The sequence below is a fragment of the Streptomyces sp. NPDC031265 genome (assembly GCF_055570295.1).
Map to the genome: position 1 here is coordinate 1 of NZ_JBVIHM010000035.1, position 57,671 is coordinate 57,671.

44 protein-coding genes and 1 pseudogene (1 of these 45 running past the window's edge) are annotated in these 57,671 nt (G+C 70.1%); 24 read left to right on the top strand and 21 right to left on the bottom strand.

Annotated elements, in window-relative coordinates; all coding sequences use genetic code 11:
* Positions 1-90: 90 nt before the first annotated feature.
* Both ACZ499_RS34845 and ACZ499_RS34850 read right to left on the bottom strand, forming a co-directional pair.
* Complete coding sequence (locus tag ACZ499_RS34845; protein ID WP_468680538.1) at positions 91-585, bottom strand: SRPBCC family protein; 495 nt, start codon at positions 583-585, stop codon at positions 91-93.
* A gap of 87 nt (positions 586-672) precedes the next feature.
* Positions 673-1,524, bottom strand: a complete 852-nt coding sequence (locus ACZ499_RS34850) for a DeoR/GlpR family DNA-binding transcription regulator (protein WP_468680540.1) — start codon at positions 1,522-1,524, stop codon at positions 673-675.
* A 250-nt stretch (positions 1,525-1,774) separates the two neighbouring features.
* On the opposite strand from ACZ499_RS34850, the gene ACZ499_RS34855 reads away from it, so the two are divergent.
* The gene (locus tag ACZ499_RS34855) at positions 1,775-4,051 is read left to right on the top strand and encodes a hypothetical protein (RefSeq protein ID WP_468680542.1); all 2,277 of its coding nucleotides are present in this window, start codon (positions 1,775-1,777) and stop codon (positions 4,049-4,051) included.
* A gap of 23 nt (positions 4,052-4,074) precedes the next feature.
* Here the strand turns inward: ACZ499_RS34855 and ACZ499_RS34860 are convergent, their stop codons facing one another.
* From ACZ499_RS34860 to ACZ499_RS34875, 4 genes are all read right to left on the bottom strand, one after another.
* On the bottom strand, positions 4,075-6,474 hold the full coding sequence (locus tag ACZ499_RS34860; protein WP_468409288.1) for a right-handed parallel beta-helix repeat-containing protein: 2,400 nt from the start codon (positions 6,472-6,474) through the stop codon (positions 4,075-4,077).
* Between the two features lie 91 nt (positions 6,475-6,565).
* The gene (locus tag ACZ499_RS34865; protein ID WP_468680544.1) at positions 6,566-7,171 is read right to left on the bottom strand and encodes an Rv1733c family protein; all 606 of its coding nucleotides are present in this window, start codon (positions 7,169-7,171) and stop codon (positions 6,566-6,568) included.
* A gap of 143 nt (positions 7,172-7,314) precedes the next feature.
* A complete protein-coding gene (locus ACZ499_RS34870) occupies positions 7,315-8,148 on the bottom strand; it encodes an MOSC domain-containing protein (protein ID WP_468680546.1) in 834 nt (277 codons plus the stop codon).
* Between the two features lie 64 nt (positions 8,149-8,212).
* Positions 8,213-8,662, bottom strand: a complete 450-nt coding sequence (locus tag ACZ499_RS34875) for a DUF6643 family protein (protein ID WP_468680548.1) — start codon at positions 8,660-8,662, stop codon at positions 8,213-8,215.
* 232 nt (positions 8,663-8,894) lie between these two features.
* Here ACZ499_RS34875 and ACZ499_RS34880 point away from each other — a divergent pair, with 232 nt between their 5' ends.
* Positions 8,895-10,268 (top strand): TerD family protein, encoded by a 1,374-nt coding sequence (locus ACZ499_RS34880; protein WP_468680550.1) that lies wholly within the window; start codon positions 8,895-8,897, stop codon positions 10,266-10,268.
* A 52-nt stretch (positions 10,269-10,320) separates the two neighbouring features.
* Here the strand turns inward: ACZ499_RS34880 and ACZ499_RS34885 are convergent, their stop codons facing one another.
* On the bottom strand, positions 10,321-11,496 hold the full coding sequence (locus ACZ499_RS34885) for a glycosyltransferase (protein ID WP_468680551.1): 1,176 nt from the start codon (positions 11,494-11,496) through the stop codon (positions 10,321-10,323).
* A 58-nt stretch (positions 11,497-11,554) separates the two neighbouring features.
* On the opposite strand from ACZ499_RS34885, the gene ACZ499_RS34890 reads away from it, so the two are divergent.
* Both ACZ499_RS34890 and ACZ499_RS34895 read left to right on the top strand, forming a co-directional pair.
* On the top strand, positions 11,555-12,340 hold the full coding sequence (locus ACZ499_RS34890) for a glutamate racemase (RefSeq protein ID WP_468680553.1): 786 nt from the start codon (positions 11,555-11,557) through the stop codon (positions 12,338-12,340).
* 72 nt (positions 12,341-12,412) lie between these two features.
* Positions 12,413-12,991, top strand: coding sequence for a hypothetical protein (locus ACZ499_RS34895; RefSeq protein ID WP_468680554.1), 579 nt, complete (start codon positions 12,413-12,415; stop codon positions 12,989-12,991).
* Between the two features lie 15 nt (positions 12,992-13,006).
* Here ACZ499_RS34895 and ACZ499_RS34900 read toward each other — a convergent pair whose 3' ends face one another.
* A complete protein-coding gene (locus ACZ499_RS34900; RefSeq protein WP_468680556.1) occupies positions 13,007-14,077 on the bottom strand; it encodes an O-antigen ligase family protein in 1,071 nt (356 codons plus the stop codon).
* A 222-nt stretch (positions 14,078-14,299) separates the two neighbouring features.
* On the opposite strand from ACZ499_RS34900, the gene lnt reads away from it, so the two are divergent.
* The 4 genes from lnt to ACZ499_RS34920 all read left to right on the top strand — a co-directional run bounded on the left by lnt (position 14,300) and on the right by ACZ499_RS34920 (position 19,331).
* Positions 14,300-15,934 carry an apolipoprotein N-acyltransferase gene (gene lnt, locus ACZ499_RS34905; protein ID WP_468680558.1) on the top strand — a complete coding sequence of 545 codons (1,635 nt, stop codon included), beginning with the start codon at positions 14,300-14,302 and terminating at the stop codon, positions 15,932-15,934.
* Positions 15,935-15,944: 10 nt separating this feature from the next.
* Positions 15,945-16,424, top strand: coding sequence for an NUDIX hydrolase (locus ACZ499_RS34910; protein ID WP_468680560.1), 480 nt, complete (start codon positions 15,945-15,947; stop codon positions 16,422-16,424).
* Between the two features lie 56 nt (positions 16,425-16,480).
* Positions 16,481-17,284 (top strand): 3-hydroxybutyrate dehydrogenase, encoded by an 804-nt coding sequence (locus ACZ499_RS34915; protein WP_468680562.1) that lies wholly within the window; start codon positions 16,481-16,483, stop codon positions 17,282-17,284.
* A gap of 130 nt (positions 17,285-17,414) precedes the next feature.
* The gene (locus ACZ499_RS34920; protein ID WP_468680564.1) at positions 17,415-19,331 is read left to right on the top strand and encodes a helix-turn-helix domain-containing protein; all 1,917 of its coding nucleotides are present in this window, start codon (positions 17,415-17,417) and stop codon (positions 19,329-19,331) included.
* Here the strand turns inward: ACZ499_RS34920 and ACZ499_RS34925 are convergent.
* Positions 19,321-20,688 carry an MFS transporter gene (locus ACZ499_RS34925; RefSeq protein ID WP_468680565.1) on the bottom strand — a complete coding sequence of 456 codons (1,368 nt, stop codon included), beginning with the start codon at positions 20,686-20,688 and terminating at the stop codon, positions 19,321-19,323. The two genes, ACZ499_RS34920 and ACZ499_RS34925, sit on opposite strands and share 11 nt — an antisense overlap.
* 1,289 nt (positions 20,689-21,977) lie before the next feature.
* Between ACZ499_RS34925 and ACZ499_RS34930 the strand changes: the two genes are divergently transcribed.
* Together ACZ499_RS34930 and ACZ499_RS34935 are read left to right on the top strand one after the other, a co-directional pair.
* Positions 21,978-23,093, top strand: a complete 1,116-nt coding sequence (locus tag ACZ499_RS34930) for an IS110 family RNA-guided transposase (RefSeq protein WP_468680567.1) — start codon at positions 21,978-21,980, stop codon at positions 23,091-23,093.
* 639 nt (positions 23,094-23,732) lie between these two features.
* Positions 23,733-24,194 (top strand): DUF6461 domain-containing protein, encoded by a 462-nt coding sequence (locus tag ACZ499_RS34935; protein WP_468680569.1) that lies wholly within the window; start codon positions 23,733-23,735, stop codon positions 24,192-24,194.
* A gap of 166 nt (positions 24,195-24,360) precedes the next feature.
* On the opposite strand, the gene ACZ499_RS34940 is transcribed toward ACZ499_RS34935, so the two are convergent.
* From ACZ499_RS34940 to ACZ499_RS34965, 6 genes are all read right to left on the bottom strand, one after another.
* Positions 24,361-28,713 carry a golvesin C-terminal-like domain-containing protein gene (locus ACZ499_RS34940; RefSeq protein ID WP_468680571.1) on the bottom strand — a complete coding sequence of 1,451 codons (4,353 nt, stop codon included), beginning with the start codon at positions 28,711-28,713 and terminating at the stop codon, positions 24,361-24,363.
* A 141-nt stretch (positions 28,714-28,854) separates the two neighbouring features.
* Positions 28,855-29,265, bottom strand: coding sequence for a hypothetical protein (locus ACZ499_RS34945; protein WP_468680573.1), 411 nt, complete (start codon positions 29,263-29,265; stop codon positions 28,855-28,857).
* A gap of 410 nt (positions 29,266-29,675) precedes the next feature.
* Positions 29,676-30,341, bottom strand: coding sequence for a peptidase inhibitor family I36 protein (locus ACZ499_RS34950; RefSeq protein ID WP_361389890.1), 666 nt, complete (start codon positions 30,339-30,341; stop codon positions 29,676-29,678).
* A 117-nt stretch (positions 30,342-30,458) separates the two neighbouring features.
* Positions 30,459-31,466, bottom strand: a complete 1,008-nt coding sequence (locus tag ACZ499_RS34955) for a CU044_5270 family protein (protein ID WP_468680575.1) — start codon at positions 31,464-31,466, stop codon at positions 30,459-30,461.
* A complete protein-coding gene (locus ACZ499_RS34960; RefSeq protein ID WP_468680577.1) occupies positions 31,463-32,092 on the bottom strand; it encodes an RNA polymerase sigma factor in 630 nt (209 codons plus the stop codon). Before ACZ499_RS34960 ends, ACZ499_RS34955 begins: the two co-directional genes overlap by 4 nt.
* Before the next feature lie 381 nt (positions 32,093-32,473).
* Positions 32,474-32,572, bottom strand: coding sequence for a transposase family protein (locus ACZ499_RS34965; RefSeq protein ID WP_468680579.1), 99 nt, complete (start codon positions 32,570-32,572; stop codon positions 32,474-32,476).
* A gap of 446 nt (positions 32,573-33,018) precedes the next feature.
* Between ACZ499_RS34965 and ACZ499_RS34970 the strand changes: the two genes are divergently transcribed.
* Positions 33,019-33,774 (top strand): hypothetical protein, encoded by a 756-nt coding sequence (locus tag ACZ499_RS34970; RefSeq protein ID WP_468680581.1) that lies wholly within the window; start codon positions 33,019-33,021, stop codon positions 33,772-33,774.
* Positions 33,775-33,813: 39 nt separating this feature from the next.
* Positions 33,814-34,260, top strand: a pseudogene (locus ACZ499_RS34975) (transposase); the annotation flags it as partial.
* A 690-nt stretch (positions 34,261-34,950) separates the two neighbouring features.
* Here the strand turns inward: ACZ499_RS34975 and ACZ499_RS34980 are convergent.
* The 3 genes from ACZ499_RS34980 to ACZ499_RS34990 all read right to left on the bottom strand — a co-directional run bounded on the left by ACZ499_RS34980 (position 34,951) and on the right by ACZ499_RS34990 (position 39,186).
* A complete protein-coding gene (locus ACZ499_RS34980) occupies positions 34,951-36,663 on the bottom strand; it encodes a glycerol-3-phosphate dehydrogenase/oxidase (RefSeq protein WP_468680630.1) in 1,713 nt (570 codons plus the stop codon).
* 82 nt (positions 36,664-36,745) lie between these two features.
* The gene (glpK, locus tag ACZ499_RS34985; protein WP_468680583.1) at positions 36,746-38,263 is read right to left on the bottom strand and encodes a glycerol kinase GlpK; all 1,518 of its coding nucleotides are present in this window, start codon (positions 38,261-38,263) and stop codon (positions 36,746-36,748) included.
* 74 nt (positions 38,264-38,337) lie between these two features.
* Entirely contained in the window at positions 38,338-39,186 is an 849-nt protein-coding gene (locus ACZ499_RS34990) for an MIP/aquaporin family protein (protein WP_468680584.1), read from the bottom strand.
* A 299-nt stretch (positions 39,187-39,485) separates the two neighbouring features.
* On the opposite strand from ACZ499_RS34990, the gene ACZ499_RS34995 reads away from it, so the two are divergent.
* From ACZ499_RS34995 to ACZ499_RS35020, 6 genes are all read left to right on the top strand, one after another.
* Positions 39,486-39,929: a restriction endonuclease gene (locus ACZ499_RS34995; RefSeq protein ID WP_468680586.1), complete on the top strand. Its 444-nt coding sequence runs from the start codon at positions 39,486-39,488 to the stop codon at positions 39,927-39,929.
* A 117-nt stretch (positions 39,930-40,046) separates the two neighbouring features.
* Positions 40,047-41,051 carry a dihydroxyacetone kinase subunit DhaK gene (dhaK, locus tag ACZ499_RS35000; protein WP_468680588.1) on the top strand — a complete coding sequence of 335 codons (1,005 nt, stop codon included), beginning with the start codon at positions 40,047-40,049 and terminating at the stop codon, positions 41,049-41,051.
* Between the two features lie 142 nt (positions 41,052-41,193).
* Entirely contained in the window at positions 41,194-41,541 is a 348-nt protein-coding gene (locus tag ACZ499_RS35005; RefSeq protein ID WP_468680590.1) for a DDE-type integrase/transposase/recombinase, read from the top strand.
* A gap of 39 nt (positions 41,542-41,580) precedes the next feature.
* Positions 41,581-41,844 (top strand): integrase core domain-containing protein, encoded by a 264-nt coding sequence (locus tag ACZ499_RS35010; RefSeq protein ID WP_468680632.1) that lies wholly within the window; start codon positions 41,581-41,583, stop codon positions 41,842-41,844.
* A 510-nt stretch (positions 41,845-42,354) separates the two neighbouring features.
* Positions 42,355-44,667 (top strand): molybdopterin-dependent oxidoreductase, encoded by a 2,313-nt coding sequence (locus ACZ499_RS35015; RefSeq protein WP_468680592.1) that lies wholly within the window; start codon positions 42,355-42,357, stop codon positions 44,665-44,667.
* 134 nt (positions 44,668-44,801) lie between these two features.
* Positions 44,802-45,353 carry an EF-hand domain-containing protein gene (locus ACZ499_RS35020; protein ID WP_468680594.1) on the top strand — a complete coding sequence of 184 codons (552 nt, stop codon included), beginning with the start codon at positions 44,802-44,804 and terminating at the stop codon, positions 45,351-45,353.
* A 208-nt stretch (positions 45,354-45,561) separates the two neighbouring features.
* Here the strand turns inward: ACZ499_RS35020 and ACZ499_RS35025 are convergent, their stop codons facing one another.
* Positions 45,562-46,587 carry a serine hydrolase domain-containing protein gene (locus ACZ499_RS35025; RefSeq protein ID WP_468680596.1) on the bottom strand — a complete coding sequence of 342 codons (1,026 nt, stop codon included), beginning with the start codon at positions 46,585-46,587 and terminating at the stop codon, positions 45,562-45,564.
* Positions 46,588-47,835: 1,248 nt separating this feature from the next.
* Here ACZ499_RS35025 and ACZ499_RS35030 point away from each other — a divergent pair.
* The 3 genes from ACZ499_RS35030 to ACZ499_RS35040 are packed head-to-tail and all read left to right on the top strand — an operon-like array spanning position 47,836 to position 50,603.
* Positions 47,836-48,270: a hypothetical protein gene (locus ACZ499_RS35030; RefSeq protein WP_468409253.1), complete on the top strand. Its 435-nt coding sequence runs from the start codon at positions 47,836-47,838 to the stop codon at positions 48,268-48,270.
* A gap of 3 nt (positions 48,271-48,273) precedes the next feature.
* Positions 48,274-49,992: an alpha/beta hydrolase gene (locus ACZ499_RS35035; protein ID WP_468680598.1), complete on the top strand. Its 1,719-nt coding sequence runs from the start codon at positions 48,274-48,276 to the stop codon at positions 49,990-49,992.
* Positions 49,989-50,603, top strand: a complete 615-nt coding sequence (locus ACZ499_RS35040) for a hypothetical protein (protein ID WP_468680600.1) — start codon at positions 49,989-49,991, stop codon at positions 50,601-50,603. The genes ACZ499_RS35035 and ACZ499_RS35040 overlap by 4 nt, the downstream gene beginning before the upstream one ends.
* Before the next feature lie 105 nt (positions 50,604-50,708).
* Here the strand turns inward: ACZ499_RS35040 and ACZ499_RS35045 are convergent, their stop codons facing one another.
* The gene (locus tag ACZ499_RS35045) at positions 50,709-52,004 is read right to left on the bottom strand and encodes a PAS domain S-box protein (protein WP_468680602.1); all 1,296 of its coding nucleotides are present in this window, start codon (positions 52,002-52,004) and stop codon (positions 50,709-50,711) included.
* Positions 52,005-52,371: 367 nt separating this feature from the next.
* Between ACZ499_RS35045 and ACZ499_RS35050 the strand changes: the two genes are divergently transcribed.
* Genes ACZ499_RS35050 through ACZ499_RS35060 form a run of 3 tightly spaced genes read left to right on the top strand, consistent with a single transcriptional unit; the run spans position 52,372 to position 57,187 of the window.
* Positions 52,372-53,751, top strand: a complete 1,380-nt coding sequence (locus ACZ499_RS35050; protein ID WP_468680604.1) for an ATP-grasp domain-containing protein — start codon at positions 52,372-52,374, stop codon at positions 53,749-53,751.
* Positions 53,748-55,781, top strand: coding sequence for a PEP/pyruvate-binding domain-containing protein (locus ACZ499_RS35055; RefSeq protein WP_468680606.1), 2,034 nt, complete (start codon positions 53,748-53,750; stop codon positions 55,779-55,781). Before ACZ499_RS35050 ends, ACZ499_RS35055 begins: the two co-directional genes overlap by 4 nt.
* Positions 55,778-57,187: an MFS transporter gene (locus tag ACZ499_RS35060; protein WP_468680608.1), complete on the top strand. Its 1,410-nt coding sequence runs from the start codon at positions 55,778-55,780 to the stop codon at positions 57,185-57,187. The genes ACZ499_RS35055 and ACZ499_RS35060 overlap by 4 nt, the downstream gene beginning before the upstream one ends.
* Before the next feature lie 95 nt (positions 57,188-57,282).
* Here the strand turns inward: ACZ499_RS35060 and ACZ499_RS35065 are convergent, their stop codons facing one another.
* Positions 57,283-57,671 carry the 3' portion of a hypothetical protein gene (locus ACZ499_RS35065; protein WP_468680610.1) on the bottom strand. The gene runs 250 nt beyond the window's last position, so 389 of the gene's 639 nt are visible here — the last part of the coding sequence; its start codon lies beyond the right edge, outside the window; it ends in the stop codon at positions 57,283-57,285.

Consider the following 57,671-nt stretch of genomic DNA (forward strand, 5'->3'; position numbering starts at 1 on the left):
CCCGATACTGGTTGTATCGGGGTGATCCCGACAACGCGGCGAGCGTGCGTGCCAGACGCCGCCGGGCAGACGGGACTTTCGAAACACGCCCTAGGACGCCGGCGGCGTCGGCCCGCCGCCGGGCGCGGCCAGTCGGCGGTCGAGCGCCGCCACCGCGTCGCGGAACGCCCGGCCCAGACCCGGCCGGCCCATCCGCAGCGCGAACCGGAAGGGCGCGCCGCCCGCGGCCGCGAAGGTCCACTGCACCCGGGTGCCCCCGGCGGTCGGCGTGAGCCGCCACTCCTCCAAGAGGGCGTGCGGACCGGGGGCGTTGGTGACGTCGACCCGGTAGGCGTAGCGCACTGAGGGCTCGGCGGCCATCACCGTCTCCTCGAACCGGGTGCCGCCCCTCAGCCGGACCTCCCGGCCGCCGTCGGTGGCCCGCGAGTGGGTCACGGCCGCGAACCACTCGGGCCAGGTGTCGGTCTCGACGGCCAGCGCGCGGTAGAGGGCGTCCGCCGGGGCGGCCGCGTCGGCGGCGAAGACCAGGCGCAGCGGAGCGGTCTCGACGAAGTCGAGCTCCACGGGACGGAGTCGGCGAGCCATCGGGCCGCACCTCCAGCGATCGGTGTGGACGGGCACGAGCGGTCAACAGCGAGCTCGCACACCTTAACTGGCGGCCCGTCAGATGTCTTAGGCGGGGCCCCCGTCCACCTCGGCCGAGTCGCCCTCGCCCGCGACCAGCAGCCCCGGCAGATGCTCGGCCATCTCCTCGCGCGCGGCGTCGGACAGCCCCGAGTCCGTCACCAGCGTGTGCACCTCGTCCAGCGAGGCGAACGAACTCAGCCCCACCGTCCCCCACTTGGTGTGGTCCGCGACCACCACGACCCGCCGCGCGGACTGCACGAACCCCCGGTTGGTCTCCGCCTCCGCCAGGTTCGGCGTGGAGAGACCCGCCTCCACCGAGATGCCGTGCACCCCGAGGAAGAGCACGTCGAAGTGGAGCGAGCGGATCGCCTGGTCCGCGACCGGCCCCACCAGGGAGTCGGACGGGGTGCGCACCCCGCCGGTGAGCACCACGGTCGCCGCGCCCGGCCGGATCCCGCCGTTGCCCGCGGCCCGCTGCGCCGCGTGGAAGACGTCCGCGACCCGCACCGAGTTGGTCACCACCGTCAGATCCGGCACGTCGAGGAGCCGGTGCGCCAGGGCGTACGTCGTCGTACCGCCCGAGAGCGCGATGGCGCTGCCCGGCACGGCCATCGCGGCCGCCGCGCGCGCGATGTCCTCCTTGGCGCTCAGCTCCAGGCCAGACTTGGCCTCGAAGCCCGGCTCGTGCGTGGAGGCCTCGACCACCGGCACCGCGCCGCCGTGCACCTTCTCGATCACGCCCTGCCGGGCCAGCGCGTCCAGGTCCCGGCGCACCGTCATGTCCGAGACGTTGAGCTTCCGGGTGAGCTCATTGACCCGGACACCGCCACGCCGTCTGACCTCGTCGAGGATCAGGGCGCGACGCTGCTCCGCGAGCAGATTCTGGTTGTCGGTCACTGCCGGGTCGGTCCTTCCGCGTCGCCGTACATGTCGTCGCCGTACATCCGAATCCTGTCACGGGGAGATTCCGTGAGGACACCGCACTCCGGCAGCAGATCCGAGATCCTGAAGAACCCGCACGCCGAGGCCCCCGCGCCGAGGTCCTCCGGCGCCCGCACGACGCCCGACCCGCACGATCCGCGATCCGCACGACAACCCCCGCCGTGTCCCGCCGCCGATCCTCCCATCATGAGAGCGAGTCACAGAAGTGTCCCGTGCCACACCGGCCGCCGACGACGGCGGGCCCGCGCTCGAACTGCTCGTCCACGGCGTCGGTGGTGCCACCCCGCAGTCCATGCTCGACGACCCGCGTACGGTCCGGGTCACCGGGGACGAGACCGCCGCCGTCCACCGCCGCACCGAGGACGCCGACGCCGAGGACCACCCCGAGCGCTACCGTGGCCGGCCCGTGCCCGAGGCGTACTGCTGGGCCAACCTCACCTCCGGCAACGGAGCCCGCGCCCTGTGGCTGCTGCTCCTGCCGTTCATGGTGGTCAACCTCGCGCACTGGATGCGCCCGCCCGCCCGGGGGTCCGCACGCGCGGTGCGGCTCTACGGGGTCCTTGTCCGGCTCGTCGCGCTCAGCCTGACCGTGCTGCTCATCGCAGCCGCCTGCGAGGTCGCGCTCGATCTGGCCGCCTGGCAGTGCGCGGGCGCGGCGAGCTGCGCCGCCGGGAAGTCCTGGCTCGGCTTCCTGTCGCCCGAGCGGCACGGCTGGTGGAGCCCGCCCGGCCGCCGACTGGCGCTGGCCGCGCTGGTGCCCGCCGCCCTGACCGGGCTGCTCTGGTACCTGTCCAACCGCACCTGGAGCGCGTACGAGTCCCAGCAGCCGCTCGGCACCGCCGGGGACGACGACGAGCCGCACGCGCCCGCTCTGAGCCGCCCCGGCTTCTGGTACGGGCGGCGCCTGGTCGCCCGGCTGCGCGCCGCCCACACCGCCGCCGGGTTCCTCACCGTCGCCGCGGCCGTCACCGCAGCCGCCGCCCGCCACGACCGGGCCGGCGCGAGCACCCCGCTCGACGTCCTCGGCTGGCTCCTGACGGCGACTCTGCTCGTGGGGGCGGCCGTCGTGGTGGGCGTGGTGTGCGGCCGGGGCCGCAGCGAATCGCGCCTCGACGAGCACCTGGACCGGGCCGTCATCACGTTCCTGCCCGCCGCCGCCCTCGGCGTGCTCGTTCTGTCGATGGTGTACGCGTCGTGGGAGCGGCCCGGCTGGGCCTCGCACTCCACGCTCCCCGGCGACCGCACCTTCGGGGTCATCGCCCTGGCCCAAGGCGTCCTGGTCGTCCTGCTCGCCGGGGTCGCGCTCCTGCTGCGGCGCCGCGCGCACGACTCCCGTACCGCGCTGTCCGGCCTCGGCGGCCCCGCCGTCGCGCTCCTGGCGTGCGCGCTCGGCGGAGTGATGACCGGCGGGGTCGCCCAGCGCGTGGCCGACTGGCTGGACGGCTCCGGTACGCCCGGCGAGGCCCGCGACGTCTTCAAGGGCCCGCCGCCGCTGCTCACCTGGCAGGCCTCGGTGATCCCAGCCCTGCTCGCGTTCCTCGTCCCGGCCGTCGCCTACTTCGCGTTGCGCACCTGGCGCACCGCACGTGCCGAGGAGCCGGGGCTGCTCGCGGACTACCCGGGCGAGCTCCCGGACGCCGCCCGCTCCCGGCGGATCGCCACCGCCCGTGCGATGGCCGGACTCACCGACCGCGCGCCCGCCTTCCTCGGCATCGTCGGCGCCGCCACGCTGCTGCTCGGCGCGGGCGCGCTCGCGGGCTCGTGGGCCACCGGTCAGGTGCCCGGGCGGGCGGCGGCCGACGCGCCGGGCGCGGTCGCCTCGGCCGCCGACACCGCCCAGGCGCTCGGCTCCTGGCTCACCGGCCTCGGCTTCCTGCTCTTCGTCACCTGGGGCCGGCGCGCCTACAAGGACGCCTCGGCCCGGCGCACCATCGGCATCCTGTGGGACGTGGGCACCTTCTGGCCGCGCGCGGCCCATCCGTTCGCCCCGCCCTGCTACGCCGAACGGGCCGTGCCGGACCTGGCCTGGCGGATGAACACCTGGACCGGGCGCACCGGCGGCCGCCTCGTCATCTCCGGCCACTCCCAGGGCAGCGTCCTGGCGGCCGCCGCCGTGTGGCAGCTGCCCGCCCGCACCCGCCGCAGCGTCGCGCTGCTCACCTACGGCTCGCCCCTGGAGCGGCTTTACGGGCGCTGGTTCCCCGCGTACTTCGGGCGCCCGGAACTGACCGCCCTCCACCGGGAGCTGCACTGCTGGCGCAACCTGTGGCGGGCCACCGACCCGATAGGCGGCCCGGTGCTGCCCGGCACGAACGTGGACCGGGGCCCGCTCCTCGACCCGCTCGCCTTCGGGCGTACGAAACGGCAGCCGCTGCCCGCGCCGATCCTGGCCCACTCGGACTACCAGGCCGACCCGGCCTTCGCCGAGGAGCGCACCGCACTCCTTGAAGAATTGGCACCGGCGCTCCCGCAGCAGCGCTGACTAACCGTCAACAACCTTGCTTCTCAGGGAAGTTCGGGCAGATCGTCCGCGTAGAGGAGGCTCAGGTCGTCCGGGCTCGCGTCGGCGAACTGGGCGACCCGGCCCGCGTGCCGCTCCACCATCGACTCGAACGTCTGGCGCGCGGTGCGGCCGTTGCCGAACGCCGGGCCCTTGGGCAGCGCTGTGAAGTACTTCAGGAGCGCCTCGGCCGTCCCGCTGCCCAGCCGGTACTCGTGCTCCTCGGCCTGCTGCTCCACGATCCGCAGCAGTTCGTCCGGGTCGTAGTCGCTGAAGGTGATGGTCCGTGAGAAACGGGACGCCACCCCGGGGTTGACCCTGAGGAAGCGTTCCATCTCCGCCGTGTACCCGGCGACGATCACCACCACCGCCTCGCGGTGGTCCTCCATCAGCTTCACCAGGGTGTCGATCGCCTCCCGGCCGAAGTCCCGTCCGGAGTCCTCGGGCGACAGCGCGTACGCCTCGTCGATGAACAGCACGCCGCCGCGCGCCCGGTCGAACGCCTCCTGGGTGCGGATCGCGGTCGACCCGATGTGCTCGCCCACCAGATCGACCCGGGACACCTCGACGAGGTGCCCGCGCTCCAGCACCCCGAGCGACGCCAGGATCTCCCCGTAGAGCCGGGCGACCGTGGTCTTGCCGGTGCCGGGGGAGCCGGTGAAGACCAGATGGCGGCGGGCCGAGGCGGCCTTGAGCCCGGCCCGCTGCCGCTTGCGGCCCACCTCGATCATGTCGGTGAGCGCCCGCACCTCGCGTTTGACGCTCTCCAGGCCCACCAGCGTGTCGAGTTCACCCAGGACGTCCTGCGAGGAGCGGGCGGGTTCCTCCACGGGCACCGCCGCGGTTCCGGTGGGGCGCTGCCCCGGGACCGTGGAGAGCAGGCCCATCGTCTGGGTCGCGGTCTGGACGGCGGGCGGCTCCTGCGCCCCGGGGCGCACGCCGCTCTCGTCGCTGGTGCAGTCCTCGGAGACCGGCCCGTCCTCGCCGAACTCGTACCCGCCGCGCGCGCAGCGCTCCGTACGGCAGCGGGTCAGCGTCGTACGGCAGCCGTCCACCACATGGAAGCCGTAGCCCCCGCTGCCGGTCACCCGGCAGCCGTGGAAGGTGCCCCGGCCCTCCGCCGACACGTAGAACCCGGCCTCGGCGGGCGCGGTGACCGTACAGCGCTCGATGCGGGGGTCGGCGCCCTTGGTGACGATCACGCCGGTCTGTGCCGCGTCGATGGTGCAGTTGGCGAGTGTGCCGCCGCTGCCGTGGTCGCGGAACCAGGCGCCCGTGGAGACCTCCCTGATGCGGCAGTCGTCGAGCTGCGCGGTGGCCCCGTCGCTCACCGACACCGCGGTGTTGCGCACCTGCGAGATGTCGCTGTCGACGACGTCGGCGCGCGAGCCCCGGTCCAGGACGAACAGCGCGTCCGGCACGTCGTGGACGCGGCACGCCTCCAGGACCGCCGTCGCGCCGTCGCTGACCCACACCGCCGGATAGTCGCCCGTACTGTCATGGATCTCGCACTGGTTGGCGTCCACCCGGGTGCCCGGGTCCCACACCGAGAGGCCGTTGCGGCCGAAGCTGCGCACCGCCGAGCGGGTGAGCGTCAGGACCGAGCGGGAGCGCAGGTCCACCGCGTTCTCGGGGATGTCGTGGATGTCGCAGTCGGCGAGCGTGAGCACCGCGTCCGTGTCGAGCGTGACCCCGTCCGCCGAGGTGCGGTGCACCGTGCAGTCGGTGAGGTGCGCCACGGCGCGCGCGGCGATCTGCACCCCGGCGCCCTTGATCTCGTACACCTCGCAGCCCAGCGCCTCGAGGCCGGTGCCCTCGCCGGTCACCGAAAGGCCCGCGCCCGAGGCGTGATGCACCCGGCAGCGCTCCAGACGGGGGTGGGCGCCCGCGCGCACCGAGACGCCGGACTGGCCGGCCGCGACCACCTCGCACTCCTCGAACAGGCCGCCCGCGCCGTCCAGTACACCGATGCCGACGCCGCCCGGATTGTCCACGGTGCAGCGCCGGACCGTGGGGCGGGCCGCGCCGCGCACCTCGATGCCGACCGCCGAGCGGGTCACCACCCGCAGATCGCACAGCTCGGGCGCGCCGTCCTCGATCAGCAGCGCGGGCGCCGCCGCGTCCTGCCCTTCGAGCTGGAGGTCCTGGACGGTGGCGGAGGCGCGCACGGTCAGCGGCACGCCGTCGGCCGGGGCGATCCGCACCGATCCCGCCGACCCCTCCGGGCCGCGCAGGGTCACGGCCCGCCGCAGGACCAGGTTCTCGCGGTAGGTGCCGGGTGCGACCGTGAGGATGTCGCCGTCCGCCGCGGCCTCCAGGGCAGCGGCGAGCGAGGCGTATTCGCCGGTGCGGCGCCGCCACCTCGAAGTGCCGGTGTGGGTTACCTGGACCGTGCCCTGAGCCATGGCGCTGCTGTGCCCCCACCTCGTGCGTGCGAACGCTGTACGTGCGACTGATGGTCCACCGTAGCGCGCGCGAGGCCGGCGAGTTGACCGGTCAGCTGCCTGCTCCCGCACGGCCCCAGTCCGGACCGTATCCGGCCCAGGCGCGGTCGAGACGGGCATACCGCCGTCGCACCAGCCGCCATACGACGAGCCGTCGTATGCCCTCGACGAGGCCGGCCGCCGCCACGGCCGCGCCGAGACCGGCGAACACCGCGTGCGCGTGCGCGGTGGCGGAGTCCAGGGGACGGCTCGTGCGCATGCCCCGGTCGTCCGTCCACATGCGGAAAGTGGAGCCCGCGGGGGCCGACCGCCTGGGGGCGGCGACCGTGCCGGTGTGGAGAGTGCCGTCGTACGCCGTCCAGTTGGCCACCACCCGGATCCGGCCCTCGCGGCCGCCCACCCCCTCGGCGTCGGCGAGCGCACTGCGCTCGTGCGCCTGGTGGACCACCACGGCCGTCGTCGCGTGCCGCTCGCGATGCTGCCTGGTCACCGTGCGCTGGAGCGCCCGGTCCGTGACCGCCCCGCACAGGCTCCCCAGCACCGGCGAGGCCAGCGCCATCAGCACCAGGGCGGCGAGCGCCACCCATGCCTCGACGAGATCCGTACGGCGGCGTAAGGGGTTCTGCCGCCAACGCCACACCCCCACTGCGGATCGCACTGAATCGCACCCCCTTCCGCATGCGTCCTGGCCCCGGATGGTGCGCCCTACGCGCGAGCGGGCCCAAGAGAGAGCAACGTCACCCGAGCCCCCCTCCCGCACAACGCGTCCGCCGTCCTCACGAGTTCCCGCCGACGGGCGCCTTACGCGAGAACGCGCACGGGATCACCGGTGCGGATGACACCGGTGCGCTCCGGGACGACGTTCTGCCCGAACACCAGCTTCGTGCCGAAGCGGCGGTGGCGGCCCAGGGTGCGCAGCGGCTCGCGGCCGCGCGCGGAGGTCGCCTGGTTCGTGGTGGTGATGACACAGCGCCCGCAGGGCTTGGCGACCCGGAAGACGACCTCGCCGATCGCGATCCGCGACCAGTGGTCCTCGGCCCACGGCTCGGTGCCGTCGACGACCACATTGGGGCGGAACCGGTTCATCGGGAGCGGGCCCTCGTGCGGATGGCCACCCTGCGCGATCAGTGAGTTCAGCGCCTCCAGCGAGGCCGTGGTGGCGACCAGGAGCGGGAAGCCGTCGGCGAAGCTCACCGTCTCGCCCGGCCGCGCGAAGTCCGGGTCGATCGGCCGCCGGGTCGCGGGATCGTCGAGGTGGACCAGCCGGACCTCCACCCCGAGGTGCTCGCTGAACCACGCGTGCGCGGCCTCGTCGGCCGCTATCGCCTCGACCTTCTTGCCGAAGAGCGTCACCGCGCTCGCGCTGATCGGCTCGGGCACGGCGACGGTCAGATCCTCCCGCCCGGGCGCGGACAGCCGGACGGAGCCGTCCGGCAGTGCACGGGCGGCGGCCAACGCGAGCCGCGCCTGCTCGCGTTGGGTCACGGCCTTCCCGGCGGCGTCGACGACCATCCAGCGGCGGTCGCCGGCCGGACCCCATGGTTCGACCTGCACCTCGTCGAGTCGGTACCCCCCGACCGACTTGACGGGGTAGATGTTGATGTGGCGCACGACGGGCTGAATCGGTCTCTCCATGAGCCAATCCTGCCAGCCGCCTCGGACATCCGGTCGAACGCGGAGGAGCGGTGGGCTACCCCGCTCAGTACCCCGTGTTCGGGTACGGCTGGTTGTAGCCGTCGTACGGCGCCGGGGCGGGCCGCGGGGCCGCGGGGCGCATCGCCTCGTAGCCGGTCGGGCCCATCGGGCGCTGCTGCTGGGCCTGCGGGCTCGGGTAGCCGCGCGGGGCGCCGGTCTGCTGCGGGATGTAGGGAGCGGGCGTCTGCTGCAGCGGCATCGGCTGCGGCGCCTGCTGGTAGCCGTACGACGAGGCGTAGGCGGGCTGCTGCTGGGAGGGGGCGGCGGGCAGGGCGGGGAGCGCGGCCGGGAGGGCAGGCAGATAACTGCTGCCGGTGTCGTACAGGGCGGGTACTCGGATCGGGGCGATCTGAGGCGTTCCCCGTTCTGCGACGAGGGAGTCGTAGATGGGGGTGTCCGGGAAGGACGGCGCGGAGTAGTAACCGCCGCCATAGGTGGAGCGGGGGGAGGTCATGGCACATAAGTTAAGCCCACGATGTGGTCGTTGGGGAGCCCGATAAGAGGGTTGTTTTACGGGTTCGGAGTGATCGCACATCCCCAATGCGAGCGAACATGGGAAAATCGGTCGCCCCGGAGCGTACGGATCCTGTAAAGGCCGAGCTCGGGAGGGGTTACCGGCGGGTGCCGGAACGCCTGCCGGGGTTTAGGTTGACGGTGCGGAAAATCTTTCGGCACCCCGACTCGCGATGGGGGCGAGCATGTCCATGCTTAAAGGGTCCAATGTTCCGGTGCCGGCGCCGACCGTACGCGTCGAATTGGCCTGGCGTTCCGGTCCCGGGGTGCCGGATGCCGACGCCTCGGCCCTGCTGATCGCGTCGGGCACCGGGAAGGTCCGCTCCGACGCGGACTTCGTCTTCTACAACCAGCCGGCGCACGCCTCCGGAGCGGTGCGGTACGAGGGCAAGCAGAGCTCGGCCGAGGACGTCACGGACACGCTCTTCGTCGACCTCGCGCGCGTGGAGCCCGACGTGGAGCGCGTGGTGCTCGCCGCTTCCGCCGATGGCGGAACGTTTGGCCGCGTCCCGGGGCTGGCCATCCGGGTCCTCGACGGGGTGAGCGGCGCGGAGCTCGCCCGCTTCGACAGCGCGGACGCGACCGTGGAGACGGCGTTCATCCTGGGCGAGCTCTACCGGCGCCAGGGCGCGTGGAAGTTCCGTGCGGTGGGCCAGGGATACGACTCCGGACTTGAAGGGCTGGCAACGGACTTCGGGATCACGGTCGACCGGCCGGGTGCGCAGGCCCCGGCCGGGCCGTCGGATCCCAACCAGGCACCGGTTCCGGCGGCCGCCCGGCCGAGAGCCGCGCCGTCCGCTCCGGCCCCGCCCGCTGCGGCCCCGCCCGCTCCCGCCCCGGCGGCGAGCGTCCCCCCCTTCCCGGCAGCCGCCCCGCCGCCTTCGGCCGCACCGCCCGCGCCGGCCCCCGTACGCCTGTCCAAGGTGACCCTGACCAAGGCGGCTCCCACGGTCTCGCTGGCCAAGCAGGGTGGCAGCTCGGGGGCGCTGAGGGTCAACCTCAACTGGCAGATGCGCAAGCAGTTCAGCGGCTGGGGCGCCAAGCTCGGGCGTGCCGTCGCCAACCACGCCGACCTCGATCTCGACCTGTGCGCCCTCTACGAGCTCGCGGACGGCCGCAAGGGGGTCGTCCAGGCACTGGGCAACGCCTTCGGCTCGCTCAGCCGCCCCCCGTACATCCACCTCGACGGCGACGACCGCACCGGCGCCGTCACGTCCGGCGAGAACCTCACGGTCAACCTCGACCACAAGGACCAGCTCCGCCGCGTGCTGATCTTCGTGACGATCTACGAGGGAGCGCGCAGCTTCGCCGACCTGCACGCCACGGTCACCCTCCAGCCCGAGCACGGGGCGGCGATCGACTTCTCGCTCGACGAGTGCACCGTGCCCTCCACGGTCTGCGCCCTCGCGCTGCTCACCAACAACGGGGGCGACTTCGTCGTCCAGCGCGAGGCCCGCTATCTGGTGCCCGGGCGCGGCGTCAGCCCGCAGCGCACCATCGACCAGGAGTACGGGTGGGGCATGAACTGGACGCCCGGGCGCAAGTGACGCGCGCGTGGGCGCGGTTTTTGACGGCGGAGGCGAGAAGGCACCGCCCGGCTCACTGGTCCGGTGTAGCCTCCGGGCGCGCGTAAGTGCGCCCCTTCCATGCCGCCCCGCGCCCCCGGTAGTGCTGGACGGCGGAGTCCACCGTCATCAGTAGGTACAGCAGCGCGGTGACCGGCAGCAGCGGCGCGAGCAGCAGCGGCTGCCGGTAGTAGCGCAGCATCGGGACGTACGTCCCGGCCATCACCAGCCACGCGAACCCGCCCGCCCAGCCCGCCACTGCGTCGTCCCGCGCCATCCCGGCGAAGAGCGTGACCGGGGGAGCGAGATAGATCAGCGCGAGCCCCGCGACCGTCCCGAGCAGCAGGACCGGACTGTGCCGGAGCTGGGCGTACGCACTGCGCGCGATCATGCGCCACAGGTCGGCGAGGCGCGGATAGGGGCGCACGCTGTCGACGCGCTCCGCCAGCCCGAGCCAGATCCGCCCGCCCGAGCGGCTCACCGCGCGCGCCACCGACACGTCGTCGATGACCGCCTGGCGCACCGACTCCGGAATCCGCGCCCGCTCGGCGGCCTCCGTCCGCAGCAGGACGCAGCCGCCCGCGGCCGCCGCCGTGCGCGCCTCCGGCCGGTTGATCCAGTGGAACGGGTACAGCTGTGCGAAGAAGTAGACGAAGGCCGGCACCACCAGCCGCTCCCAGCCGCTCGCCACGCGCAGCCGCGCCATCTGCGACACCAGGTCGAGCCCGTTGGAGCGGGCCGCGGCCACCAACTCCCGCAGGCTGTCCGGCTCATGGGCGATGTCGGCGTCGGTCAGCAGCAGATACTCCGGCTCGCGCGCGCGGGCCAGCGCGATGCCCTGGCGCAGCGCCCACAGCTTCCCGGTCCAGCCGGGCTCGGGCTCGCCCGGCCGGACCACGGTCAGCGGGAGCGCGCACTCCTCCCGCGCGGCCAGCGCCCGCGCCAGCTCACCCGTGCCGTCCGAACTCCCGTCGTCGACCAGGAAGATCTCCGCCTCGCCCGGATAGTCCTGGGACAGCAGGGTGGGCAGGCTGCGCGGCAGCACCTCGGCCTCGTCCCTGGCCGGTACGACGATGGCGACATACGGCCAGTCCGGCGGGGCGGAACGGGCGGGGAGGCGCTGGTCGGTGCGCCAGAAGAAGCCCTGTCCGAGCAGCAGCCAGAGCCAGCAGAGCAGTGACACCACGGCGATCCATGCGAGGGCGCTCATCCGCCGCAGTCTGCACCACCTGAGCGGGTGCGCAAGGGCGGTCGACTATGGTGACCGGGTGAAGATCGCGCTCATGGACTCCGGAATCGGCCTGCTGGCGGCGGCCGCCGCCGTGCGCCGGCTGCGGCCGGACGCCGACCTCGTCCTCTCCTCCGCCCCGGACAGCATGCCGTGGGGCCCGCACACGCCCGAGGGCGTCACCGAGCGCGCGCTCGCCGTGGCGCGCGCCGCCGCCGAGCTCCGCCCGGACGCCCTGATCGTGGCCTGCAACACCGCCTCCGTGCACGCGCTTCCGGCCCTGCGCGCCGAACTGGAGCCGCGGATCCCGGTGATCGGGACCGTACCGGCGATCAAGCCGGCCGCCGCCAGTGGCGGACCCGTCGCCATCTGGGCCACTCCGGCCACCACCGGCAGCCCCTACCAGCGCGGGCTGATCCGCGAGTTCGCCGACGGCGTCGAGGTCACCGAGGTCGCCTGCCCCGGGCTCGCGGACGCGATCGAGCACGGCGACGAGCCCGCCATCGAGCTGGCCATCGCCGCGGCGGCCGAGCGGACCCCCAAGGACGTAAGGGGTGTCGTCCTGGGTTGCACCCATTACGAACTGGTCGCCGAGCGGGTGCGTGCCGCTGTGCGGCAGCCCGGTCTGTCGGCGCCCGGCCTGTATGGCAGCGCGTCGGCCGTCGCCGCCCAGGCGCTGCGCCGGGCCGGCCTGGAAGCCGCCCCGGACGCGGCGCCCACCGGCATGGTGACGGTGCTGCTCAGCGGCCGTGCCGGCGCCCTTCCGGAGACCGCGCTCGGCTATCCGGAAGGCCTGCTGCTACAGAGGGTCACCATCGCTCACTGAAATGCGGGGCGCCCCTGCTCACTGAGAGTGGGGTCACTGCCGGTGCTGTGGAATCTGAGTAGTCTGCTAGACATGAGGGAATTCCCCCCCGAGCCGCCGGCGCACGACAGTGGTGCCCCGGCGCTCGCCCCGCAGCCGGCGATCTGGACCGGTCGCGCGACCAACCGTGTCCAGTGGCTGCTCGCCGCAGGCGGCGCGGCGTGCGTGGCGCTCGGCGTCGAGCTCGCCGTCGACTCCAACTGGACGTCCGGCGTCGCCCCGCTGCTCATGTCGGTGATCGGCTGCGTCGCGGCCGGGCTCCTGGTGATCTACGGAACGCTCGCCTTCGTCCATGTGGCCGTGAAGGTCGACGACGACTCCCTCGAAGTGCGCTGCGGCCACATCGGCCTGCCGCGCCGCCGGATCTCGCTCTTGGACGTGGTGGGCGCGGACTTCGAGCCGCGCGTCACCCCGCGCCAGTGGGGCGGCTGGGGCTACCGCTGGCGCCCCGAGAAGGGCACCGCGGTCGTCGTACGCCGAGGTGAGGGCCTGGTGCTGCGGCTCGGCGACGGCCGTGTCTTCACCGTGACGGTGGACGACGCCGAGGCGGCGGTCCGCGTCATCCGCGACCGTCTGCGCCTGCTCGGAGCGGCCGAGCGCGCCGAGGCCTGACCCTCCCGCCTCTCCTCACCCGGATCGGCCACGCGCGCGTACGACCTGAACCTCCTGTTCCGCCTCCTGCCGCCCGTCTCCGTGCGGCCGCGCCGTCGCCAGGCCCGCCAGCAGGCCCGCGCCCATCGTCACCGGGGTGAAGCTCAGTGCGTTGCCGACGCAGGCGAACGCGGCCAGCGCGGTGAGCGCGGCGCCCGCCGTGAGGACGACGGACGTGGGCCTGGGCGAGCGCCACAGTGCGTACAGCATCCAGCCGTAGGTGGCCCCGAGCAGCGTGGCTCCCACCGCGCCCTGCTCGGACGCCTGCTGGAGCAGGGCGGAGTGCGGCTTGCCGGCGGCGACCGGGGACTGCCGCGCCACCGGACTGAGGCTGCCGAACCGGTCGGACCCGGTTCCGCGCACGGGGTGGTCCTCGGCCAGATCCACCGCGTCCCGCCACAGCAGCACGCGCTCCGGCGTCAGCTGGCCCTCCAGGGAGACGGTGAGCCCGTCGGGCAGCACGTCCTCGGCCACGGCGACCGACCCCACCGCGACGAGCACGGCGACCGCCGCGAGCCCCGCGAGGCCCACCGTCCGGTGCCGCATCCGGGCCGCCGCCAGGGAGCACAGCAGTACGCCGAGCGCCGCCGCGCAGCCCGCCGCCGAGCCGAGTGCGAGGGCCGTGCCCGCGCACCCCACGGCGAGCAGCCGCAGCGCGAGGCGGATCGCGGTCGTACGGGCCGCCCAGGCGCCGCAGCAGGCCGCGCCCGCGGCGAGCGCGGGAAGCGCGGCCGAGACGCCGATGTGGCCCGGCAGGGGGTCCACGGTGGCGCCGGGGACGCCGTCCCTGGAGGCGTACGCCAGGAGAAGGCCCGCGCTCGCGGCGCAGGTCGCGGCCGCGACGGGCACCAGACTGCCGCTGATCCGGCCCAGCGCGTACCCCGCGGCCACCGCGACCACCGCGAGCAGCACGCCCTCCGGGCGGGCCTCCCGCCCCGCCGCTGCGACCAGCGACCACCCCGCGCAGGCGCCCAGCACCAGGACGCCGACGAGATCGGGCCCGGCCCGGCGCTCGGGTGCGGCGGACCGGCCTGTCAGTGCGCTCATCCCCGCCCCCCGGCCGTCTGACGGACTGCGCACACCGTAGTGGCGCAGGGCACGATCTGGGTGCAGATCGTGCGGAAACGTTCCGGCGGGGGTGGGTTCCGATGCCCGTACGCGTACGGACGTAGTGATCGGAGCCGATCCGACGGTGATCGTGCGCATATGGACGGTTACTGTACGAACCGGTCTGACACGGCTACAGCTCGCGGCCGTAGACTCCGCCGGGTGAGCACGACCACCACCCCCACAGCCGAGCCAGAGCAGCTCGAACCGCAGCCCGCCACCGCCTCGCGCGGCCGTCGGCTGCTGCACCGGTTCGTACGGCCTGCCACGGCCGCGCTGTCCGGGGTGTTCCTGTACCTGAGCTTCCCGCCCCGGCCTCTGTGGTGGCTGGCGGTGCCCGCGTTCGCGCTGTTCGGCTGGTGTCTGCGCGGGCGGACCTGGAAGGCCGGATTCGGCCTCGGCTACCTCTTCGGGCTCGGCTTCCTGCTGCCGCTGCTCAACTGGACGGGCGTGGAGGTCGGCCCCGGCCCTTGGCTGGCCCTGGCGGCCATCGAGGCGGTCGGGGTGGCCGCCGCGGGCGCCGGGATCGCGGCGGTCTCGCGGCTGCCCTGGTGGCCGGTGGGGGGCGCGGCGATGTGGATCGCCTCCGAGGCGGCACGCGCGCGCGTGCCGTTCGGCGGCTTCCCCTGGGGCAAGCTGGCCTTCGGCCAGGCGGACGGGGTGTTCCTGCCGCTCGCCGCCCTGGGCGGCACACCCGTCCTCGGCTTCGCCGTCGTGCTCTGCGGCTTCGGGCTCTACGAGTGCGTGCGCCAGGCGCTGCGCCTGCGCGCCACCGGTGTCGTACGCAAGGGGGCCCTGGCCGCCGCCCTGGCCGCCCTGCTCGCCCCGGTCGCCGCCGCCTTCGCCGCGACGCCGCTGGTCAGCGTCGCGGCCGAGAACGGCACCGCCACGGTCGCCGTGATCCAGGGCAATGTGCCGCGCCTGGGCCTGGACTTCAACGAGCAGCGCCGCGCGGTGCTCGACTACCACGTGCGCGAAACCCTGCGGCTCGCCGACCGGGTCAAGGCGGGCAAGGCCGCCAAGCCCGACTTCGTGCTCTGGCCGGAGAACTCCTCGGACGTCGACCCGTACACCGACGCCCAGGCGTACACCGACATCGACCGGGCCGCCAAGGCGATCGGCGCGCCCATCTCGGTGGGCGCGGTCGTCGAGCGCCCCGACGGACAGCTCTTCAACGAGCAGGTGCTGTGGGACCCGAAGACGGGCCCCGGAGCCACCTACGACAAGCGGCAGATCCAGCCGTTCGGCGAGTACATCCCGCTGCGCGGCCTCATCAAGCAGTTCGGCCCGGGCTATGTCTCCATGGTCCGCCAGGACTTCAGCCGCGGCACCAAGCCCGGTGTGTTCGACATGGCGGGCACCGAGGTCGGCATCGCCACCTGCTACGAGGCGGCGTTCGACTGGGCCGTGCGCGACACCGTCACCCATGGCGCGCAGATCATCTCCGTACCGAGCAACAACGCGACCTTCGACCGCAGCGAGATGACCTACCAGCAGCTCGCCATGTCGCGCGTGCGCGCGGTCGAGCACAGCCGGACCGTCACCGTCCCCGTCACCAGCGGGGTCAGCGCGGTGATCATGCCCGACGGGGGAGTCGTCCAGAAGACCAGGATGTTCACGCCCGACTCGCTCGTCGCCAAGGTGCCGCTGCGCTCCTCCGAGACTCCGGCGACCCGGCTCGGCACCGCGCCCGAGTGGGCCCTGGTGGCGCTCGCGGCGGCGGGACTCGGCTGGGCGGTGAGCCGTACCGTACGCGCGCGTCGTGAACCGGAGTCCGGCGCCGCCGAGTCTCGTTAGGGTCGAGGGCATGGCGACACCAGAGTTCATCCGAGAGATCCGGGCCTCGGCCGGCCAGCAGCTGCTGTTCCTGCCGGGAGTCAGCGTGGTCGTCTTCGACGACGAGGGCCGGGTGCTGCTCGGCCGGCGCGTGGACACCGGCGAGTGGTCGATCATCGGCGGGATCCCCGAACCCGGCGAGCAGCCCGCCGAGACCGCCGTGCGCGAGGTGTACGAAGAGGCCGCCGTGCGGTGCGTCGTGGAGAAGGTCGTCCTGGTGGACGCGCTGCGCCCGGTCACCTACCCCAACGGCGACCACTGCCAGTTCATGGACATCTGCTTCAAGTGCCGGGCCGTGGGCGGCGAGGCACGCGTCAACGACGACGAGTCCCTGGAGGTCGGCTGGTTCCCGGTCGACATGCTGCCGGAGCTGGAGGAGTTCTCGCTCTTCCGGATCAAACAGGCGATGACCGATGAACCGACATGGTTCGCGCCTATGACCGAGCGCTGAAGTGTGGGCCCGGACCACATGGGTGGTGGGCGGCCACTCTGCCTAGGGTCGAGAACATGACCGCGCCCACCACACCTGGTCCCGTCCCCCCGTCCATCGAGCTCGACCTGGGCGGTCGCACCGCCCTGGTCACCGGGGCCGCAGGCGGCATCGGCCGGGCCTGCGCCCTGCGCCTGGCGGCCGCCGGCGCCAAGGTGCGGGCCGTCGACCGGGACGCCGAAGGCCTCGAAGTCCTGGCCGGACAGGGCGCAGGCCTCGCCGGATCCCTGGAGCCCCTGGTCCTGGACCTCACCGACCTCGAAGCCGCCGAGCAGGCCGCCACCGGCACCGACGTCCTGGTGAACAACGCCGGGCTGCAACTCGTGCGCCCCATCGAGGAGTTCCCGCCCGAGGTGTTCCACACCGTGCTGACGGTGATGCTGGAAGCGCCGTTCCGGCTGATCAGGGGATCGCTGCCGCACATGTACGGGCAGGGCTGGGGCCGCATCGTCAACATCTCCTCGGTGCACGGGCTGCGGGCCTCCGCGTACAAGTCGGCCTATGTCGCGGCCAAGCACGGCCTCGAAGGGCTCTCCAAGACGGCCGCCCTGGAAGGCGCCCAGCACGGCGTCACGTCGAACTGCGTCAGCCCCGGCTACGTCCGCACCCCGCTCGTCGAGCGGCAGATCGCCGACCAGGCAGCCGCCCACGGCATCCCCGAGGAGCGAGTCCTGACCGAGGTGCTCCTCAAGGACTCGGCGCTCAAACGGCTGGTCGAGCCCGACGAGGTCGCCGAGGCCGTCGCCTACCTCTGCGCTCCGCAGGCCTCCTTCATCACCGGCACCTCGCTCGCACTGGACGGCGGCTGGACCGCGCACTGACGCACCGCCGGCGCACCCGGGCGGTACCCGCCGCCGCACCACCACCACACCTCCGCTCCTTGACCGGCGCCTGCCAACAGTTGTCCACAGGGCTGGCGCGGCCGCTCGTACGGCAGGTATCCCTGTGAACATGTCCCACGATCACCCGCAGTCCACCGAGTACGCGGAGGCCCCCTATCTGGAGCTTCTGGCGCGCGGCGCGGCGGCCGAGGCGTACGACCGGCCCGCGCTGCTCGCCCGTGCCGACGGCGCCGGGCCCGAGGCGCTGGCCGCCCTGGAGTCCGCCCGGCAGCTCGCCCTGCGGGTCCGCGCCGACCTGGAGGGCAGACGGCGCAGAGAGGCCGAGCTGTCCGCGCTCTTCGAGACCGCCCACGACCTCGCGGGGCTGCGCGATCTGGACGCGGTGCTGCGCGCGATCGTGCAGCGCGCGCGTTCCCTGCTTGGCACCGAGGTCGCCTACCTCAGCCTCAACGACCCGGTGGCGGGCGACACTTACATGCGCGTCACCGAAGGGTCGGTGGCCGCCCGCTTCCAGCAGCTGCGGCTGGGCATGGGCGAGGGCCTCGGCGGCCTCGTCGCCCAGACCGCCAGGCCGTATGTGACGTCGAGCTACTTCGACGACGAGCGCTTCCAGCACACCCGGACCATCGACACCGGAGTGCGCGACGAGGGCCTGGTCGCGATCCTCGGCGTACCGCTGATGCTCGGCAGCAATGTGATCGGCGTGCTGTTCGCCGCCGACCGGCACAGCCGGGTCTTCGCACGCGAGGAGATCGCCCTGCTCGGCTCCTTCGCCGCGCACGCCGCCGTCGCCATCGACACCGCCAACCTGCTCGCCGAGACCAGATCGGCACTGGCCGAGCTGGAGCGGGCCAACGAGATCATCCGGGACCACAGCGCGGTCCTGGAGCGCGCCTCCGAGGTCCACGACCGGCTCACCGAACTGGTGCTGCGCGGCGGCGGGGTGCACGACGTGGCGAGCGCGGTCTCCGAAGTCCTGGACGGAACGGTCGAGTTCGCCGACGCCGACTCGGCGGCCTTCGCCGCCCTGGAGCTGACCGGCACGGACGGCCATGCGGTCCGCAACGGACGGGACTGGGTGGCCACGGTCGCGGCGGGCGACGAAGTGCTGGGCGCGCTGGTGCTGCGCGGCCACCCGGCGCTGGACCCGGTGGACCGCCGCACGCTGGAGCGGGCCGCGATGGTCACCTCGCTGCTGCTGCTCGCCCGGCGCTCGGCCGGCGAGGCCGAACAGCGCGTGCGCGGCGAGCTCCTGGACGACCTGCTGGACGCGCCCGGCCGCGACCCCCGGCTGCTGCGCGACCGCGCCGCCCGGCTGCGGGCCGACCTGGACGCGCCGCACGTGGTCCTCGCCGCCCGCATCGAGAGCCCCGAGGACGGCACGGCGGAGCGGCAGACCGCCGACCGGCAGCGGATGGGCTCGGCCGCCGCGCATCTGGCGGCGACCCGGCACGGCCTGGCCGCGACCCGCGACGGCGGGACGGTGCTGCTGCTGCCGCTCGGCCCGGCCGACACCCCGGCCGAGGTCGCCCGGCAGCTGGCCAAGCAGCTGGGCGGCGCCCTGCACGAGCGGGTCACGGTGGGCGCGTCGGCCTCCGTCGAAGCCCCGGCTGCCCGGCCCGGCGAGATAGCCGAGGCGTACGCGGAGGCGCGCCGCTGTCTGGAGGCGCTGCGGCTGCTGGGCCGCCCCGGCGAGGGGGCGGCCGCCCAGGACCTCGGCTTCCTCGGGCTGCTCCTCGCCGACAGCCGGGACATCGAGGGCTTCGTCGACCGGACGCTCGGCCCGGTCGTGGCGTACGACGACAGGCGCGGCACCGACCTGGTGCGCACCCTCGACGCGTACTTCGCGAGCGGTATGAGCCCGGCGCGCACCAAGGACGACCTGCACGTCCATGTGAACACGGTGGCTCAGCGGCTGGAGCGGATAGGCAGGCTGCTCGGGCCGGACTGGCAGTGCCCGGCCCGAGCGCTGGAGATCCAGCTGGCGCTGCGGCTCCATCTGATGTCGGCGGCGGTCAGACGTTGACGGAGTCCCGGGAGCGGCTCTCGGCGTCGACCTCCGCCAGGTCGCGGTGGCGGGTCTCCTGGGCGCAGACGAGGGCGATCACCGTGAGGACGGCGGCCGCGATCACATAGAGGGCGATGGGGGTGGAGCTGTCGTAGTCGGACAGGAGGGCGGTGGCGATGAGCGGGGCCGGCGCGCCGGCGGCGACCGAGGCGAACTGGGCGCCGATCGAGGCTCCCGAGTACCGCATCCGGGTTGCGAACATCTCGGTGAAGAAGGCGGCCTGGGGTGCGTACATCGCCCCGTGGAAGACCAGCCCGACGGTGATGGCGAGGACGAGGTTCCCGAAGTCGGCCGTGTCGATCAGCGAGAAGAAGGGGAACATCCAGGCGCCGACACCCACCGCGCCGATCAGATAGACGGGCCGCCGCCCGATCCGGTCGGAGAGCGCGCCCCAGGCGGGGATCACCGCGAAGTGCACGGCGGAGGCGATCAGTACGGCGTTGAGCGCGGTCTGCTTGGCCATCCCGGCGGAGGTCGTCGCGTACACGAGGATGAACGCGGTGATCACGTAGTAGCTGATGTTCTCCGCCATACGGGCGCCCATCGCGACCAGCACGTCGCGCCAGTGGTCGCGCAGGACGGCGACGAGCGGCAGCTTCTCCGCCACCCGGTCGGGCTCGGCGGCCTTGCGCGCCTCCGCACGTTCCAACGCAGCCTTGAACAGGGGGGATTCATCGACCGACAGCCGTATCCACAGCCCGACGAGCACCAGCACCCCGGAGAGCAGGAACGGCACCCGCCACCCCCAGGAGAGGAAGGCGTCATCCGACAGCAGCGCGGTGAGCGCCGAGAGCACGCCGGTCGCGAGCAACTGCCCGGCGGGCGCCCCGGTCTGCGGCCACGATGCCCAGAACCCGCGCCGCCGAGCGTCCCCGTGCTCCGACACCAGTAGCACGGCCCCGCCCCACTCCCCACCGAGCGCGAACCCCTGCACCAGCCGCAGGGCCGTGAGCAGCACGGGCGCGGCGGAGCCGACCGTGGCGTGCGTCGGCAGCAGCCCGATCGCGAAGGTCGCCCCGCCCATCATGAGCAGACTCAGCACGAGCAGCTTCTTGCGCCCGACCCGGTCCCCGAAGTGCCCGAAGACCAGCGCCCCGATCGGCCGGGCGGCGAACCCGACGGCGTACGTCAGGAACGACAGCAGCGTGCCGACGAGCGGGTCGGAGCCGGGAAAGAACAGCTTGTTGAAGACGAGCGCGGCGGCCGACCCGTACAGGAAGAAGTCGTACCACTCGATGGTGGTCCCGATGAGGCTGGCGGCGACGATGCGGGGGAGGTGGGAGGGGGCTGGGGGAGAGGTCGCGGGGGAGGACATCGGCACCACTTCCTGCGGTCGGCGGGGACGGTTTGCGTGTCGCCATACCGTAGGAATGTGCAGGTCAGGAGCGTATGTGGTGGGGCGCCATAATTCGGGGTGGGGGAGTGCGTGCGGGCACCATGGGAGTGGTTTCGGGCTCTCCGAGACGGCCTCGGCGAAGCCATGGAGAGTGCTGTCCGAGTTGCGTTATTGGGGCATGAATTGTGGGTGCGGTGCTGACTCCCGTGCTGGTTTGGTGCTGACTGAGAGCCCACGTCATCACCCCTTCCCACCCCTCCCGTGCTGACTTGGTGCTGACTACGCAGCGTAGAACTCGGGCATGTGTGGCAGATCAGGCGATTGGGTTGCGTGGATCGTTGGGAAGCCCATGATCCGCGGCAGAGGTAAGCCCGTGGCCCCGTCCTGGAGGCCGTGCTTCTGCGCGGCACGAGGGCTCCAACGTCGTGGATGCCTTCGGTGCCCCTGGCGTAGACCTCCAGGTCGCGCTCCGAACGGTCGAGCGCCTCCAGTGCATCCACGCCACCGGCGGGACTGGATGCTCAGGCTGGTGCTCCACCCGCTGGGGCTGTGACGGTCCCACCTGGCACAGGTAGGCGGAACTGTCTCTTGACGTCCACGTGGTCCAGATCGATGCCGTTCACGCAGGTGGGGCCTCTGTGGTCCAGGTGCGTCGACGGGGTTGGTGACAGCAACGTGACACGTGATGGTCACTGAGGCCACCGCCGGGCAGGTGCTCGCAGGAGGTCTCGGCGTTCCTCAGCGGCGAGGTCTGGTCCCCGAATCCGCTGCGGCGTCTGCGAACGCATCGAGTGCCCACAACGGGCGGCGCTGCCGTGGGACAACCCGCTGAGGGTCGGCCCGATCTCCGGCACGTTGGTGCCCTGGCTTCGTAGAGTGCGCAGCCGTGAAGAGGCCACGCCGGTAATGAAGTGAACTGAACGAAGATGTCGGACTGTGGGCCGCGTAACGACCGGCCGGAGTCAGGTTCAGGATGTTCCAAGGGCTGGGACTGAGCATGCTCTGTGTTTCTGGGTGGGGTTGCTGTGACGGGCGGGAGGATGGGTGGGCTGTCCCGGGTCTAGAGCCTGACTCCTGACATCTCTGACCGAAGTGTCCCGTTGTCCTGCCGGCCGTTGGCCGGGGATGGTGCGTTGTCGGTGCCGGGCCGGCGGAGCGTGTCCCGATAGGGGCCTGCCGATCGTTGTGGCGTCCTCACGATTCTGACCGTCCGGCGCGGTCCGGTGCTGGCAACGCGACGCGCCATCGGACCGGAAAGGGGAACGGGCATGTCCAGTTCGACCATGTCCAGTACGCCGCCTGTGCCGCAGACCCGTCGTCGTCGCCCTGCGGGGGAGCTGGTGCTGGGAGTGGACACGCACCGGGATGCCCATGTGGCTGCGGTGCTCTCGGTGATGGGGACGGTGCTGGCCACCGGCGAGTTCCCAGCCACTGCGGCGGGATACCGCGATCTGCTGAAGTGGGCCAGGAAGTTGGGTGCCGTGCGGCGGGCCGGGGTGGAGGGGACCGGCTCCTACGGGGCGTCCCTGTCCCGCTATCTGCTGGCCCAGGGCATAGACGTGATTGACGTGAATCGGATGGACCAGGCGGATCGCCGTCGGCGCGGCAAATCGGATCCGCTCGATGCCCAGAACGCGGCGCGAGCCGTATTGAGCGGGCGGGCCTGTGCTCGGGCCAAAGCGGGTGACGGGCCGGTGCAGATCGCGAGAATGTATAAGCTCACGAAGGTGTCGGCCGTTAAAGCCCGCACCCAGGCCGTCAACCAGCTCAAGTCCGTCCTCATTACTGCCGATCCCGCCTTGTGGGAAGAACTGGCCGGACTGGGCAATGCCGAACTCTTCCGGACCTGCGCGCGGTTCGCCGACGTGAGCGGTCACGAGGAGGCCGGCGTGGAGGCGGTGCTGCAGGCCACTCGGATCACGCTGGGTCTGCTGGCTTGCCGGATCGGCCAGCTCTCCGAGCAGATCCGGGATGTGGACGCTCGTTTGGCCCGGCTCGTGAAAGGTCATGCCCCGCAGCTGCTCGACGTGGTGGGGATCGGCCCGGACACGGCCGTCGCTTTACTGATCACGTTGGGAGACAACCAGGAACGGCTGGACAGTGAAGCGGCCTTCGCCGCGCTGTGCGGGGTCAGTCCTGTCGAGCGTTCCTCGGGACGCCGGCAGTACCGTCGTCTCAACCGTGGCGGCGATCGGCAGGCCAATGCCGCGCTCCATCGCATCGTGTTCACCCGGCTGCGGGTCGACCCGCGCACTCAGGACTACTACGAGCGCCGGATCAAGGAGGGAAAGACCCGTCGCGAAATCGTCCGTTGCCTCAAGCGCTATGCGGCCCGCGAGGTCTTCCACCTGGTCAGACAGCTACAGCCAGGACCCCGCTCATAGGGGCCGTGACTGATGTGGACCCCCGTCGGCTTGTCTGCGGGGGCCTCGTGCGTCGGCCTGGGTCAGGGAGCCAGCGCGCTCGACATGCTCGGCCCGGATCCTGGCGAGGTCGCTTTGTGTTGTTTCATGTGGTCGGGGCTGCCCCTGATTGCCTGCTCGACTCTCTCCCGGGGGCTCGTGCCCCTTCCGGCGTTCAGGAGCTCAGGGCAACGTCGAACGCCAGGGCCTTGCCCGCCTTGTCGCACAATGCAACCGGCCAGCGGCGGTTCTCGCCGGACACTGCGCCGTTTCCACTCAGTGCGCTGCCACTCGGGCACGGTGGCAGGCATCTCAGGTACGAGGCGCATGAACTGTGTATTGAGCTGAGTGAACTCCGGTAGGCCGGGCGGGTCTTCTGTGGCATCGTGGCATCCAGAGCGGTGCAGTCGTCGTGGGTGTCGAATCATCGACTGTACGGATGGGTCGCCTTCCGCTCGCTCGTCACGGTTCGCCAACTGAAAGAAGATACGTGGGATGACTGTCGGCATCTCCTGGATTCTTGAGCCCTACGCGGTAGATTGCCTCACGTTTGTTCGCCGAATCGGATTAACCGATCTAGCCAATCGGTTACGTCCCGGAGTCGGAGATCGACTACCTCTAATGAGTACGGAGGAGGCCAGGGAGTTGATCGAATCATCGCAGACTCAAGGCATCGCCCTGCTCGGGCAGTCCAGCGGGTGGGCGTTTGCCGTGGAGTATGGCGACGCCGTGGCCTCAGCACCTCAGGGGATGGAACGGCTGTCCGCAGGGGGTGCGGAGGCGGTGAGCTTTCACCTGATGCCGTGGGAGCCGCCGTCGATTTTCACCTACTATAAAGATGGGGTGAAAGTGTGCCAGTTCGGGCTCGGCGAGGAATCGCGCCGCTGGGGAGACGATCCAGATCTATTGGTTGACCAGCTCTCAGCTGCCGGCGTTCTCCACTCTGAGGGCAGCACGCACTCACTGGGCGCCGACCAGCGAGCGGAAATTAGCCTGCAGGTCATCACAGATTTCTTTGAGCTCGGCCTCCGGAATGGCCAACTGGAGGAGGGCCGCCTGAGTGCAGTTGACTATCGTCAGTGACTTTTCTCGTGACACCGAATGAATGGCATCCGCGTTCCTGGAACAGACACAGCAATGTTTGCCGGACGCTTCGCCACGGGCAGCCTGAGATGCACTGACGCAGCAATCACCGGCCACGGAAGAGGCTGGCGGATGCGCGTGAATCCGCCAGCCTCTCTTAAGTTAGCTACTTGGCGTCACTAGGGCGGAAAGTGCAGCTGTCCGCATTGTAGACGCAGTGCTCGAATCCCGGGAGACCGAGCCAGAAGGGCTCATTGTCCAGCAGTCTCTTTGAGGGCACGAAGCCGCCGGTTCGGCCGAATGGCGCCATCGCTCCTGTATTTTGGTCGAGGGGTATGCTCGCCCGTCCGCACTTCGCGTTCCAGATTGCTGGATCATCTGCATTCACCTCGGGTGAATCAGCGGAGTCGCGGTCATCCAGGCGGATTGTCCACTGGTTTTGTGACTGGTCGGGTGGCGCCGCGTACAGCTGGACGCATTCGTCCCCTGAGTCCACCTTGTTGGTTCCTCCGGTGAGGCCGCCGCTCTCGTAGGTGGTGGCGAAGGCATATTCGTCACAGCTGCCCGACGGCGTCGAAGGATGCGCATCCCATTTGGTGGGGCAGATGATATCGCGGTTTCCCCTCTGGCCGTCTGCGAGATAGTGCAGTGGCTTCTTCCTCTCCTTGCTGCCCGGGTGGCTGGCCAGCTTCTCGCGCATAAGCCAGTAGTAGGCTCCTGCGGCGGGATACCGCTTGGTGGGAATGGGGTACGTCGGGATGTAGGAGGAGAACACGCATCCAGGGCTTGCCGTGCCCTTGGTGATGTTGTCGCACCGGACGGTGAGGTCGCCCAGGGTGCTCCCGAGGTCGTGGTTCGCGGTGAGGGGAGTGACGGACGCGCGGCCGGTCAGCATCCACCCGAGGTCGAACTTCTCCTCACCCGTTCCGCCCCACTTGGTCTGGTAGAGGCCCTTGGCTGTGTGGAGGTCGCTGGTGTTCCAGCTGGGTTCGCCCGTCCATACCTTGGGTGACTGTGAGCAGTCTGCCCCGCAGGTGTTCGCCGTGTCCCACCCGAGGGTTACCTGCCCGAGTGTCGGGTCGACTCGGGTGGGAACGATGTTGATGTACTGGTCGAACTCGTTGAGGTTCGGGTGCAGCTTGATCTGCATCTCCATCACGAAGTCGGCCCAGCCTAGCTCTTTTCCGTTCTCCATCCAGAAGAGGGAGACGTTAGAGACCTTCCGCAGACAGGCTTCAGTTCGAGTGTAGTAGTCATTTCCCGGGGACATTGGGGCGCACCAGGAAACAATGTCCCCTGCCGCAGATGGACTCTTACCGTCAACTCGCCTCTGTGGAGCACTCTTTGTATCGGAACTGAGCCGCATGCAGAGTGTGCGCCCCTTGGCGTCGCGCGGCGAGCAGCGTTCATCAAGAGCGGGCACGGTTCCCCGTGCGGCGCTCGTTCCGGTGTTCCGGTTCGCGCGAATGGGCTGATCATCGAAACCGGGAAGATCGGCCTGGGGTTCGCCATCGGGGATCGAGACGAGGGGCATGATGCCCAGATCCTGTGGATCGCCGGGCTCGAATGCGACAGCATCGAAGGCGATGTCGTCGTCACCTGTTCCGTTGGAGGTGATCGTGGTCAACGCCATCTCGGGTATGGCGGCGTTGAAGCGGTATGACCCGAGGGATACCCAGCGGTTGGCTGTCCCCTTCTGGTTGATCGCCTTCTTCTTGATGCCGTTGACGGTCTTGATCTCGTACTGCGCGTACGCGGTCTGTGCTCCGTGATCGGGAAGGTGAACCCATACCCTCGCCATCGCTTTGGGCAGTCGGTTCTTCAACTTCCATGTGCCGGTGATCTTCAGGCGTTGGCCCTTGGCGTCGTCCTGACGGGTGTGGCCGTAGTAGAAGTGGCCGCCGAAGCCGGCGCCGAGCTGGTGGAGGTCGACCTTGGAGGGGTAGACCGATTCGGTGCCGTTGTTACCGAAGGCGAAGGAGAAGGTGCCGGAGTTTGTCCAGGCGTTGGTGCACCCGGGACGGATGACCGGGGTGCCGACGGGGACGTCGTCGACGATGAGGGCGTTGGAGGGCAGTCCGCTGGTGGTGCAGTTGGGCGGGTAGGCGGTGCCGTCGGCTTCTTCGGGGTAGGTGTTGTTGAAGCGCATGAACTCGTATCCGCAGGTGGTGACGCAGTCGGTCTTCCAGGTGGCGGGCTTGCTCCACCAGCATTTGAAGTCCGCGCGCCCGCAGGGGCCACTGGTCGCGGAGTCGTTGGTGGCGCTGTCGGAGATCCGGCTCGGGTTACAGGTGTTCGAGCTATCGCAGAACAGGTCCTCGGGAGCTTTGACGTGGGCCCGGTTGTACTTGGCGCTGCCCTTGGTGGTGACGCCGTCGTTGGTGCCGTTCCAGGAGGCGGCGCGGAAGGCGGGAACCATCTTGCCGGGGGATTCGAGGAAGGCCGGCGGGTGGGCGGCGAAGCCGAGGACCTTCTCCTGGTAGGGCCAGTTCTGCGGGCGGGCGGCGGCGCTGGCGTCGTCGTCGCCGTTGGCGTTCTCCATGAAGGGCAGGCGTCCGGCGTCCCATTCGGGGTTGGCGGGGTTGTTGGCCCAGCCCAGGCCCCAGGGGGAGCCGTCGCTGGTCTTGGGGTGGAAGCCGGAGTTGTAGGCCCACAGGGCGAAGTACCAGTTCTCCGGGCGGGCGGAGGTGCCGTGGTTGGCGATGAGCCCGGCGGCGCGGGTCTCGTTCCACTTGGAGATCAGGGTCTGCAGTCCGGCGGAGATGTTGGCGGTGTAGTCGAGGGCCGCGGCGCGCTGCTTCTGGTAGTCCCAGGCCGTACCGCCGTGGCCGTCCTCGCGGCCGGCCATGCGCATGTGGTCGGTGATCTGGGTGATGCCGTAGCCGCAGTCGGCGTTGGCGAAGTTGACGTCCCAGTCGTTGCCGGAGTCACCGTCGTAGAGGTTGATGCCGTAGTAGTTGCCGATCAAAGGGTTGGCGGTGACGCCGGGCACGGCCTCGCGTCCGGCCTGCCACATGTTCGACTCCTGCGTGGCCACCCCGAGCATGACCTGGGCGATCGCCCGGTCCCCGCCGTCCACGACGGGGTTGAGGAAGAGGCTCTGCGGCGCGTATTCGGGCATGCCGAGGTTCTTCCAGTTCGCCGGCCGCTTCACCAGCGTGTTCAGGTTGCCGGTGACCGCCTGGTCTACGGCCCACTCCACCTGGCGAGGCTTGGGCTGCATCGCCTGGTTGCGCGGATCGTTGCGCGGCACCGAACACGTGCGCTCAGCCTCGACCGGATCGGTCGGCGAACTCGCTGCCGCAACACCCTTCGCCCGCGCGGTGGCCGAGCGGTGGGCGTGGCTGGTCAGGGCTGGGGATGCCTCCCGACCCTGAGCCGCGTGGGAGGTGGTGCGGCTGGCCGGGTCGACGGTGAACGCGGCCTGCCGGCCGGTCGGGGCCATGGTGAGGGCCAGTTTCACCGGGCGGGCCCGGTCGGCCTCGCCGGGAGGCAGGAGCGTCCCCTTGCCATCCCCCCACTCGGGCGGATTGAGGAAGCCATCGCCCCTGGTGGTGACTTGGGCGTCCTTACGGGCGCCGGTGAGCTGACGCACCGTCGACGGCAACGCCGTCTTCGAGGCGAGGCGGGCATGGCCCGTAATAAAGGCGGTGCCGGCGCTTCCCACCAGGCTCGTCTCGGCCGCCGGGCCCGTGGCGAGCACAGTCGGCTGGGTGCCATGGGCATCGGGGTGGGTCACAGCCGCTGCGGCGATCCGTTTGACCGTGCTGGTGGCACCCTTCTTGTCCAGGAAAACGACGCCGCCGTCGCCATCAGGCGTCAGCCGGTAGGGCACGCTCGTGGTGCGGGCCAGTGCGGTGCGGTGGCCTCGGGTGTCGACCTGGATGACCTCGGCACCGGATGCGGCAACGATTGTGCCGTCGGTGACCGGGATTGCGGAGGTGACCTGCCCCTTGGTCTCGATCGGCCCGGACAGCTTGCTGGTAGCGGCATCCACCCGGATCAGCCGGGTGCCGGGCTTGTCCTCACCGCCGGACTGGGTCAGCACGGCGCGCTCGCCGATCCCGCAGCCCGGGTTGTAGTACGACAGCGACGCCAGCAAGTCCAGCTTGTTGACCTGGCCCGTGTCCAGGTCAACGATCGCCGTGAAGCCACCGCGGGCCATCAGCTGCGGCTTGTTGGTGAACGTACGGGGCGCGTACACCACCACCGCCCGCTTGCCCGAAGCGGTGACACACGTATTGCCAATCCAGGCATCCGTGTCGAACCCGGGCTCGGACAACGTGGCCGCCGTCTTCCAGGCGTAGCCGTCTTTCTGATCAGCGGTCAGGATGTGAAAGCCATTGGCATCACCGCTGGTGGTCCACGCCCGATCCCCCGATCGGCTCCACTCCTTGCCGAGCAGCTGCGCGCGCTGGGACGGCGGAACCGCTGCCGGGTCAGCTGCCGGCCCGGGCTGCTCAGACGCTGCCGGATTGGCGGGGGCAGCGACCGATATCTGTGTCAGGCTGGTGAGCACGGCTGTCGCGGCTAACACCGCTAAGCCGGCTCGGCTTCTTCCTTTACGTTTCAACACCATCTCCCCATTAGTGTTTTATGGCATAGGCGTACGGGCTGCCTTGCATCCTTAGGGACAGGGCCAAGGCAACCCGGCGCAGCTTCAGTGACGCGAGCTAACCGAACCTGCGATCCTGAGTGCAGAATCCTTATCCTGCTTGACCTGGGCAAGTTCCTCGCTGTGCTCTTGCATGAGACGCTTCTGGATTTCCACGTCAACGGAATTCCAGATCTTGATGAGATTGGCTGTGCTCTTACAGGTGACGTCAGCCTTGGCGTTTTCAATCTCTGCCACCGTGGCGTTCCTCGCGGAGAACTTCGGGTCGTCGTTCGCCTTCATCGGATCTGTGTAGGAGTAGCCCTTGCTCTTCATGCAGGATGACCAGTCGGCGAAGACCTCCTTGACCCTGCGGTCTTCGAGCGAGTCCGCTGAGCGGCGTACCGCTTCGGCTGACTGGATCGAGCCCGTGTCGAGGTGGCGCCGTTCACCGACGGGACGCCGTTCGCCATTCATCTCGGCGAGACAGTCCCGGCGGTGCGCGACAAGGGGAGGCCGGGCAGCGGCCGGCTCTCCCGGGACATCACTTTCGGCTTGGGCCGCGTCCGGTTCGAGAGCTGGGCCGGCGAGCTCCGCCTGCCCGCCTGCTGACCCGTACTCCTGCGTCGGCGGGGTCTCTGTGAGGGTCTCGCCTACCAGGCACGGCGTCGCAGCCGTCCTGAATGGCCATCCCTGGCCTGTCCGCCCCACCCTTGGCCTGGCTCGCATGGCCCAGTCGGCCAACTCGTAGGCGGGGATCGCTTCGCGTCGATGAGCGTGTTGTTGGTTGGCTCGGAGCTGCCCCGCCCAGTGCGCGATCCAGCTCCCGGTGTGCCGGCCCGTCCCCGGCGCCAGGGACGGGCTACGTGAGCACGAGCCAAATGCTTCTACATTTCTATGTAGTCGGCCTTGTCGTTCCAACTGCCGCCGGTCGGGTATCCGACCTTCGTGAAGTCGTAGCAGCCGGGGTTGCCCAGCGCCATGTAGGGATCGGGCAGGAAGCTGCGCGCGTCATACACGAGAACGCCACCAGTGGCTCGGCGCACGCAGCCTGAACTGGCTTTGTCACGGAAGCCCCAGTCGCCGAGGTTCTTCTTGCCGGATTGATACCACTGCAACATCCGGCCTGTGTAGTTGGAGTGCTCAAACAAGCACACCCTGTTGCAGTCCCCGATGTCCGTAGTGGATGCCCCACTCCGGTTGCCTGCTTGTGCGGCCTGCTTCTTGTTTTCCGCAGCCGCGACCGGGTCGATGCTCGGCAGTGCTTCGTCGGCTTCCTGCTGGCTGTCGAAGCAGTAGACCGCGCCGCCCGTCACCTGCGTACAGGCTTGCGCGCCTTCCCAGCTTTCCGCCAAGTTGATCTTCTTGCCCTTGTAGTTGGCCATGACGGGCTCGCTCTTCTCCGCCTCCTGCTGCACCCGGGCCTCTTCGGCCGGCGAGAGTACCCCTACCACCGGCTGCGGTGCAGTCTCCGTCGCGACGGCAGGCGATGCGACAGCCAGCGCAGCGAGGACCGTCGCAGCGGCACCTAAAGCAGCACGAATCGACCTCATGTTCCCCCCATGATTGGAACGTACGAACGATTTTCGTTAATCAACGTAGCCAGAGGGGGTGTTGGGGCGTCAGTCAAAGACCGGCCAAACAGGGACCCGCGCTTCGCCGCTGCCCTGCTACGCGTGGGGACGCTGTCCGGGGCTGTCCACAACGCCACGCCCGACGATCGCGATGGAGGTCACGACGCTGCCCGCCGTACCCCAAGGCCCGTCCTTCACCAGGACGGTTCGTTCCCCCAGGAGGCGGAGGCTGTTCGCGTCGAAGATCCATTCACTTCGTTCGCCGTCGTGTGCCCTTGCCACTGCCACTCCGTGCCGACCTGCTGCGTCAACGGCGTCTGAAATCAGTACGACACCGGGGATGTGGGCAGCGGCCCGGTAGAGGGAGGCGCTGACTGCGGGAGGTGCGACGGAATGACGCAAGAGGTCTCCGATGGTGACGAACGCTTCCTGATCGTCGTCTGCACCGTGATTGCGCCTCACGTCCTGGTAGACCCTTTCGAGCAGGGCGCCGGGCTCGGTCGGCAGGCCGGACAGGAGTTTGTAGGAGGGCGAGTTCATGGAGGCCGCGCCCGGCGGTTCCAAGGTGACCAGGGGCCCGCCGGCCCGGCTCTGCACCGTCGCACGGCTTCCGTCCGAGTAGGTCCACTGCTCTAGAGCCTCATCCCTGCTGCTTCGCTGCATCTGACCGTCCGGCCCCTCGGAGAGCACGGCACTACGTCCAACCGTCTGGACGTATGTGTACTGGTCACGCCGAATCGCCCCCCCTGGCTTCTCGGCAGCCGCCAGAGCGGCGCGTTCCAGAAGATGCGCCGATTCCGCGCTAGCGGGCGGAGTGGTGTCGGGGGGGGATCCGCCGAACATGCTCACACCGGCGACGACGGCTCCCACAAGGGCTCCTGAGGCGAGAACGACAGCCCAGCGGCGACGCGGCAGTCGGGACCGGAACGACTTGTTCGGCCCTGTTGCCGGAGTGGTCGTTTCACGCAACACATGCGCTTTGCGCTGCAGTAGGCGATCCGTATCAATGTCTCGGTACGGCGGAGTCGGCACCAGCCGGGCGAGCTCATCCCGTTCGACGGACTCAGTTGCGTCATGCTGTTGCGGCGTAGATCCGGTGGTCATGGTTTCCTCCCCTTGACGGAAGCTGCGGACTTCCCACTGCCTTCTCCGTGTCCGTTGGCCCGCACGGGTTCCAGAGACCGACCGTTCTCCGCCGATTCCGCTTCGAGTGACTTGCGGAGCTTCTCCCGTGCGCGGGACAGGCGCGAGCGGACCGTGCCGACAGGCACGCCGAGAGCCGCGGCTGCGTCTGCGTATCCCAGCCCAGACCACACCACGAGGCCGAACACCTCGCGCTCGGTACGACGAAGACGACCCAGGGCTCTCTTGGCCGCGGCGAGCCGTTCACCATCGGCCATCTGGTCGACGATCTCGTCCGAGAAATCGGGTACACGATCGCTTCGAGGTATCCGTTCCATTGCTGCGCGGTGCCGACGTGCGGCGCGGGCCCTGTTTCGGAGCACGTTGGTTGCGATGCCCAACAGCCAGGCTCGGGGGTGTAAGACGTCGCTGCATAACTTGTCGCGCAGACGCCAGGCTTCCAGGAAGGTGATCGACATCACGTCTTCGGCTGTCGTCCAGTCTCCAGTCATGCGCAGGGCATGTGCGTATACAGAGCGCGCGTGGGCATCGAACAGCTCTTCAAAAGCTCCTGCGTCGCCGGATGGTGCTCGATTGGTATGTGCCACAACCTCTAGTGTCCGCTCAGACACGCCAGTTCCACTTCTCGTGTGGGTACTACCGCCGCGAGTCGCGATCTCTGCTCAGTGATCGAGGCCCACCAGAGCTGGACACAGCCTCTCCTGGTCTCGCCCTCGGCGTCGCCGGGGCAGGTCACCTCGGGCTGTACCCAGGCGCAGCGAGCTCAGATCCCTTGGGACCCGACCAGTGCAGCATTCTGAGGGTGGTGGCATCTGACTCCCTCCTCAAGCGCTGGCGCTCTCGACCTGCCCTCCCCAGGCTGGTCGAGTGGGTCACCCGTCTGCGCGTCGACCCGCGCACCCAGGACTACTACGAACGCCGCGTCAAGGAGGGCAAGACCGACGCGAAATCGTCCGTTGCCTCAAGCGCTACGCGGCCTCAGCGATCGCCGTCAGGGACTTCGCGCCGGCCAGCACCGCGCACGCGGCGATCGCGAGGACGAAGGCGAGGGGATGGCGACGCCCCATGGCCCGGCGCGGATCGGGCACCGCCGCGAGGCAGTCCAGCAGACTCGGGTGCTCCCCGGGCTCGGCGGGCCGGGCGTCGGTGAGCTGGCCCAGGCCGGAGGGGATGGGGAACGATACAACACCGCCCTGACCTCACACCAGAACGCGAACTGGAGGTCCTCAAGAGTCCGGATGGCGTATACATATCGAGCGGTGGCGCGGAGCGGCTCATCTTCCACCAGGGCGAAGACATCGTCGTGATGGAAAGCAGGGGCGGCAAGGCCGGAAACCTCATTACGAGTTACGGGCCGTCCGGCCCCTAGAACGACAGCGGCGCCGCCGCATGGGGCGGGTCATCAAGCGACCCCGGACCGCCCGTCACACGCGAGCAGATCGTCAACGGCGGCATCCCCACTCCTAAGGGCGGCTCTCTGCCTCCGGCGACACAGCTTCGACAGGGAACCACCATGCGACTCGATCTGGCAGCGGATTTCGCCGTCACCCTCACCGACCGGCCCCTGGCCCATGCCCCCCGCTATTCCCTGTCGGGCGCATACGTCACGGCATCTCCGCACACCGGCCGGCCCAGCCACGAGGTGCTCCTGTCAGAGACTTTCGGGAGCGTCGACTGGCTGTGGTCCGGCGACGACGAATTCCGCTTCGACAAAGATGACCGATCACTCAGAGGCTGCACGCTCACGGTTCCCGAGGAAGCACCCGCGGGCTGGGATCCGCATGCCTGGACCGAGGTACCCCCCACCGCCGGGAGCATGACGGCCCTCACCCAGGCCAACTTCGACGCGAAGCCCACATCGGTCAGGTGGGTGAGCGAATCCGGCGACCACTTGGTGTGCGCCCACCGCAGGCCGCCCGCTCCCGTCCACGACATCCTGCGCCTGCGCATCGCACCGGATCTGGATCTCGTCTTCGCGGACCGCGCTTACGCGGGCTGGATTCTGAATAGCCCGGCCGACCACCTCGTACACGAGTGGGAGCCCGCCCCCTCGACGCCTGCACCGGGCAGCACGGCGTCCGTGCTGCGCAACTACCTGACCACGGTCATCGAGCCCAAGATCGACAGAATGCAGGACGGCGACCCCGCCCTCCTCGGAGAACTGGACACCCTCCTCGCCCACATCGCCGCCCTCCCCGCAGACCCCAGGCGAGACGTACTGCACGACCAAGTGATCGACCTCCGCGAAAACTGGTACGGCGACAACTGAACGGCCCACACCCATCCTGATGAGGGCGGAAGCACACACCGGATCGGCCAGCTCTCCGAGCAGATCCGGGATGTGGACGCTCGTTTGGCCCGGCTCGTGAAAGGTCATGCCCCGCAGCTGCTCGACGTGGTGGGGATCGGCCCGGACACGGCCGTCGCTTTGCTGATCACGCTGGTGGACAACCCGGAACGGCTGGACAGTGAGGCGTCCTTCGCCGCGCTGTGCGGGGTCAGTCCTGTCGAGCGTTCCTCGGGACGCCGGCAGTACCGTCGTCTCAACCGTGGCGGCGATCGGCAGGCCAATGCCGCGCTCCATCGCATCGTGTTCACCCGGCTGCGGGTCGACCCGCGCACTCAGGACTACTACGAGCGCCGGATCAAGGAGGGGAAGACCCGTCGCGAAATCGTCCGTTGCCTCAAGCGCTATGCGGCCCGCGAGGTCTTCCACCTGGTCGGACAGCTACAGCCAGTCCCCGACCCTACATAGGGGCTGTCGTGACTGATGAGAGGGTCAGGCAGGTGAGCGAGACACCGAAGAACGCCCTGCAATACCGCTCTGACGGGCCAGAAGACGCTCCCGTCCTGGTTCTGGGCCCCTCCCTGGGTACCACATGGCACCGGTGGGCGAAACCGTCTTCTGGCGTCCACGTGGTCCAGGTCGGGAGCGTTTGGCCCGGTCTTGTGTCCTGAACGTGAAAGGAAGTTGATCGTAGGGGACCGTCGTGGTGAGCGATGAGGAAAGGGCGTCATGTAGGCGACGTGAGTCCGGCCTGCGGCTTTCGCATGGAACAGGAGAAGGCAAGCGGATACTGCGCGCCGTGTAGCGGCGGCGAGAGGGAGCGCCTCAAGCAGCGGACACTGCGAGGGGTTGAGTACCGATGCGGGGCCTGCCGGCGGACCGGCTCGTAGTAGTGGTGAAGCCCCTGTAATGGGGGTGGAGCGAAGGGGCCGGGTCGTTCGTGACTGCGTTGATCGCATCAACCGGGCAGCGCCCGGGAGGAGTTCGGTGAGCCAGTTGAAGTCCCAGATCAAGCCGTTCGATATTTCGAAGTGGGAAGTCAAGGAGGCGTGGGAGGAAGTCAGGGCTAACAAGGGCCTGGTCACGTGCCGGGCGTGGTAGCGGCCGTTCGAACACCCGCTGGCTCAGGGCCCGCTCGTTTCCAGTCCCCGGCCCTACTCAGTGCACCGGGATGATGTCGGGGGCGCCGAGCCGTACCGCGTCGGCGGTCTGGTCGTCCGGCTGCTGCTGAGCCTCGCGTTCGGCGGCCACCCGCGTCAGGTAGTGGTTGACCTCACGGTCCCGGTGCGCTTGGTCCCACCCCAGGTGAGGCGCCATCAGTTCCACGACGGTCTGCGCCGCGTCCACACCACGGTCCCAGGACTCGATGGAGATCCGGGTACGTCGGGCGAGCACGTCCTCCAGGTGGCGGGCACCCTCATGGGTCACCGCGTAGACGGCCTCGACCCGCAGGTAATCGTCGGAGCTCGGCAACGGCTCGCCGAGCGAGGGGTCGGCTGCGACCATGGCGAGCAGTTCGTGCACCAGGGAACCGTAGCGGTTCAACAGGTGCTCGATGCGGGCGACATGCAGCCCGGAGCGCTCGGCGAGGTTGTGGCGGGAGTTCCAAAGGGCCGGGTAGCCGTCGGCGCCGAGCAGCGGAACGCGTTGCGTGATGCAGTCGGGCACTTTCTCGTCCAGGCCGCGGGCCGCCTCGTCGACTGCGTCCTTGGCCATCACCCGATAGGTCGTGTACTTGCCGCCGGCCACCACGACGAGCCCGGGTACCGGGTGTGCGACCAGGTGCTCCCGTGACAGTTTGCTGGTTTCTGCGGCCTCGCCGGACAGGAGGGGACGCAGACCGGCGTAGACGCCTTCGACGTCCTCCGGAACCAGAGGTGTGGCCAGGACGCTGTTGACGTGTTCCAGTAGGTAGGTGACGTCCTTGGAGCTGAGGGCGGGATGGGCCTTGTCGAGTGTCCAGTCGGTGTCGGTGGTCCCGATGATCCAGTGTCGTCCCCAGGGGATGACGAACAGCACGCTCTTCTCGGTGCGGAGGATCAGTCCGGTGCGGGAGTTGATCCGGTCACGGGGGACCAGCAGGTGTACGCCCTTGGAGGCGCGGACGTGGAACTGGCCGCGCGTGCCGGCGAGGGCCTGGGTGTCGTCGGTCCACACGCCGGTCGCGTTGATGACCTGCTTGGCTCGCACCTCTGTCTCGTCGCCGGTCTCCAGATCCGTGACAGCGGCTCCCACCACCCGCTCGCCCTGCCGCAGGAAACGGCTGACACGGGTGCGGTTGGCGGCCAGCGCTCCGTAGGCGACGGCCGTGCGGGCGAGGAACATGGTGTGCCGGGCGTCGTCGACCTGGGCGTCCCAGTACTGGATGGCGCCGACCAGGGCGTCGGAGCGCAGCGCGGGCGCCTCGTGCAGGGCTCGGCGCTTGAGTAGGTGGCGGTGGTGGGGCAGACCTCTGGAGGTACCGGAGGCCGCAGCCATGGTGTCGTAGAGCAGCACGCCGGCGCCGACGTACGGACGCTCCCAGATCCGGTGTTGCAGGGGGTAGAGGAACGGCACCGGACGCACCAGATGAGGGGCTAGGAACTGAAGCAGGAGTCCGCGTTCCTTCAGGGCTTCGGCGACGAGCCGGAAGTCCAGCATCTCCAGGTAGCGCAGGCCGCCGTGGATGAGTTTGCTGGAGCGGCTGGATGTGCCCGAGGCCCAGTCCCGGGCTTCGACGAGGCCGACTCTCAGGCCCCGGGTGGCGGCGTCGAGGGCCGCGCCGGCGCCGACGACGCCGCCCCCGACGACGAGGACGTCAAGCTCACCCTCTCCCAGTTGGACGAGGGCCTCCGCGCGTGCCCCTGGCGAGAGAGCCACCGGGTTCGCCATGGTCTCCTCCTCGTGCAGCGGGTGCAGGTGTGGTCGGCGCATGCGGCCTGGGCCGGCCCATTCGGTCGCTCCCGGCCGGAACCTATTCGACCTTGGCCCAGTCGAGCGTGCGCTCTACCGCCTTCTTCCAGCCCGCGTATCCTTCCGCGCGCTGTTCCTCGGACCACTGGGGTTCCCAGCGCTTGGACTCCTGCCAGTGGGTGCGCAGTTCGTCCGTGTCCCGCCAGAAACCGGTGGCCAGACCGGCGGCGTAGGCGGCGCCGAGCGCGGTGGTCTCGGCGACGACCGGGCGGCTGACCGGGACGCCGAGGACGTCGGCCTGGATCTGCATGCACAGGTCGTTGGCCGTCACGCCGCCGTCGACCTTGAGCACGTCGAGGTGGACGCCGGAGTCCTGCTCCATGGCCTCCACCACGTCGCGGCTTTGGTAGCAGATGGCTTCCAGGGTGGCCCGCGCCAGGTGGCCGTTGTCGTTGTACCGGGCCAGGCCGACGATCGCGCCGCGGGCGTCGGAGCGCCAGTACGGGGCGAACAGGCCGGAGAAGGCGGGGACGAAGTAGATCCCGCCGTTGTCCTCGACGGTCCGGGCCAGGCGTTCACTCTCGGCGGCATCGTTGATGATCTTCAGCTGGTCGCGCAGCCATTGCACCGCTGAGCCTGTGACGGCGATGGAGCCTTCGAGTGCGTAGATCGCCGGGCTGTCGCCGAATTGGTACGCCACGGTGGTGAGGAGGCCGTGCTGGGACCGCACCAGTTCCGTGCCGGTGTTGAGCACCAGGAAGTTGCCGGTGCCGTAGGTGTTCTTGGCTTCGCCCGGCGCGTAGCAGACCTGCCCGACGGTGGCTGCCTGCTGGTCGCCGAGCACACCGGTGATGGGGATGGCGGCGCGCAGCGGCCGGGACGTACGGGTCTGTCCGAACGCCTCCCGGTGGGAGGACGGGCTGATGGTCGGCAACATCGCCCGGGGAACGCCGAAGAAGCCCAGCAGCTCGTCGTCCCAGTCGAGGGTCTCCAGGTCCATCAGCATGGTGCGGCTGGCATTGGTCACGTCGGTGGCGTGGATGCCGCCGTCGGGGCCGCCGGTGAGGTTCCACAGCACCCAGCAGTCGGTGTTGCCGAAGAGGGCATGACCCTGCTCGGCCGCCTCGCGGACTCCGTCGACGTTCTCCAGGATCCACTGGATCTTGCCGCCGGAGAAGTACGTGGCCGGCGGCAGCCCTGCCTTGCGGCGGATGACGTCGCCCTGGCCCGAGCGTTCCAGCGCTGCCGCGATGGAGTCGGTACGGGTGTCCTGCCAGACGATGGCGTTGTAGTAGGGGCGGCCGTCGCGCGGGTCCCAGACGACGGTCGTCTCCCGTTGGTTGGTGATACCGATGGCCGCCAGGTCCTCCGGCGAGAGGTTTCCGTGCCGGAGCGCGTTCTGGATCACCGAGTTGGTGCGCTCCCAGATCTCCACCGGGTCGTGTTCGACCCACCCCGAGCGCGGGAGGATCTGTGCGTGCTCCAACTGGTGCTTCGCCACCTCGTTGCCGGCATGGTCGAAGATCATGAAACGGGTGCTGGTGGTCCCTTGGTCCACCGCGCCGACGAAGTCCGCCATGGGATGCCGCCTCTCCTTGGGCTCTCCCGGGGCGGCCGGATCACGGCCGCCCCGGGAGCCGGTCAGCTCTCGTGTCAGCTCTCGTCCGGGGTCGGGACCCGTCCGGGGGGCTCCGGCTCAGCGGTCGGCAGGAACCGGCCGATGAAGAACTTGTACAGGCCCGCTCCCAGCAGACCTCCGATCAGCGGACCGACGATCGGCACCCAGAAGTAGAAGTGCCCGTACTGATCTCGCCACGCTCCGCCGTACCCGGTGAAGAAGCTGGCCAGCCGGGGGCCGAAGTCGCGTGCCGGGTTGATCGCGTAACCCGCGTCGGTGCCCCAGGCCATACCGATGCCCACGACGATCAGGCCGACGATGAACGGCGCCAGGTTGGCGCCGGGGGACGTGTTGAGCAGGTCCGTGACCGCCAGGATCAGCAGCAGCAGGATCGCGGTGCCGATGATCTGGTCGCGGAGTGCGCCCCATTCGGTGACCGGCAGGTTCGTGTTGCCGTTGGCGGGCAGCGTGGAGAAGACGCCCTGCGTCTTGATCGTGTGGGTGGGATCCGCCTTCGCCAGCGCCTCGGTGTAGTTCCACCGGACGATCAGGGCTGCCACGAAGGCGCCGGCCGTCTGGGCCAGCGCGTAGGGAGCCACTTTGCTCCACGGGAAGCCCTTGAAGGCCGCCAGCGCGACGGTCACCGCGGGATTGAGGTGAGCACCGCTCAGCCTCGCCGCGACGTAGACGCCCAGGGTGACGCCGAGGCCCCAGGCCCAGGCGATGCTGTCGTGGTTTCCCAGGCCGCCCGCCGGATTCGTGAGGGCCCCGCCGGCGACTACCTGAGCCACCACGCCACAACCGAAGAGGATGAGGATCATCGTGCCGGCGAATTCCGCTGAAAGCTCGCCGACCAGTCCTGATCTCTTGAGTCGCTGAGCCATGGGTGCCCGCTTCCCGCCGGCCCAAGGGCCGGCCGTCGACTGCCCCGAGTCATCCAGAGATCATTGTAGGACCGGCCAGAGCCATACGCGCGCGGGGCGATACTGCCCGCTGCCCGGCCAGGGAGGAGACGGAAGTCCGCCCGCCGGCAGGAGATATTTGGGGCTGCCACGCATGTTCCGCTGCGACTGCGACCGCCGCTTCTTCACCAGCTCACGAGCACCGGCCGACAAGTGACTGCGAAAGCGCCTTGGGCGCTCGTACCGGTATCGCCCTCGGGCCCCTGACCAGACGGAAGGGGATGCCGGCGCCCGTGGTCTGGCTGACCCGGGGTCCGCAGCCCCGCGACCGACGGCTTCGAGCACACGTCGCCGCGCCGTGCGCGCGGGGCGGCTGCACACCGGTGGAAGCGTTCGGCGGTGCAGGCAACTTGGGCGCCGATGTGGTCGCGACGAACGCGGACGGGTTCCGCGTCGTCATCCCAGGCAGGCACTACGCCGACGGCAACCGGGTGGGCTCCCAGGACCTGCGGCGCTTCGGCGGCACCTGCTTCGCCGCCCACGAGGCCGACGTGGCGGTCGTCGTCAGCACCAGCTCCGCCGCCGCACCCGCCGAGGAGTACGCCGCCACCTGCGGCATCGTCTGCGTCGATGGCGGCGCCCCGGGCGCCTGGACCGAACTGGCCGCACCCCCGCCCTGGGAGGCGGGCGGCAGCGAGCACGCATCGCGGATGTCCACGGCGTGACGGCACACTGTTCGTGTGGCGTGCGATCGCGAATGCGCCCGCCTGTCACCGGCGATGCCTGAGCTCCGTGAGGACACTGGGCAGAGGCTCGGCCGCCGGTTCCACCCGGGAGGTCCCATGAAGATGCTGATCAACAGTCCGGAGACCGTGGTCGCCGATGCCCTGCGGGGGGTGGCTGCCGCCCACCCGGAGCTGAACGTGGACGTGGAGCGGCGGGTGGTCGTACGGCGAGACGCGCGGGAGGGCGGGCGGGTCGGGCTGGTGTCCGGCGGCGGCTCCGGGCACGAGCCGCTGCACGCCGGGTTCGTCGGGTACGGGATGCTGTCGGCCGCGTGTCCCGGGGAGGTGTTCACCTCGCCCGTCCCGGACCAGATGCTGCGCGCGGCGAGCGCCGTCGAGGCCGGGCAGGGCGTGCTGTTCGTCGTCAAGAACTACACCGGGGACGTGCTGAACTTCCAGATGGCCGCCGAGCTCGCCGAGGAGGACGGCGTCCGGGTCGAGCGGGTCCTGGTCAACGACGACGTCGCCGTCACCGACAGCCTGTACACAGCCGGGCGGCGGGGCACCGGGGCGACCCTGTTCGTGGAGAAGATCGCCGGGGCGGCCGCCGAGGAGGGCGCACCGCTGGAGCAGGTGGCCGCGATCGCCCGGCGCGTCAACGAGTCCTCGCGCAGCTTCGGCGTGGCGCTCAGCGCCTGCACCACTCCCGCGAAAGGCAGCCCGACCTTCGACCTGCCGGACGGGGAGATGGAGCTCGGGGTCGGGATCCACGGCGAGCCGGGCCGAGAGCGGCGCGCGATGATGCCGGCCCGGGAGATCGCGGAGGTCGCGGTGGGCGCCGTACTCGAGGAGCTGGTGGAGGTGGCTCCGGCCGACCGGCCGGTACTGGCCCTGGTCAACGGGATGGGAGCGACGCCGCTGCTGGAGCTGTACGGGTTCCACGCCGAGGTGGTCCGGCTGCTGGAGGCCCGGGGCGTGCCGGTGGCGCGGGCGCTCGTGGGCAACTACGTCACGTCGCTGGACATGGCGGGCTGCTCGGTGACACTGTGCCGGGCCGATGCGGAAATACTGCGGCTGTGGGACGCGCCCGTGCAGACGGCCGCGCTGCGCTGGGGCCGCTGAGCCCATGGTGGCGGTGGGAGCGGCCCCGCTCACGCGGGGGGTTCACCATCAGACTCGATTTCAGCGTCTACGGGGTCCGCAAAGTCTGGCGGCAGCTGCACCGCCGCGAAGGCATGCCAGTGGCTGCACCGTCGCGCGGCTGATGCGCGACCTGGGCCTGGAGGGCGCTCGACGCGGGAACAAGATCCGCACGACCATTCGGGACGGCAAGGAGAGGGCTGGTGACCTGCTCCGGCGCGACTTCACCGCGTCTCGTCCGCACGAGCGATGGGTGGCTGACTTCACCTATGTCGCCACTTGGTCCGGGATCGTCTACGTCGCGTTCGTCGTGGACGTGTTCTCCCGGGCGATCGTGGGCTGGTCCGCCGCCACGAGCAAGCGGGCCCAGCTCGTCCTCGACGCCCTCGGCATGGCCTTGTGGCGTCGGGACCGCGCCGGAACTCCCGCTGGACCGGAGCTCGTTCACCATTCGGACGCGGGCAGTCAATAGGCGTCTTTCGCGTTCACCGCGCACCTCCTCGACGCCGGCATCGACGCCTCCATCGGCACCGTCGGCGACGCCTTGGACAACGCGCTCATGGAATCCCAGATCGGCCTCTACAAGACGGAGTTGATCAAGTCCCGCAAACCCTGGCACAGCCTTGCCGACGTCGAACTCGCCACCGCGGAATGGGTCGACCGGTTCAACAACCAACGCCTCCACACCGCGATCGGAGACATCCCGCCCCACGAGCACGAGACCAACTACTACGCTCAACACCAGCCCCAACCGGCGGCTGGAGTCAACGCATAGAGTCTCCACCGATCCCGGAGCGGTTCAATGCGCAGGGTCTGCGAGTCGTGGGTGGCGTGAGTCGTGTCATCCGACCAGGTCCGTTCCCTGTCAAGTCGTGCGTGTTGAGGACTCTCAGACCGATTGCCGGCCTCCCAGGGTGGCCCGGGAGCCTCGTCGTGGATTCCGGGCTGTTCTTGGTCCGATGCCAGATTGCCCAGCCTGCGGGCCTCGGCGGTGACCGTGACAGTTCCGCGTCGGCTCCGGCACTCCAACCGTCCCTCGACCGCCTTGGAGCGAGGTGGTCCAGGACCTTGACGCTGGTGTCGGACGACGGTCAGGTCGCGGTCGACAGGGGCGCTCCGGGCTCCGGTTGAGTGGCGGCGGTGGGAGTCGTGCGCACGTCAGGGTTGAGCAGCATCCGCCAGGGGGAGCCTGTGTCCTGCGGACCGCTGACTGACGCGGAACCCCTGTGGTGCAGCGGCCGTTGTTCGAGAGCCGGAGAAACTTCAGGGATGGAGTTGATGCACGGTGGAACGACGCATGCCGGTGGCGACGCATTGGGGCAGTTTCGTAGCCGTGGTCGATTCGGGTCAGCTGGTGCGCATTGAGCCCCGGGGTGATGACCCCGCGCCGTCGCCGATCGGCCCGGGCATGGTGACGGCTGCTGAGGACAGTGCGCGTGTGCTGCGTCCCGCGGTGCGCAAAGGGTGGCTCAATGGCTTGCCGCGCGCCGATGAAACGGCCAGAGGTGCGGACGCCTTCGTAGAGGTCAGCTGGGACGACGCGCTCACGCTGGTGAGCGAGGAATTACACCGAGTGCGCGCACAGCACGGGGACAGCGCGGTGTTCGGCGGCTCGTACGGCTGGGCCAGTGCGGGCGGCTTCCACAATGCGCAGGGTCAGCTCCAGCGGTTCCTGGCGTTGGGCGGGGGCTACACCGACTCGCGCAACACGTACAGCACCGCCGCTCTTGAGGTCATCCTTCCGCATGTGATCGGCGGGGCTCCGTGGAGCTACCAGTCCCGGATGCCTATGTGGGACGAGATCGCCGAGAGCTGTGAGCTTGTGGTGGCGTTCGGGGGGCTGGCTCTGAAGAACAGCCAGATCAACCCTGGGGGGCTGGCCCGGCACCAGACGCGGGACCTGCAGCGGAAGTGCCGTGAGGCCGGGGTGCGGTTCGTGAACGTCAGCCCGATCCGCAGTGACACCGCCGACTTCCTCGACGCCGAGTGGCTGCCGGTCATCCCCAACACCGACACCGCCTTGATGCTCGGCATTGCGCACACGATGCTGGTCAACGACTGGTACGACGAGGACTTCCTCACCCGCTGCTGCGAGGGGTTCGACCGCTTTGCCTCCTACCTGACCGGCGACGTGGACGGCGTCGTCAAGGACGCCGACTGGGCCGCGAGGATCACGGGCATCAGCCGCGACACGATCCCCGATCTCGCCCGCCGCCTGTCCACACAGCGTTCCCTCATCATGGTCAACTACGCCATACAGCGGGCGGACCACGGTGAGCAGCCGATCTGGATGTCGGTCGTGCTGGCGGCCATGGCGGGTTCGCTGGGCCGGCCCGGCTGCGGCTGGGGCGCGGGCTACGCAACGATGGACGCGACCGGTGTTGCCCCGGGTCGCCCGTCTGTGGCGTCGCTGCCGCGGGTGGCGAACCCTGTTGCGGACTTCATTCCGGTCGCCCGGATCGCCGACACCCTGCTGGAACCGGGCGCGACCATCGACTACGACGGTCAGCGCCTGACCCTGCCGGACCTGCGCCTGATCTACTGGTGCGGAGGAAACCCCTTCCACCACCACCAGGACCTCCACCGCCTCACGCGAGCCTGGCAGCGCCCGGACACGGTGGTGGTCCATGAAGCCTGGTGGAATACCACGGCGAAGTTCGCCGACATCGTGCTTCCCGTCGCGACCAGCCTCGAGCGTGACGACTTCGCCGCGGGGTTCTCCGACCCTCACCTCGTCGCGATGCCGAAGGTCCGCGAGCCGGCCGGCGAGGCACGCACCGACCACCAGATCTTCGCCGCTTTGGCTGCCCGGCTCGGCTATGAGCGCGAGTTCACCCAGGCGCGTTCCGAGATCGAATGGGTCCGGCACCTCTACGTCCAGACACGGGCGAACCTCGGCGAGGACGCGGCCCTGCCAGACTTCGACGACTTCTGGCAACGCGTCTCCGGTGTCGAACTGCCGGCACTCAGCGGGCCGTTTCCTGGCAGCTTCGAAGCACTGCGCTCCGATCCGCAGCTCTTCCCCCTGACGACGCCGTCGGGCCGGATCGAGATCTTCTCCGAGGAGATCGACTCGTTCGGCTACGACGACTGCACCGGACATCCGACGTGGTTCGAACCCGTGGAGTGGCTTCGCGCCGACTTGGCGGACCGCTTCCCGCTGCACCTGATCTCGAATCAGCCTGCCTCACGCCTGCACAGCCAGTACGACAACGGTGGCCACAGCCTCAGGTCAAAGATCCACGGCCGCGAGCCCGTAACGATCAACCCGCAAGATGCGGCATCACGCAGTATCGAGAACGGCATGATCGTGCGCGTCTTCAACGACCGAGGCAGCTGCCTAGCGGGCGCGATCCTGTCGGACGCCGTTATGCCCGGCGTCATCCAGCTGTCCACCGGAGCGTGGTGGGACCCGGCCCAGCCGGGCCGGAGCGGAACCTTGGACCGCCACGGCAACCCGAACACTCTCACCGGGGACCGCGGGTGCTCGCGTCTGTCCCAGGGACCCAGTGCGCACAGTGCTCTCGTCGACGTCGAGGTCTACGACGGGCCGGTCGAGGAGATACTCGCCTTCACGCCACCACACCTCGAACACTGAAACGAAGCCAACTCAACGACGGGCGAGTTTGCCGTGTTCACCCTCGTCGGGCGTCCGGTCGGCAGGTCCGACCGGCGCCCAGCCTCCACTCGGACGTTTGCGTCGCCGTAACTGCGTGAATACGGTGCGCAGTCATGACTGCACTTCAAGATCTCAAGTACGGCCAGTGGTTCAGGGGCGCCGATGTCGACGGCGACGGGTTCATCACCCAGCACGACGTCCGCAAGATGAGCGAGCGCTACATCAGCGCCCGCGAAACCACCCCTGATGCCGAGACCGTCCGCCGGCTCACCGAGGGGATGGACCAATTCTGGTCGAACGTCATCGCCCCGATGGATCAGGACGGTGACGGGAAGGTCGATGTGCGGGAGATGACCGAAGGCTTCAAGAGTGTCCTGACCGACCGCGCGCTCTACCCGCAGCAGATTGCGCCGGTCACCAACTGCTTCTTCGACCTTGTCAACCTCAACGGAGACGGCAAGATCGACCAGGCCGAGTTCCAGCAGATGTTCGACTCGGTCGCCGCCGTCCCCGGCGAGGACTGCGCCGCCGTTTTCGCCGCTCTGGACCTCGATGGTTCCGGCGGACTGGACCGTGACGAGTTCCACCAGGCACTCGAAGAGTTCTTCTACGGCAACGACCCCGACGCTCCCGCCAACCACATCTTCGGCAAGGTCACCGTCTGACAGTCCCCGGATACGCCCCCGGACCCGCGCTTATGCCAGGGCCTGCCCCCTGGCCAGTGCTGTGACCGCATTGGGTCGCCAGGTTGCCCGGGCGTCGGTCGCTGGTCACCCTGCACCGGACTGGACGAGAGGTCCGGCTGTCAGTCGGCGAGCGCGGCGTTGACGATCGCCTTGATGTACGGGAGGTCATTACCGGTCCCCGTCGGGCTCAGGGAGTACACCACGCGGTGTCGGAGGTCGCGGGTGGCGAAGAACCCGTTGTCCCAGCCGGGGCGGGAACCGGTCTTGCCCCACGCGTCTCGCCACTTGGGAGCTGGTAGCGCAGGAGCCCGCCGATGCCGTAGCAGGCCGCCTGGCCAACGCAGTTCGTGTTGTCGGCGGCACTCTCCACGCTCGGTACCTCGAATGCCAGCTTCTGCTGGGCGGGTGGTAGCAGGCTGCCCCGGAACAGTGCGGTGATGAAGCGGTCCAGGTCGGCGGCGGTGGAGATCATGCCCCCCTCGGCCCACGGGTACGGGCTCTGCTCGGTCACGTCCTGCCCATCGAGGTACACCTCCGCGTGAGGCGAGGGGATCGTCGGATCGTCGGCGGCGGGCAGGCTGGTGTGCCTCAGATGCAGCGGCCGGATGATCCTGCGCTGCAGTTCGTTGGTGAAGGAGTGGCCGGTGACCTTCTCGACGATCAGGCCGAGGACGAAGGAGTTGAGTCCGTTGTACTGCTGCTCGGAGCCGGGTGCGGGAGGCGCGTCGGTGGCTGCGGCGAACGAGTCGCGCAGGAAGTCTTCGGGCGTCACAGATTTGAGCTGCCATCCGGGTCCGTCGCCGGGGCCAGGGGTCGGGGCGGGCTTGGGCAGGCCGCTCGTGTGGTCGAGGAGCTGGCGCACGGTGACGCGCTTGTAGTCCTCGGGCAGCACTTGGGGGACGTACCTTCGCGCCGGTGTGTCCAGGCCGATCCGGTGCTCGGCGACGAGTTGGAGAACCACCGTGTTGGTGAACGCTTTGGTGACACTGCCGATCCGGACATAGGCGTCAGCGGTGACCGGGCCGGCCGTGGCGTCCACGCCGTCCCGTCTGATCAGCGCGCCCGCAACGAGGTCGTCGGGCAGGTGGTCGAGGATGTCCTGGATGGTGGGGTTCGTGGACGCCGGGGCGCTGGCGGCGGCCGTGGGCAGGGCCGCGCCGGCGGTGAGAGCGGTGGCCAGGGCGAGGGTGGTGACGGCGAGGCGGATGCGCATCGAAGTGTCTCCTCCACGGCGTTGACGGGACTTGTTGACAACGCAAACTCTGCTGCGTGCAGCCGCCGTCGCCCATCAGTGATCACCCTGATCACAACCCTGGACTGCCCCTGACAGATGCGACCTGGTGCTGCCACCCCATCAGTTCGCCGGGTTGGTCAGGCTGCGGTTGCGAGGGGGCGTCCGCCCCAGCGGATGCCCTTCTCGCTGCGGATGCGGGCGCGTTCCTTGCGCTGTGCGGCGGCCCCGACGTTCTGGACCCCTGGCTGCCGACATGACCAACCGTGCCCGCATCGGCCGAGCTTCCTCGGCTGACGGTGGTCAAGAAGGAGGGCCGTGGCCGTGATTGCGCCAGTCGCCACGCGGTGTCCGGGAGGATCTCGTGTTGTCCGGTCCTGCGGATGCGGCGGGCGAGCAGACTGGTGCGCGGGGCGAGTAGCCAGCGCAGCAGGTTCTTGCCAGCAGGACGGTGCGGTGGCTGGGCGGCGGGAGGTGAACGGCTCGCCGATAAGGCGACGCCGTACGCGTCCGATGACGGAACGACGCACGATGGATCGCCTGTGAGGCGGGAGCTTGACTACTCTCTGTGAGACCTTCTGGCCTCTGGCCCCTCTCTTTCGTGCTGAGTCGAGCTCTCGTCTGCTGTCCCAACCAGCACGGTCGAGTTCCGGTGCTGGCTCGGTGCTGACTTTCAGGCCGCAGATGAGGCAAAACCGCAGGCACTAGCTCCGGTCGAATGAGTTGTCGTACCACTCGATGGTGGTCCCGATGAGGCTGGCGGCGACGATGCGGGGGAGGCTGGTGGGGGTGGGGGAGCGGTTGCGGGGGAGGGCATCGGCACCACTTCCTGGTGTTCGGCGGGGGACGTTTGCGTGTCGCCACACCATAGGAATGGGCAGGTCAGAGGCGTATGTGGTGGGACCGCCATAGTTATGGGGTCGAGGGTGCGCGGGGGCACCATGAGGGGGGTATCGGCGCTGGTTCGAGGGCCATTGTGGAGGGCGGCAGGGGGCGGGCCGGCCGGGCGCGGGGTGGAGGTCGTGGTGCTCGGTGACGTCGAATGGCGGGCGCTGGTGCGGGAGTTGGCTCGGCCCTCCCGGGGCAGTGGTCCGAGGACATCGAGGGCATCGGGGAGCCGCCGGCGCCGAGCACTTGGATGATCAGGACTGAGTACGCGTACTCATAGCTGGCCTGAATTCGCCCTGTAACCTGCCGGAAAGAAGATCAGCAAGCGGAGGGGCGAACGGCATGTCCACACCGATCGGTGGTCCCACACGGGGCTTCTGGATCACGCCAGGCGAAGTCCAGAAGGCCGGCGACTCGGCGCGCAAGGTGGCCAAGGACATCCCCGACGAGATCAAGACCCTGTACACGCCGACGGACGCGGCGGTGGCGGGTCTCGCCGGTTTCGAGACCGCCAAGGCGATCGACGACTGCCTGGAGGCGTGGGCGAAGGCGCTGCGCTCGCTGGCGGGCATGGTGGAAGGGGCGGCGGACGCGGTCGGCTCGTCCAGTACGAGCTTCACCCGGGAGGACCACGAGCGCGGGAAGTCGTTCCTGGGCTTCGGCCCGTACGCGCCGTACGCGCCGGGCGTCACGGCCCCGGGGCACGGCCCGTACACGCCGTACACCCCGCACGCCCCGGGAGTGACCCTCCCGCCGGTGTCGAACGGGGGGCACTGACATATGCGGGTCTCGCAACTCCGCGACGCCAAACCGCTCCTGCTGACGGACGCGGGTGACGCCTGGGACAAGCTGGCGGAGAAGTTCGCCACCCACACCGCCGACTGCGGAAAGTATCTGCACCAGCCCCTCCAGCAGGGGAACTGGGGCGGGATCGCCGCCGAGTCCGCCGCCGACCGGCTCGGCCGGATGCAGCGCGACCTGGTGGTGGCGAAGAAGGAACTCGACGCCGTGGGAACGGTGTTGAGGGCCTGCGGCGAGGAGTTCGCCGCGCAGCAGGGCAAGCTCGCGAACGCCGTGGCGGACGCGACGGGGGCCGGGTACCAGGTCGCGGACGACGGCAAGGTCACCGCGCCGAGCGTCGACACCGGCGGGATGAAGTCCGGCGATGTGGCGATGATGCAGCGCGACCAGGCCACCCGCGCGCAGGGGTACGCCGACCGCATCGGCGATGCCCTGGCGGCGGCGCAGAAGGCGGACAAGGAGTACGCGGCGGCGATCAAGCTCTTCACCGACGCGGCCAACCGCTGCGCGAAGGGTGACTGGAGCGCCGGCTTCCTGGAGCTGGCGAAGGCGGACGAGCTCAACCGCGAGCTGCTGCACGAGCTCGGCATGCCGGACAAGAACGGCTCACCCGCCGCCGTACAGGCGTGGTGGGCGCAGCTGTCGCCCAGCCTCCAGGCCAAGCTGATCCAGGACTACCCGCAGCAGATCGGCAACCGCGACGGCATCCCGGCCGTCGATCGCGACCGGGCCAACCGGACGTATCTGCCGATGCTGCTGAACAGCCTGGAGGCGCAGTACGCGGGAGCGGACGGGGACGAGGCGAAGGCGCTCAAGGACAAGATCGACGGGCTGCAGGGCATCAAGAAGCAGTTGTCGGCGGAGGGTGAGCCGCGCCCCTACCTGCTGGGCATCGGCTCGGAGGGCAAGGGCCGGGCCATAGTCTCCTTCGGCAACCCGGACACGTCGAAGAACGTCTCCGCGTACGTGCCGGGGCTCAACACCAAGCTGAGCGGCCACTTCGCGTCGGCGGACGTGGACCGCGCCCGGAACGTGGCGACCATGGCGAACAAGATGTACCCCGACACCACGACCGCCTCGGTGGTGTGGCTCGGCTACGACTGCCCGCAGCTCGACAGCTTGTCGTGGTCGGCGACGGACGTGATGAGCAAGGACGACGCGAAGGCGGGAGCTCCGGCGTACGACCGGTTCCTGAGCGGCATCAGGGCCACCCACGAGTCCGGCTCGCCGCATGTGACGGCCATCGGCCACTCGTACGGCTCACTCACGGTGGGCCAGGCGACGCAGCAGCCCGGCGGTATCCCGGCGGACGACGTGGTCCTGGTCGGCAGCCCCGGTGTGGGCGTGAACAAGGCGTCCGACCTGGGTGTGGGGGCGGAACACGTGTACATAGGCGCGGCGGAGAACGACCAGGTCACCTACCTTCCGTCGCCGAACCTGCTGGAGTACGTGGCACCGGGAAGCGAGTACGGCCCGAAGAAGAACTGGTTCGGTACGGACCCCGCGGACAACCACTTCGGCGGCCACCACTTCGCCGTGGCCCCGGGCAAGGACACCGGTCTGACGGGCCTGGCGAAGGGTGACCTCCCCGCGCACGCGCTCTACTTCGACCCCGACGCGGGCGGCGACTCCCTCCCCAACATCGCGAGCGTGGTGACGGGTCACGGCGACCGCATCACGACGACGAGACCGCGATGAGGCGGGCACGGGTGGTGGCGTGCGCGGTGCTGATGACGGCGCTGGCGGCGTGCGGGTCCGGCGAGGCCGGGCACGGGCAGACGAAGAGCGGCGACCAGCGGGTACGGCAGACGCAGAAGGCATCGAAGATGAACATGCAGCAGGCGGGCGAGGGCTCGGAGAAGATCCTGGACGAGACGCTGGCGGCGGTCCAGCCGCCTGTGAAGTGGGCGTACGGCGCTCCCATGCAGGAGGCATGCAGCACCGATCTCAACGAGCCGACGGGCAGGACGACGGTCACCCGCAGCCGCAACATCATGACGGTGGTCTCCCCCCACCGCCGCGGCAGCCTCTTGGGCGTGGTCCAGCGCCACTGGGAGCAGCAGGGCTTCAAGGTCACGAGCGTGCGGAACGACGAGTCGATGCCATGGCTCCGTGCGAGCCGCCCGGACGGCTTCAGCGTGTCGCTGCAGGTGGGGAGCGTGGGGAATGTGTTCATCAGCGCGAGTTTCGGGTGCGCGGAGGACTCGGCCATGACGTATCCGGCCGGGACGCCGGGGCAGCCCGGGGGGCCACGGGCGGAGGACCTTCGGCCTCGGGAGCGGTCGGAGTTCTGGTCGGCGGCGGGGTGAGGCGGTCGCGTCAGGCTTTGGGCAGCCCTGGCCGGGCGGCGTCGTCTGGCCCGGCCAGGACCTGATGGCGCTGCCCGGCCCGAGTGGCGGGCCCGCCCGTGCCCGTCAGGCCGTGCTGAGTGGATGGGCCGCTGTGGTGGAGCGCGGGGGCCAGGCGCGGGGGGCGAGGATGCCGAGTACGTAGGCGCGGGCGACGAGGGCGGGGCGGGTCGCGGCGCCCAGGAGTTCCCGCAGGCGGCTGAGGTGGTAGTCGACCGTCTGCCGGGACAGCTTCAGCGAGGTGGCGATGTCGCTGTTGCTGCTGCCCGCCGCCAGGAGGGAGAGGATGCGGATCTGCGCGGCGGTGAGTGACGGATGGGCCTCGTGGGCGAGGCTCTGGTGGGTGACGATGACCCAGACGTGCCGGGCGCGGGCGGCGGAATGGCCGACCGTCGTCAGGTGGAGCTGTGCGCGGCGCTGCCGCCCCTGGGCGTCGACGAGTATCGCGGACGTCTCCACTCGTCTGGTGCGGCGCGCTATCAGACCGTTCCACCTGCGGTGCAGCCGGTCGAGGCCGGGGCCGGGGGCGAGCAGGGTGTGCGCGCGGCGGCCGACCAGGTCGGGCAGGCTGAGCTGGAACAGCTCGGCGGCAGCCGCGCTGGCCTCGACCACGCGTCCGTTCGCCGACAGCAGTGCGCAGGGCAGGCCGCTGTGGTCGCGCAGGGCCTGCAGGTTGTCCTCGGCCTCCTGCCACTGGACCATGGCGCGGAGTTGATCCGTGATGTCCACGTAGATCCCGGCGACGCACGTCCGCGCGTTCTCCCGCACGGGGAACCGGTGGCCCACCGCCTGGCCCGCGCTGCCGTCCGGGCGCCGGTAGTCGAGGGTGTGGCGCACCGGCCTCCCCCGGGTGAGGATCTCCTGGTCGAGGGCGCGGAAGTGGACGGCCTCGGCGGGGGCGTCGAAGTCCTCTATGTACTTGCCGACGAGTTCGTCCGGAACGGTGCCGTAGAGGTGCGCGTAGGCGTGGTTGGCCCACAGGTAGCGGCCCTCGCGGTCCCGGATGAAGGCGGCGGCCGGGGCGAGGTCCACGAGGCCCGCGAAGGCGGCGTACCGGCGCGGGGTCTCGGGGTGGGCGTCGACCTCCACGGCGAGGCCGCGCGTACGGCTGTGGGCGGGGCTTTCGTCCAGGGGCCAGCTCACGTCGAAGGTGCGGCCGTCGAACCGGGCCTGCCAGCGGCCCTCCTCCGGCGGGTGCCCCGGGGCCGAGAGCTCCTGACGCATCCGGTCGAGGAAGCGCTGCGCCGTGCCCGTGTCGGCGAAGGCGCCGCCTCCCCTCTCCAGCACCTGCCACGGCTCGTCGACCTCCCACCAGAACACGGGAAGGTGTTCCAGCAGTGCCTTGAGACTGGAATCGTCCACAGCGGTCTCTCCATCCGTATACAACTGGCTGACGCACAGTCACATCGCGATGGGTATCCCGTCCCGATCCCGCGCATGCTCGGTTCTCGGCCGAAGTGGAGGCCGACCCGCCAGCCCGCGCCGGACTGTTCCGGTGCCCCAACGCGGTCCGCGACTCAGGCATTTGCCTGAACGTCAGGCGTCCCCGGTGGCGCTGTGGGCGCCTGGTGCGTGGTTGCCTTGAGTATGCGGGTGAACACGCCCCGACACGTACGCCGGGACCTTCCCCCGCGCCCGACGCGCATCACCGATCCGTACGACGACACGTACGACGACGCGTACGGCACGTACCGACACGGACGAATGGAGACGAACTTCAGTGAGCAAGGTGCTGTTAGTGCATGCCAAGGGCGGTCCGCCGCTCGGTCACGTCCTCTCCCGGACGGCCGCGAGGGCGGAAGTGCACCTGCTGGCGCTCAGCGCACTTCCTCCCACCGTGGCAGGCTCCGCCCGGAGACTGTGCGCCTCGGTCGTGACGCCCGCCGAGGCGGAGCGTTCCGATCTGGTGTCCCTGATCGTCTCGCGGGCCGAGGCTGTCGGCGCGGACGCGGTGCTCACCTTCTCCGAGTACGCGGTCGTGGCCGTTGCCGAGGCGTGCGAGGCGCTCGGTCTCGCGGGGGCCGGCGGCGCCTCCGAGCTCGCCCGTGACAAGCGGCTGATGCGGCGCACCTGGCAGGAACACGGCCTGCCGCAGCCCGAGTTCCGTGCCGTCGCCACGGAGGCCGACCTGCACGAGGCGGCCGGTGCCCTGCCCTACCCGATGCTCCTCAAGGCGGCCTGGAGCGCGGGCTCCACCGCGCACCAGATCATCCGCTCCCCACACGAGGTGTCCGCGGCCTGGCGTCGCTCGCGTGAAGTCATGGCTGAATCTGCCCAGTTGGGGTACGCGGAGCTCCATGTGGCCGAGGCGAACGCGGACTTCGTGGTGGAGCAGATCGTGACCGGCGCCGTGTCGGACTGGTTCGACGAGCCCGGCTGGGGCGACTACGTCAGTGTCGAGGGTGTCGTGGCGGACGGCGCCTTCCACCCGGTCTGCGTCAGCGGCCGGATGCCCACGGTCGAGCCGTTCACCGAGCGTGCCGGCATCACCCCCGCCCTGCTGTCCCAGGACGCCCAGGACCGCGTGGTGGCGCTCGCGCGGGAGGCCGTCGACGCCCTCGGCCTGCGCGACTGCGGGACGCACACCGAGATCAAGCTCGGCGCGGACGGCGACATGTGGCTGATCGAGACGGCTGCCCGGTTCGGCGGCGCGATGACGGTGCCGCAGATCGAGGAGGTCTTCGGGCTCGACCTCGTCGGCATGCTCGTCGACCACCTCCTCGGGCGCCCGGTCGAGTGGCCCGGACAGGCCCTCACCCCGGCGCAGGCGCACGGCGCGGCAGGCTCCCTCGTCGTCCTCGCGGTCGACGGCAGGGGCGAGGCGTGGCGGGACCGCAGGGTCTGGGACTTCCCGGCGGTCTCGGCGCGCGTGCCCCTCACCCGCGGCAGCGAGCTGTCGGTGGTCGCGGAGAGTTCGCTCCCCGACGGCAGCGTCGTGCCGGTCTACGACCCGGCCGCGGGCGCCAACACCATGGCGGCCCTGTGCCTGCTCTCCGCCACCGACCCGCGGACGGTGCTCCGCGACTTCGAGACGCTGGTGGACGCCCTGCCGCGGGTGCTGCCCGCCGCGCGGCGCTCCGTCATACAGCCCGAGGAGGTCTCCGTATGACTGCCCAGCTGTTCACCGGCGCCGCCGAACCGGCCACGGACCGCACGGTCGTCGGCGAGAACCTCTCCCTGCCGCTCTTCCGCACGCTCTCCGGGGTCCTGGCCGGCCACCCCTACCTCAAGGTCGTCGTCGACCGTGCCGAGAACACCTGGCACCTGCTCGACACGGCCGCGCACCCCTTCCACGTCAACTACATCGCCACCCGCGTCCTGGGCATGGAACTCGCCGAGCTGGACGCGGACCTGGACGCGTTCAACGCCTCCGTCTACATGGATCCCGGGCGTCGTTTCCTGCTGGGTGTGCTGTCCCTGCACACCGGAGAGGACGCGGAGGGCCGCGAGCGCACCTTCCTCGTCCTGGAGACGACCGAGGCCGACACCATGCACGGCGAACTCCTCGACTTCTTCTACGAGTTCGTGCGGGTGCGGGTCGACGGCAGGCTCCCGTTGCTGCTCAAGCCCGCCAACCACGGGCAGGAGGAGGAGCTGGCGGCCATCAGCGAACTGCGCGTGCCGCGCATCCTGAGCCACGAGCTCTTCGGCTCCAGGGCCCGGACGCCACTGAACCCCGGCGAGGCCACCGGGCGGCTGCGGTTCTTCCGCACGAACGAGGCGTACGAGGAGTACACAGCCGCGGAGGCCGGGCTCGGCTGGGCGGACATCGTGGCCATGCCGTGCCTGCCTGACGATGTGCCCCGGGTGGCCGGATTCCTCAACACCGCGCCGATCACGCCGCTTTCGCACACCAACGTCCTGGCCTCCGGCTGGGGGATACCCAACGCGATCGTGCTCGATCTGGAGGAGCTCGTCGAGAGGGGCGGCCTGGACGGCGCGTGGGTGCGCTATCGGGTGCGCGAGGACGAGATCTCCCTGGAGCGGCTGGACCAGGAACCGACCCTGCGCGCTCCGGCCTGGCACCAGCAGCGCATACGCCTCGAACCGCCCCTGCTCGAAAACACCCCCGTGCTGGCCCTGCACCGGCTGCGCAGCACCGACCGCGACCGGTACGGGACCAAGGCGGCCAACCTCGGCGAGCTGCACCACGTACTCGACAGCCGTACGGCCGACCTGACCGCCTTCTACGGGCGGCCCCGCCCGCCGCGCGACGACCTCTACGGGCACCTCGCCGCCCGGCTCGGCCTCAGCGCGCCCTCCGCAACCGAACTCCGCGCCAGGGCGGCTGACTTCGTGGCCGCGACGGTCGGCGCCCCGGAGGGCGTCGCGCTCCCCTTCGCGCTCCAGCAGCACTTCCTCGCCTCGTCGCCCGCCCTCCAGCAGGGCATCGGCAAGCTCAAGATGGCACTCGAACTCGACGCCACCGACGTCCTGGATCCGCTCTGCCTGCAACTCCAGCAACTGATCCGGCACACGCCCGTCCCCGAGTCCGTCACCCGGCAGATCAGCCAGGCGTTCCCGGTCCCGGCGGCCGCGCTCGGACGCCTGGTGGTGCGCTCCTCGTCCAACGCCGAGGACCTTCCCGGCTTCTCCGCGGCGGGCGTCTACGACTCCGTCACCGCCGTCCACGGCCCCGGCGAACTCCTGGACGCGGTACGCCAGGTGTGGGCCTCCCTGCTGTCGCCCCGCAGCGTACGACTGCGCCACCAGGTCGGGATCTCCCTCGATGACACCTATATGGGCGTGATCATCCAGGAGTACGTGCCCGCCTCACTCGGTGGTGTCCTGGTGACCTGCGACCCGACCCGCCGCGAGGACTTCCGCAACGTCTACCTCAACTGTTCCCCCGGCTCCCCGGAGCGGGTCGTCGACGGCTCGGTCCTGCCGCAGCAGTATCTGTACAACACGGTGGAGGGCGGCGGCCGCACCGTCGCCCTGGGCTCCTGGGGCGACGGGCTGCCCGCCGCCACCCGCGCCCGGCTCGCCGACCTCTCCCTGACCGGGCGGCTCCTGCAGTCCCACTTCAGCGGGTCGGAGTTCGGCGGGTCCGACGTGGACAAGCCGCTGGACATCGAGTGGCTGATGACCGAGCGGGGCGACTTCCGGCTGGTCCAGATCCGCCCGTACGCGCTGTGAGGCGGCTGCGCCCCGGAGAGCCGGCCGCCACTGGTCTGACGGACACCGCCCGCCGGATCATCCGGCTCAACTACGGCTTCCAACTGCTGTTCAACCTGCTGTGGTGGATGCCGGTGTTCTACGCCTACCAGAAGGCGGCCGGGCTCTCGGACGGGCAGATCTTCGGCATCCAGAGCATCTACTACGTGGCCTTCTGCCTGTTCGAGATCCCGACCGGGCTGATCGCCGACCGGATCGGCGCCCGCAACTGCCTGCGGGCCGGGGCGGTGGTGATGACGGCGGCGAACCTGGCTCCCGTGGTCAGCGCCTCTTACACCGGCTTCCTCGTCCACTTCCTCGCCATCGCCGCGGGCCGTTCGCTCACCTCGGGAGCGGCGAGCGCCTATCTGTACGACGGGCTGCGGGCCGAGAAGTGCGACGAGCACTACCTGAAGGCGGAGGGCACCGCACGGGCCCTGGGGCTGGCGGCGAAGGTCGTGTGCTGGCCGCTGGTCGGGCCCCTGATGACCGTCGCCCACGCGGCTCCGTACCTGCTCAGCGCCGCCAGCGCCGCGGGCTCCCTCGCGTGCGCCGTCGCGCTGCCCCGGCTCGCCGGTGCTGGCGGTGGTACGGGGAAGGCGGCCGGCCGGGCGAACGGCGGGCGCAGGGGCGGCGCGTTCCTGCGGGACGCGGGCTCCGCGCTGCGCTGCGTCGCCTCCTCGCCGTGGCTGGCGCTGGTGATGGTGCAGGGCGTGGCGATCTTCACGCTGTCGCGGATCTGCCAGGTCAACCTCTTCCAGCCGATCCTGCTGGACCACGGCATCGGGGAGGCCTCGCACGGTGGGGTGATGGCGGCGATGACGGTGGCGGAGGCGGTGGCCTCGGCCCGACCCCAGTGGCTGAGCCGCCGTCTGCCGCCGGTGGCCTGGGTGTCGATCCTCAGTCTCGCGCTCGCGGGCACCCTGGCGGCCATGACGTTCGGCGGGCCGTGGGCCGTCGTCGCGCTGCTCTGTCTGTTCGCCGCCGCGACCGGTTTCGCGTACCCCATCCAGCGCAAGTTGGTGAACGACGCGATACCCGCGAACGCCCCACGGGCCACACTGCTTTCGGTCGAGAGCATCGTGGACCGCGCGGTGTGCGCACTGGCCGCGATCGCCGTGGGCGCGTATCTCTCCGCCGGGCGTCTGGACGCCCTGCTGTGGCACAGCGCGCTCGCGACCGCGGTGCTGCTGGGCGCCTTCCAACTGCTCCTGCGCAGCGGGGTGGTGGAGCGGGACCGAGCCGGGGCCGGGATCCCGGCGGCGGACGCGGGAACGTGGGACCCGACGCCCGCGCCGCCCCCCGGGGAGGACGCGGACGGTCATGACGCCGGTGACGCGGCCCGGCTGACCGGGGGCGGACGCCGCAGGCCGCGGTCGGGCACGTAGCCGCGGCGCGGGCGCATCCCCGCTGAGGTACGCATCCGGGAAGGGTGGGTACCCAAGGTGTGTACCTCAGCGGGCGCGGTGCGCGCGGACGTCGGTCAGTGGGACCGGCGGCCGAGGAGTTCGAGCAGCCCGGCCGGGAGGAACGTGGGCCGATGGGGCTGTCCGACCTGGTACGGCAGATAGCCCAGCGAGGCGGCGACCTTGACCTCCTCGGTCGTCTCCGCCTGGTAGACGAGTCGGCAGCGCCCCGAGTCGGCCTGCGCGCGCTGCCAGAGGGCAGGCGCCGGTTTGCGTTCCGCCTCGGTACGCGGGGTGAGGATCCGGTCGCCGAAGTCCTGCCAGGCGAAGGGCGCGGAGCCCCTCCAGGTGGCGTCGACCTCCTTCTTCAGCCTGGCGGCACGCTCGGCGTCGGTCCTGCCCCAGGAGGGCGGAACGTTGGTGATCAGCCCGATTCTGATGTGGCGCGCGCGCAGAGCGCGCAGAT

Excerpts from the sequence above, each read along its gene's own strand:
- ACZ499_RS34870 (WP_468680546.1), bottom strand. The coding sequence starts at position 8,148 with ATGGAGAGACCGATTCAGCCCGTCGTGCGCCACATCAACATCTACCCC.
- ACZ499_RS34935 (WP_468680569.1), top strand. The coding sequence starts at position 23,733 with ATGAGTACGGAGGAGGCCAGGGAGTTGATCGAATCATCGCAGACTCAA.
- ACZ499_RS34955 (WP_468680575.1), bottom strand. The coding sequence starts at position 31,466 with ATGACCACCGGATCTACGCCGCAACAGCATGACGCAACTGAGTCCGTC.
- ACZ499_RS34990 (WP_468680584.1), bottom strand. The coding sequence starts at position 39,186 with ATGGCTCAGCGACTCAAGAGATCAGGACTGGTCGGCGAGCTTTCAGCG.
- ACZ499_RS34980 (WP_468680630.1), bottom strand. The coding sequence starts at position 36,663 with ATGGCGAACCCGGTGGCTCTCTCGCCAGGGGCACGCGCGGAGGCCCTC.
- ACZ499_RS35025 (WP_468680596.1), bottom strand. The coding sequence starts at position 46,587 with ATGCGCATCCGCCTCGCCGTCACCACCCTCGCCCTGGCCACCGCTCTC.
- ACZ499_RS34910 (WP_468680560.1), top strand. The coding sequence starts at position 15,945 with ATGGCGACACCAGAGTTCATCCGAGAGATCCGGGCCTCGGCCGGCCAG.
- ACZ499_RS34895 (WP_468680554.1), top strand. The coding sequence starts at position 12,413 with ATGAGGGAATTCCCCCCCGAGCCGCCGGCGCACGACAGTGGTGCCCCG.
- ACZ499_RS34860 (WP_468409288.1), bottom strand. The coding sequence starts at position 6,474 with ATGGCTCAGGGCACGGTCCAGGTAACCCACACCGGCACTTCGAGGTGG.
- ACZ499_RS34970 (WP_468680581.1), top strand. The coding sequence starts at position 33,019 with ATGCGACTCGATCTGGCAGCGGATTTCGCCGTCACCCTCACCGACCGG.
- ACZ499_RS35040 (WP_468680600.1), top strand. The coding sequence starts at position 49,989 with ATGAGGCGGGCACGGGTGGTGGCGTGCGCGGTGCTGATGACGGCGCTG.
- ACZ499_RS34925 (WP_468680565.1), bottom strand. The coding sequence starts at position 20,688 with ATGTCCTCCCCCGCGACCTCTCCCCCAGCCCCCTCCCACCTCCCCCGC.
- ACZ499_RS35030 (WP_468409253.1), top strand. The coding sequence starts at position 47,836 with ATGTCCACACCGATCGGTGGTCCCACACGGGGCTTCTGGATCACGCCA.
- ACZ499_RS34885 (WP_468680551.1), bottom strand. The coding sequence starts at position 11,496 with ATGAGCGCCCTCGCATGGATCGCCGTGGTGTCACTGCTCTGCTGGCTC.
- ACZ499_RS35055 (WP_468680606.1), top strand. The coding sequence starts at position 53,748 with ATGACTGCCCAGCTGTTCACCGGCGCCGCCGAACCGGCCACGGACCGC.
- ACZ499_RS34915 (WP_468680562.1), top strand. The coding sequence starts at position 16,481 with ATGACCGCGCCCACCACACCTGGTCCCGTCCCCCCGTCCATCGAGCTC.
- ACZ499_RS34995 (WP_468680586.1), top strand. The coding sequence starts at position 39,486 with ATGCCGGCGCCCGTGGTCTGGCTGACCCGGGGTCCGCAGCCCCGCGAC.
- ACZ499_RS34950 (WP_361389890.1), bottom strand. The coding sequence starts at position 30,341 with ATGAGGTCGATTCGTGCTGCTTTAGGTGCCGCTGCGACGGTCCTCGCT.
- glpK (WP_468680583.1), bottom strand. The coding sequence starts at position 38,263 with ATGGCGGACTTCGTCGGCGCGGTGGACCAAGGGACCACCAGCACCCGT.
- ACZ499_RS34900 (WP_468680556.1), bottom strand. The coding sequence starts at position 14,077 with ATGAGCGCACTGACAGGCCGGTCCGCCGCACCCGAGCGCCGGGCCGGG.
- ACZ499_RS34920 (WP_468680564.1), top strand. The coding sequence starts at position 17,415 with ATGTCCCACGATCACCCGCAGTCCACCGAGTACGCGGAGGCCCCCTAT.
- ACZ499_RS34880 (WP_468680550.1), top strand. The coding sequence starts at position 8,895 with ATGGGGGCGAGCATGTCCATGCTTAAAGGGTCCAATGTTCCGGTGCCG.
- dhaK (WP_468680588.1), top strand. The coding sequence starts at position 40,047 with ATGAAGATGCTGATCAACAGTCCGGAGACCGTGGTCGCCGATGCCCTG.
- ACZ499_RS34875 (WP_468680548.1), bottom strand. The coding sequence starts at position 8,662 with ATGACCTCCCCCCGCTCCACCTATGGCGGCGGTTACTACTCCGCGCCG.
- ACZ499_RS34965 (WP_468680579.1), bottom strand. The coding sequence starts at position 32,572 with ATGGGGCGTCGCCATCCCCTCGCCTTCGTCCTCGCGATCGCCGCGTGC.
- ACZ499_RS35005 (WP_468680590.1), top strand. The coding sequence starts at position 41,194 with ATGCGCGACCTGGGCCTGGAGGGCGCTCGACGCGGGAACAAGATCCGC.
- ACZ499_RS34930 (WP_468680567.1), top strand. The coding sequence starts at position 21,978 with ATGTCCAGTTCGACCATGTCCAGTACGCCGCCTGTGCCGCAGACCCGT.
- ACZ499_RS35020 (WP_468680594.1), top strand. The coding sequence starts at position 44,802 with ATGACTGCACTTCAAGATCTCAAGTACGGCCAGTGGTTCAGGGGCGCC.
- ACZ499_RS35035 (WP_468680598.1), top strand. The coding sequence starts at position 48,274 with ATGCGGGTCTCGCAACTCCGCGACGCCAAACCGCTCCTGCTGACGGAC.
- ACZ499_RS34945 (WP_468680573.1), bottom strand. The coding sequence starts at position 29,265 with ATGAATGGCGAACGGCGTCCCGTCGGTGAACGGCGCCACCTCGACACG.
- ACZ499_RS34845 (WP_468680538.1), bottom strand. The coding sequence starts at position 585 with ATGGCTCGCCGACTCCGTCCCGTGGAGCTCGACTTCGTCGAGACCGCT.